This is a genomic window from Halogranum roseipondis (assembly GCF_059695585.1).
Genome location: NZ_CM185235.1, coordinates 3,249,386 through 3,303,644, shown reverse-complemented (window position 1 = coordinate 3,303,644; position 54,259 = coordinate 3,249,386). Strand labels below are relative to the sequence as shown.

The window sequence follows — 54,259 nt, the reverse complement described above, 5'->3', positions numbered from 1 at the left end:
TCCTCGTCCAGTTCGCCTTCGGGACGAGCGTCGTCGACGTCGGCGGTCCGGGGACCGCCCCCCGCGTCGGCGACAGCGTCGGCGGCGCGACCGAACCGCTTCTCGGGCTACTGCCGCCCGGTGCGACGTTCCTCCTCGGCGGGTTGCTCGTCCTCGCCGTGGTCGCCGTCTGGGACCACCAGCGGAGGTAGGCGAATGGGGAGGACGCGAATCAGGGGTGAACGGGTGTGAGCCAGCGCCCGCGACGAGTCGCCGTCCACCTGGTGCTCGCGCTCCTGTTCGTGTCCACCTTCGCAGCCCCCGCGCTCACGCGGTCGTCGATGCCGGGCGACGCCTCCCTCGGCGGCCCCTCTCAGTACGACGACCTCCTCGTCATGCAACGCGGCGCGATACAGGCGTCGATCGAGGCGCGAGCCACCGTCGACGACCCTCGAGAGTCGATCGCCGGGCTCCACAGCGAGGGCAGTCGCGGCACCGACGGGGTGCGTGCGATCCGTGCCGACGAACTGCACAGACGAGGGATCACCGGCGAGGGCGTGAAGGTGGGCGTCGTCGGCAGCGCGTTCGACGCCGACAACGCCGCCATCGCCGACCGCGTCGACGGCCACTACCGCGCCGACGAGGGACGTCACACCACGCAGACCGCCCACGACACGGCCGTCGCCGAGGTGGTCACCCGGACAACTCCGGACGCGGCGCTCTATCTCGCCGGCGTCGGCGACAGTCCCACGCCACAGTCGTACGCCGACGCCGTCGACTGGCTGGTCGAGCGGGACGTCGACGTCATCGTCGACTCGGGGAGCTACTTCGCGCCGACGACGGGCGAGATGAACCGCATCTCGGCGGCCGCCGAGCGCGCGTCCGACCGGGGCGTCGTCTTCGTCACGTCGGCGGGCAACTACGCCGACCGTCACTGGGCCGGCGTCGCCGACGGCGAGGAGTGGGTCTCGTTCGCGCCCGACTCCGAGTCGAACGCTCTCGCCGGTGGCGACGTGACGAGCGGACGCGTCTCGCTGAAGCTCTACTGGAACAGTTCGGCGGACTACGACCTCTATCTCTACCGGAAGACGCCCGGCGAGGACCCGGTCGTCGCGAAGTCGACGACGCGACAGGACGGCGAGAACGCCTCGCCCGTCGAGACGGTCGACGCCGTCGTCCCGAAGGGAGTCTACTACGTCGGCGTCTACGCCCACGAGGACGCGGCCGACGAGACACAGCTCCGTCTGTTCTCGCCACACCACTCGCTGACGTACACGACGGCGGCGGGCAGCATGGTCGCGCCGGCGACGAGCGAGCGCGTCATCACCGTCGGTGCGCTCGACGCGAAGAGCGGTCACGTCCGAGCGTACAGCTCGCAGGACCGGACCGGCGCGCTGCCCGACGTCACCGCTCCCGACGGTGTCGAGACGACGACTGCCGGAACGTTCTACGGCACGTCGGCGGCGGCCCCGTACGTCGCGGGGTCGGCCGCGCTCGTGAAGTCACGCGACGGCGAACTCTCGCCGCGACAGATCGAACAGCTGCTCGAGTCGACCGCACGCGAGACGGAGCACGGCCGTCAGATCGACGCGCTCGCGGCGGTCGAGGCCGCCTCGGCGGAGTCGCAGAACACGACCGCTCGCGTCGCCCCCGACGCGTGAGAGCGCTCACCCCCGACGTTCATCACGGTCGCGACTGTCGGAGTCGGTAGATGAGACGATCAGAGCCGGGTGGGAGCTGACGTGTGCGGACGACACCGTCGACGGCGTCGGCCGTCGACCCGCCGCGAACGACGCATCGAGGAGTACTGGAGTTGGATCGCCGTCTCGCTGTTCCTGCTCGTGACGGTCGATCTCCTGACGTCGCTCGCTGCGGCCGCGGTCGTCGGCGTCGGTGCGGAGAGCAACCCGCTCATGGCGTGGCTCCTTCGGCAGAACCTCCCGACGCTCGTCGGCGTCCACGTGGCGGCGGTGGTGGTCGTCAGCGTCTGCTTCGCCGGGGTGGTTCGGACGCTTCGGCGGACGCCCGACCCGTACGCTCGCTACTTCGCGTTCGGAATCGAACTCTGGCTCGGGACGTTGCTCGCGGTCGGGCTGTTCGTCTTCGCGAACAACCTCTCGGTCGTCGTCCACGGGGCGAGTCTCCTGTGAAGGAACCAGAGTTTTTGTGTGAAGCCGCGACCACGCTCCGATACAGCTAACCATGGCTACGAGCGAGGGAACGTCGTGACCTGGAAGTCGGTGTTCGGCCACGCGGAGCCGTATCCGGAGCAGGCGGAGGGTATCGAGACCGCCATCGAGACGGCCTCGCGCGGCGGGTTCACGGTACTCGAAGGCGCCTGTGGCACTGGCAAGACCATGCTCGCGCTCACCGCGGGCATCGACCGCGTCCGCGACCCCGACTCCGACTACGAACGGGTGGTCGTCCTCACGAGCGTCAAGCAGCAACTGCGACAGTTCGAGGACGACCTCCGGACGATAAACGAGAACCTCCCCGACGACTGGCGACCCGTCTCCGGACTGACGCTCGTCGGCAAGGCCGACGTCTGTCCGTACAGTCGCGAACGCGTCGCCGGCGTCGACGAGACGAACGTCTACGACCGCTGTGAGGGACTCCGCGAGCGGACGCGGAACCTCGTCGGCGACGGCGGCGACACCACCGCGGCGTCGCTCGTCTCGCAGGCGCGGCAGGCCCAGACCGGCCTCGCCGACTCGGGGGCGGGCGGCCCTGACTATCTCGAGACTGCGGGCGATCCGACGCCGTATCCCCCCGAGACGCCCGAGTACGGCGACACGGAGTTCTGCCCCTTCTACGCGCAGTTCCTCGACGACCTCCCGGAGGACGGCGACCCCGTCGAGGCGGTGCCGTTCGACTTCGCCGACCGGGGGCTGCTCGAACCCGACGACCTCGTGTCGCTGTCGGCGGGGTTCGGCACCTGTCCGCACTCGACGATGGGGGCAGTGCTCCCCCACGTCGAGGTCGTCGTCGGCAACTACTACCACGCGTTCGATCCGACGACGGCGTCGACGTTCACCGGCGCACTGCTCGACGACTCGACGTTTCTCGTCTGCGACGAGGCGCACATGCTGGAACCGCGAGTGCGCGATCTCGTCAGCGACGCCGTCGGCGACGTGAGTCTCCGTGACGCCGAGTCCGAACTGACGCGCGTCATCCAGCCCCTCGAGTTCGACGACGAGAGCGCGACGTCGACGGCCGACGCCGATCTCGTCCGGGCCGAACTCGAGGAGTCGGACGTCACGCTCGCCGAACTGAAGGAGCTCCGGCAGTTCGTCCGTGACCTGCGCGAGGAACTGGACCGCCGGGTGAAGGCGCAGCTCGACCGCGTCCGACCCGACTGGCGGGCCGACCTGACGCGACTGGAGGACCACGAACTCCCGCTTCGGGACCCCGAGGAACCTGCGACCGACGAGATCACGGAGTGGGCACGAGACGCCGGCTACGACGGCGGCGTCTGGGCGCGGGCGGAGGTCGTCGGCTCCGTCGTCGCACGGGTGCTGAACTCCGCAGAAGCGGAAGACAAGCAGCGCGCCACACCCGGCGTCGGCCGCGTCCTCGGCGAGTGGTACCGGCAGGACCACGAGCGGTACTTCCGCGAGATCGAGTTGGAGCGGACGTGGGACGAGAGCCAGCCCCCCGACTCGTGGCGACGGGCCTACAACGCCCGCCTCGCACTCCACAACTGCGTGCCGAGCGACGCCATCGGCAGCCAGTTGGCCGAGTTCGGCGGCGGCGTGCTGATGAGTGCGACGCTCGAACCGCTCGACGTGTTCCGTCGCGTCTCCGGGCTGGACTATCTGGAAGCGGAGGGGCGGCCGGTCGTCGAGCGGACGTTCGGGCTGGGGTTCCCGCCGGAGAACCGCGCGAGTTTCGCCGTCGACGCGCCGAAGTTCACCTACGGCAACCGGGGGTCGCCGGGCGAGGAGAACGCCACGCGGCAGGTGTACGCCGACGCGGTCTGCGAGGTGGCCCGTCGACCGGGCAACGTCCTCGTCGGGATGCCGAGTTACGGCGAGGCGGAGTGGATCGCGGGCGTCCTCCGCGACCGACTCGACAAACCCGTGCTCGTCGACGAGTCGAGCGACGACGTCGCCACCGAGTCGCTGAAGACGGAGTTCTTCGGCGGCGACGACAAGGTGCTCGTGACCAGTTTGCGAGGCACGCTCACGGAGGGCGTCGACTACCGCGGCGACCGTCTGTCGGCGGCCGTCGTCTGCGGCGTCCCCATCATCAACACGTCGAGTCCGCGGACGAAGGCCGTCAAGACGGCGTACGACCGCGAGTTCGGATCGCCCCCCGCGAACGACGCGAGCGGAGGTTCGCAGGGCGGGGCAGCGTCCCGAAGCGGGTTCGAGACGGCGCTGACGGTGCCGGCGGTCCGGAAGGCGCGACAGGCGATCGGTCGGGTCATCCGCGGCACCGACGAGGTGGGCGTCCGCGTGTTCGTCGACGCCCGCTACGCCCGCGACTCGTGGAACAGCGTCCGCGAGTACCTCCCCGCCCAAGAGCGCGAGGAGTTCACCCCGGTCAGTACCGACATGCTGTCGTTCGCCCTCGACCAGTTCTGGGACGACCGCTGACCGCGCGCCGGACTTGCAAGTTACGAGGACGTCCGCAACTACGACGGATCGTGGACCCAGTGGGGAACCTCATCCGATCGCCCATCGCGGTCGGTGAGGAGAGCGAGAGGAGCCACGAGAACGACGACTGAACGGTTCTGGCGACGACCGAGCCGTCTCAGGGGAGCAGGAAGTAGAAGAAGACGAGATAGCTGCCGACCAGGATGCCGCCGTCGACCCGGGAGACGTCCCGGTTGCGGAGCATGAGTGCGATGACCCCGAAGGTGAAGCCGATGAGCACCGGAAAGTCGAACGTGATCGTGTCGACCGGAACTTTCAACGGCACCATCAGCGCGAGGACGCCCAGCACGGCGAGGATGTTGTAGATGTTCGATCCGACGACGTTGCCGATGCTGAACTCGGACTCGCCGCGCATCGCGCTGACGACCGAGGCGGCGAGTTCGGGCAGCGACGTCCCGAACGCGAGGACGGTCAGCCCGACGAATCGGGGACCGAAGCCGAGTTCGACGAGTGCGCCCTGCCCGCCCTGGATGAGCCACCGCGACCCGAGAAGCAGGAGGACGAGACCGCCGGCGAGTCGCAGCACGTCCGCGAGTCGGGGGTCGACGTCTTCGTCGAGGTCGACCTCGTCGGACTCGACGGGACCCTCGGACTGGCGCATCCGGTGGAACAGGTAGGCGGTGAACGCCGCCAAGAGGAGGAGGAAGACGCCGCCGTCGAACCGCCCGAGTCGGCCGTCGAGTCCCAGTCCGACGAGCACCACGGAAGCAGCGACCATGAAGGGGACGTGCTCTTTGAACACGGCGTCGTCGACCGAGAGCGGTCGGATGAGGGCGGCGATGCCGAGGACGAGACCGATGTTGGCGATGTTCGATCCGACGATGGCGCCGAGTCCGAGACTCGACGAGTGGTCGAGACCCGAGAGGATGGCGACGAACAGTTCCGGCGTGGTCGTCGCGAAGGCGACAACGGTGACGCCGACGATGGCGGCTCTGAGACCGAACCCGAGCGCGAGTCGGGCCGCGCCGTCGACGAGCAGTTCCGCGCCGAGATACAGCAGCACGATCCCAGCGAGCAAGTAGAGCGAGTGCGTCGAGAGCAGTACGTCCGTCGTCGACGTCGCGACGCCGGACTGGAGTAGCGACGTCGCGTCGGCGGGGACGAGGTCGGTCGACAGACCACCGTAGCGGGACATTACCGTCGGTAGTCGACAGGAGGGCATAAATCCGGCGTGTCGAGTATCACAATCAATAACACAGTCGTGTGAAATGTGAACTAGACACACAGAGCGGGCCGGTGACGGACGACACGATCGGAGCGAGGCTGGCGGAGCGAGACGGCGTTCAGGCGGCGTCTCGGGCGTCTCGGCAGTCGTCGCTACAGAAGTGGTGGTGTCGGACGAGACCGTCTTCGATCTCGGTGACGACGCGGTGCGTCGGCGACTGGACGATCTTCGTCCCACAGGTAGCACACTCCGGGGCCGTGCTCTCGTCGACGTCCTCACCGAGATCTGACGTGGGGTCAACCATGCTTCGGTACTCTGGGTTCCCATCGCACTTGAATCCGACTTCGACGGCAGTTTTCGGTCGGTAGCGACAGGTGGTGGCGCTACGTTCGGCTATAGAGAGCTCTTAGTAGCGGTTATGTAGTGACGGCTGCATCTCTATACCGAGTCAGTCATGTCAAGAGCCGACACGGAGTTCACGGGGGCGGGTCGTCGGACAGAGACGCGGACTGGACGGGAGTTCGACCTCCACAGCGTCGTCGTGAGCTACGAGGACGGCCCCGACGAGTGTACCATCTATCCCCGCCGGTTCGACCGTCACGAGCGGACCGCCACGTGGCTCACGGCGAACGTCGACTGTTTCGTCGACCTCGCCGACGCCCGGTAGGTTGGAGTCCGCCTACCGGCGTCCGCCGACGGTCAGTCGGTCGACTGCCCCACGTCCGACAGCGTCTGTTGGACCGCCTCCTCGCCGACGGCGGCCGCCAGCGCCTCGAACCCCTGTCGGACCGACCGATCGCCCGCGTTGGCGACGAGCCGGGAGACGATGAACTCCGGCGTCGACTTGCCGACCGTGCCGAACCGCGGCTGGTAATCGACCTGGAGCGCGAGCTCCTGCGTCAACCCTTCGGCGAAGATGCCGTCGATGCGCGCCTCCGACGGCAGCGGGCTGAGTTCGTCGGCGAGGTGGGTGACGTACACCCCGAGCGCGCCGCGGTCGACCGTCAGTTGGACCAACCCGTTGAGCAGGTCCGCCGCCCGCCCCGGTTCCGTGATCGCCTCGAACTCGTCGACGAGCATCAGCGCCCGTCCCTCGTCGGTCAGCGGCGGGACGATGGACTTCAGCGTCGACTCCAGCACGCCGGCGTTGAAGCTGGCGTGCCGGCGGTGGAAGACGACCGTGTCGAAGCGACCCACCTCCGCCGACTCAGCGGGGACGGGCAACCCCATCGCGGTCAACAGCGTCACCTGGCACAGCGTCTCCAGCAGCGTCGTCTTCCCGCCGGAGTTCGCCCCCGTGAGCACGGAGACGCGGTCGCCCGACGGCGGGGCGCTGGCGACTCCGCTCACGCCGTGCTCGCCGACGCCGTAGGTGACGGGTTGGACCTCGCCCTCCAGCAGCAGGTTCCGCGCGTCGACGACCGCGAGCCCGTCGTCGACGAGCGTCGGCCGTCGGAGGTCGTAGGCGACCGCGAAGCGCGCAAGCGAGAGGGAGAAGGCGATGTCGTCGACGGCGGCGACGGCGGCGTCGACGTCCTCGCGGGCCGTCTCGACCGCCTCCTCGAGCTCCGAGCGAACCGACTCCTCACGGCGTTCGACCCGCTCGTCGAGATCCGCCGCCAGCACCCGCAGCGTCGTGCTCACGAAGTCCGCCGCGTCGACGACGTCGTCGGCAGCGGCGCTCTGGACCTCGCCACGGGTGAGCTCCGTCTCGCGGGCGACGTACTCGGCGACGGCGTTCTCGAAGTCCTCGAGGCTCCGGACGCCCGAGTCGCGGACGGTGTCGAGGACGTCGAAGGCGCTGTTGCTGAGCGTCTCCGCCTCCTCGTGTTTCGCACGCAGTCGGTCGAGTTCGTCGTCGACGCCGTCGACGACGCGGCCGTCCTCGACGTAGCCGAGCGCACCCGCCGCCTCCCGGAGCGCGTCGGGGTCGACGTCGTCGAGAGCGGCGAACGCACCGCCGCTCAGCCCCGCCTCTCGGAGGGCGAGTGCGGCCTCGACGGCGGCGCGTTCGGTCCCTCCGCGCTCGTCGTAGCGGGCGAACGCCTCGAGGACGGCCTCGCGGTCGTCCTCGGTCAACTCCCGCCAGGAGTTGGTCGCGTCGAGCACCTCGTCGAGTCGGGACTCGACGGCCGCGCGGTCGAGCAGCGGCGTCAACACCCTGATCCGGTCTGCGGCGTGGTCGGTGACGGCGTACTCGCCGGCGAGCGACAGCAGTTCGTCGTAGACGCTGCGGGCGTCGGACGTGCCGAGCGTCGCCATCCCCGCGTCCCCGTTCGCTCGCCGGAGGATGCGGGTCGCTCGTCCACGAGAGACCCCCGCGTCGGCCAGCGCGCGGATGTCGGCCGACTCGATTGCTTCGAGGGCCGCCTCGGTTCCGAGCGTCTCGCGGAGGCGTTCGCTCGTCTTCGGCCCGACTCCCCAGTAGTCCTCCAGTCGCATACCCGTCTCTGACGTCGCCCCCGGCTTAGTGGTTACCTGTCGCTCGTCGGGACCAGCCGGGTGACAGCAGTCGTCGCTACCGGGCGGGGACGGTCTCGGTCGCCCGCTTCGCGCAGTCGGCGAGGATTCGTGCGAGGAGCGAGACGGCCTCCTCGTGGCGGTCTCGGGACTCTCGCAGCGCCATCGGTGTCACTCCGAGGGCGGCGTAGGGTTCGAGATCAGCCGGCGTTGCGACTCCCCTCTCGACGTACTCCTCGGCGACCTGCACGAGAAGTGTGTGGAGGTGGATCAGTTCGTTCTTCTTCACGGTGATACACGTACGTGCTCAAATGGCCTAAGCGGTACGGTAAGGGCTCTTCAGAAGGAAGTTACGCTCGCGGAGACTGTGAGATAATCCTCGATGGGCTGTCGGATGGACGGCTGGTCGAACGGAAGAACGGTCGAACGATCGAACGTCGAACGGAGAGTGGATCGCCGGTCTACCACCGGCCGACGAGCGACTCGAACCGCTCGCGGTCGTGGCCGTAGAGGACGGCGGCGTCGTGCCGACGCTCGAGTTCCTTCAGCGTCTGGAGGCTCTCGAACCAGTCGCGTTCGCTCCAGAGCAGGCCGGGGCCGAGCGGCACCTCCTCGGCGTAGTTGGCGTCGACGTAACACTCGTCGCCGGCGACGAGTAGCGTCTCGTCGTCCGGGAGGTCGATCTTCGCGCCGAGCACGCCGGGTGTGTGTCCCGGCAGGTGGAGGAGTTCGACGCCGTCGAAGAGCGTCCGGCGGTGGCGGTGGACGATCTCCCAGTTCAGATCGTGGTCGAAGTCGCTGGCGAGGTAGGCGATGGAGCCTTCGGTCGTCTTCGCGCTGTAGTAGGCGAACTTGAGTTCGTCCTCGTGGACGTAGACGGGGACGTCGGTCCCTGCGAAGTGTCGGAGACCGCCGGCGTGGTCGAGGTGGAGATGGCTCGTCACGACGGCGTCGACGTCGGAGAGCGCGTAGCCGACGTCGTTCAGATCGTCGTCGAGGTGGTGGTCGCTGGCGTCGACGTGTTCGAAGGCGTCGTAGAGCGGTTTGGGCCAGTAACCGTCGCCCGCTTCGGGGTGCGACCCGGTGTCCCAGAGGATCGTCGCCTCGGGGTGGTCGACGACGGCGTTCCAGACGACGAACTCGACGATCTCGTGGTCGGGGTCGGGGTTCTCGGCGTCGGCCATCGCGTAGCCGTCGACGACGTAGTTCCTGTCGGCGCGGACGCGACCGCGGTCGACGAGCGTGACCGAGATGTCGGACATACCCCCGGTTCGGACGGGACGAGGTTAACTGTTCGTTCGTTGAGACACCGGCCCAAACACAAAAACGTCGCCCGCGCGTCGGGTCGGACGTGAGCCCGGACGAATCCGCGCCGAGCATGGACGAACCGCGCCCGGCCGAGGGGTGGCCGGACGGCCCTCTGACCACGGACGAAGCCCGCGATCTCCTCGACGACGACGTCGTCGCGGTGTGGGTGATGGACCACGACGAGGACACCCGAGAGACGGTCCTCACGGAAAACGACCCCGACGACGCCGTCATCGAACTGATCCTCGAGACGCCGACGAACTTCCGGATGTACAGCTACACACACGGCGTCAACGGGACGGCGTGGATGGACTACGGCGAGACCGAGAAGGGAACCGACGGCGCCGAGATGATGCTCGACACGCTGGAGAGCTACCACGTGCTCGTCGGCGACCCGGTTCGCTGAGTCGTCGAACACCGCTTAGATGACGTTCTGGAGGATGCCGCCGTCGACGGCGAGCGCCTGCCCCGTGACGTTTCTGTTCTTCGCGTAGAAGACGGCGAGACGACCCATATCCTCGGGCGTCTGGTCGCGGCCAAGCGGGATGACCCGCTCGATGGTGTCGGCGTAGTCCTCTTCCAACGTCGGCGTGAGTACCTTGTTCCACATCGGCGTGTCGACGATCCCCGGACAGATGGCGTTCACCGTCACGTTGTCGGGGGCCAGTTCCAGCGAGAGCGACTTGGTGAGGCCGAGCACAGCGTGCTTCGAAGCGCAGTAGTGGCCCAGGCCGGCCGCGCCGATGGTGCCGGCGATCGAGGCGGTGTTGATGATCGTCCCCTCGGACGCTTTGAGGTGTGGAATCGCGGCCTGCGAGCCGAGGAACACGCCCTTCACGTTCACGTCCATCACCGAGTCCCACTCGGCCTCCTCCATCTCCTCGACCGGGTCGACCGTGATGATACCCGCGTTGTTGACGAGGATGTCCAGTTTCCCGAACTCCTCGACCGTCTCGTCGACGAGCGCCTGCACCTGGTCGGCCTTCGTCACGTCGCACTCGACGACGTGCCCGCGGCGTCCCTCCGCCTCGATCCGGTCGACGACCTCCCGTGCCCGCGTCGCCCCGCTCACCTCGCGCGAGGACTGCTGGTTGTACTCCGTGTCGAGGACGTCGACGTCGGCGACGACGACGTCACTTCCCGCGGCAGCGAGTTCGACGGCGATCCCCTCGCCGATCTGTCCACCTGCACCGGTTACGATCGATACTGCTCCCTCGAGTGAGTGTTCGGCCACCATAGCTCCCACTGAGAGACGCCAACATACGACATAGTCGTTCGTCGTGTCGATCAGGACAGTCTTTCGAAACGGATCTTCGACGGTCGAGAAAAGCGTCGGTGTCGTCGTCTACCGCCGTCTACTGCCGCTGACGGTAGATGAGGTTGCGCTGGACCGCGTTGGTACCCTCGTAGATGACTGGGATACGCACGTCGCGGTAGACGCGGGCGATGCGACGATCCGTCAGGTTCGAGCGGCCGCCGTGGAGTTGCATCCCGCGTTCGGCACACTGGACGGCCGTCTCGGTCGACTTGGTCTTACAGAGCGCCGCCCAGTAGCCGGCGTTGTCGTGGCCTGCGACCTTCTCGGCGGCCCGCCAGTTGAGCGCCCGGGCGGACTCGAACTCGATGAGCATGTCGGCGAGATCGTGCTGGACGGCCTGGAACTCCGAGACGTCGCGACCGAAGGCGCTGCGGTCGTGGACGAACGCCCACGCCTCCTCGATGGCGGCGGCGGCCATGCCGAGACCGTGGCCGCCGACGACGACGCGACCGTGGTTGAAGAAGTCCGCGAGCATGTAGAAGCCGCCGCCCTCGCTCCCGATGAGGTTCTCCTCCGGGATGGTGCAGTCGTCGAAGACGATGTGGGCCTGTTTGGAGGCGCGCATCCCCATCTTCTCGGGGATGTGTTCGGCCTCGTAGCCCTCGGTGTCGGTCTCGACGATGAACATCGAGTAGTTGGAGTAGCGGTCCTCCTTGTCGCCGGTCTTCGCGTAGACGGTGACCCAGTCGGCCTCGACGCCGTTGCCGATCCAGTACTTCTCGCCGTTGAGCACCCACCCCTCGTCGGTCTTCTCGGCGGTCGTGGTCATCCCGGCGAGGTCCGACCCCGTCTCGGGTTCGGAGACCGCGAGCCCCGAGATCTGCTCGTTCTCGGCGACGGGACGGAGGTACTCCTCCTTCTGTTCCTCCGACCCGTACTGTTCGACGATCTCACAGCCGAAGCTCGCGAGCTGGAGGGTCAGCGCGATGCCGGCGTCGGCCTTGTAGAACTCCTCGGCGATGGCGAGGATCTGTTCGAGGTCGTACCCCTTCCCGCCGTACTCCTCGCCGATGTCCTGGGCGACGAGGCCGGCGTCCATCCCGGCTTCGAGGATCTCCCACGGGTACTCGCCCGTTCGGTAGTACTCCTCTGCGTTCGGTTCGATGTGCTCGGCCGCGAACTCGCGGGCCTGCTGTTTGACGTCACGGGCGTGCTCGGGGACGACGCTGTCGTCGAGAAGGTCCATGCAACGTGGGTAGAACCCACACGATTTAATACCAGGTGAAATTCCGTGTCCAGGAAAACGAGTTTATTGTTGTTACGCGAGAGACGTGCCGAGACTGGGTGGAAGCGTCACTTGACGCCGGGGTTCGCGTCGCCGTGCGTACCGGATTCCGCAGCGCGGTTCTCGGCCGTGATCTCGAACGACGTCGTGCTGATGCTCACCGCGGGGTTGTCAGGTTCGATGTTTCGGAGACGCTGGTACGTGTATCCGGCGTCACCGCTATAGGCCGGATACTCGTCCTGCATAACCGACTCGGAGTTCTCGTCGAGTAATGCCGTCGTGAGACGCAGGTGGACGGTCGTCGACTTCGAGTTCCCGTCCGTCGCCGCGTCGATGGTCGACGTGTCACCGATGACGCCGTAGTTGCCGTTGGCGTAGCTACCAGAATCGTCGCCGAGACTCGCACCTGTCCAGTGATCCTCGTCGGGGTAGTCCGACGCTTCGTCGTAGTACTGTTCCATTCCTTCCTTGTACAGCACGATCTTGGGCGGAACCAGCTTCGATCCGTCGTTCGGGTCGACGAAATCGCCGTTTCCGTTGATGTCGTAGAACGCCGAATTCGCCGTCGCGAGTGGATTTCGACCACTATCGGGGTATCGGTCAGTCGTCTCGTACTGCGGGACAGGATTCCCGCTCGAGTCTTCCGTGTAGAGCCACGGGGTCTCACGGTAGACTGGTTTGAACCCCTGTCCGTCGATACCGGCTTCGAGGACGTACCGAAGCTTCATCGGCTTCTCGTCGAACCCTTCCCACTCCGTGTAGACGCGCGGGTTGACGAACACCTCGGTAACGTTTCCGTCGTCCGTCGTCACGGTTCCAGGGTTTCCGGCGTCGAGCGTACTGGTCATCTGTGCGGCAGCCGAGCCCGAAAGCGTCGCGAACCCGGTACCACCAGCGACTGCGGTTCCGCCAATTAGCGAGAGTGCCTTTCGTCGAGTGAGTTGCATTTGATCAGATCTCCTTGTGTTCGTGAACCCGGCATCGACCCGAGACCGGACCAGCGCACCACATCGCGCAGTCCGTCCATGGCTTGATCCGGTTCGGCGGTCGTCGGGGTCGAACACAGTTCACCCCAAGAGATGGACGGCATTCAACAATTGCCGCCAGAGAATCCACAGAGTGAGTAAGAACCCGAGTAACCACCACTTATCGACCGGTCCGCCGCTTCGTGAGGAGACACGGTGTCTCCCCGGAGACCCGATTTAGTCCTGTCCCGGCGCAGCCTCGTCGGGTGTCTTCCCCTCGACCAGCGACTCGTCGTCGTACTGGTCGCGCAGTACCTTCTTGTCGAACTTTCCGGTCGCTGTCTTCGGTACCTCGTCGATGAACACGACCTCGTCGGGTGCCCACCACTTCGGGAACTTCTCGGCGACGAGCTCCTGCAAGTCGGCCTTCAGCCCCTCGTGGTCGACGCCCTCCTTCGGGACCACGCAGGCGACGGGCCGCTCTTGCCACCGTTCGTGGGGGACGCCGATGACCGTCGCCTCCGCGACGTCGTCGTGGGCCATCAGCGCGTTCTCCAGTTCGACCGAGGAGATCCACTCGCCGCCGCTCTTGATCACGTCCTTCGCGCGGTCCACCAGTTCCATGTAGCCGTCGGGGTCGATGGTGACGACGTCGCCGGTCTTCAGCCACTTCCCGCCGGGGGCGTCCTCGAAGTCCTCCTCGTTGGCGTCAGGACGCTTGAAGTACTCCGTGACGACCCACGGCCCGCGGACCCACAGTTCGCCGAAGTCCTCGCCGTTCTGCGGCACCTCCTCGCCGTCGTCGCCGACGACCTTGTACTCGAGCCCGGGGACGAACAGCCCCTGTTTGGCCCGCTTTTCGTACTGTTCTTCCTTGCTCAGCTCCTCCATGCCGGGTTTGAGATGCGAGACGGTGCCGATCGGCGACATCTCGCTCATCCCCCACGCGTGGAGCACGTCGACGTCGTACTCCTCGTCGAACCGGCGGATGACCGAGGGTGGGGCCGCGCTGCCGCCGATGACGATGCGCTCCAGCGACGAGAGGTCCGCGTCGTGTTCGTCGAGGTAGTCGAGCAGCCCCAGCCAGACGGTCGGGACGCCCGCCGTGAGCGTCACGCCCTCCTCCTCGATGAGCTTCGCCAGATCTTCGGGACTCGGTGCCGGCCCCGGATAGACGTGTTTTGCTCCCGCTGCGGTCGCCGAGAACGGCATCCCCCACGCGTTGACGTGGAACATCGGCACTACGGGCATCACCACGTCGTCCGCGCCGATGTCGAGTCCCGACTGCGGAAGCGACGCCATCGTGTGCGCCCAGAGCATCTGATGAGTGTACTCGACGCCCTTCGGCTTCCCCGTCGTCCCCGAGGTGTAACACATCCCCGCGGGTTGCTCCTCTCGGACCTCGGGCCAGTCGTAGTCCGCTTCCCGACCGTCGACGAACGATTCGTAGTCGGTCACCGGCGACAGCGACGTGTCCGGAACGTCGCTACCGACGACGACGAACTGGTCGACGGAGGCGAACGCCTCCTCGCCACCCTCGGCGACGACGGCGGCCTCCAGTTTCTCGAGCAGCGACGGGTCGACGATGATCACCGAGTCGCTTGCGTTCTCGACGATGTACTGGATGTGGTGTGCCGGGAGCAGCGGGTTGATCGTGTGTAGCTGTGCGCCCATGTTCGGCACCGCGAAGTAGGTCTCGAAGTGCCGGTGGTGGTTCCACGAGAACGTCGCGACGCGGCCGCCCTCGGCGACGCCGGCGTCGGCGAGCGCGTCGGCGAGCTTACCGACGCGCTGTTCGTACTCCGCGTACGTGTATCGCTGTACGCCCTCGTGCGTCCGCGAGACGATCTCTCGGTCGGGAAAGAGTCGACTCGCTCGCCACAGAAGCGGCCGCAGGGTCTGGTCGGTCGTGCCTGCCATACCTACACAAGTAACGCGTCTGTAATGATTTTTCCTACTGCGACCCGCCGTCGCCACTCGGTTCGTCGCTCGCGTTCGACGCCGGATCGATGTCGCGGTCGTTCGTCGCGTCGGCGTCGCGGTCGTTCGTCGCGTCAGTCTCGTTTGTCGCCTCCACTTCGGCGTCTGCAACGTCGACCCGATCGGGCGCGGTGAGCAGGTCGCGGACGGCGCTCCGTTCGACCGTCCCGGAAGCGGTCCGCGGGAGTCCGTCGACGAACCGCACCAGCCGCGGGAGTTTGTAGCCGGCGAGTCGCTCCCGACAGTGGGCTTCGACCTCGTCGGCGGTCAACTCGGCGTCCGAGGCGACGACGAGCGCGGCCACCCGCTCGCCCCACTTCTCGTCGGGGACGCCGACGACCGCCGCCTCCTCGACGCCGGGATGTTCACGCAGGGCGTCGACGACCTCGCCGGGGTCGACGTTCTCGCCGCCGGTGATGATGCGGTCGTCCTTGCGGTTGAGCACGTACAGCCAGCCGTCCTCGTCGCGGTACCCCACGTCGCCGGTGTGGAGGCCGCGCTCGCCGACCGCCGCGGCCGTCGCCTCGGGGTCGCCGTAGTAGCCCGGCGAGACGGTCGGTCCCGAGACGACGAACTCGCCGATCTCGCCCGTCTCGACCGGTTCTCCCAGTTCGTCGACGACGGCGACGTCTGTCCCGAACAGCGGACGGCCGACGCTGCCGAGACGGTCGACGGCCTCCTCGGGGCGGGCAGTCGCGATCTGCGAGGCGGTCTCGGTCATCCCGTAGGTCGGACAGACCGGGACGTGGTAGTCGCGGCAGCGCCTGACGAGTTCCTCGGAGGCGGGTGCGCCGCCGAGCAGCACGAACCGAAGCGAGTCCGAGAGCGTCCCGCGACTGTCGAGCATCCGTTCGAGCATCGTCGGCACCAGCGAGACGCCCGTCACGTCGTACGTACTGATGTCGTCGGCGGTCGCACCGGGGTCGAACTCGCCACGGAGGACGACCGTCGTCCCGTACAGCGTCGACCGGTAGAGCGGTGCCAGCCCGCCCATGTGGTAGAGCGAGAGCGGAACGAGCCAGCGGTCGTCGGGGAGCACGCCGAGGTGGAACGCCGAGGCGACAGCGCTGGAGAAGACGTTGCCGTAGGTGAGCACGACCGCCTTCGGGTCGCCGGTCGTCCCAGAGGTGAAAAGCAGGACGAGCGGGTCGCCGTCGGTCCACTCGGCGGGTGAGACGTCGACGGGGTCCGTCCCGTCGAGCGACGCGACGCGCTCCCACTGAGGGTCGTCGAGCGAGACGAGCGGGATCGAGTGGGTCGACTCGTCGGCGACGGTAGTGTCAGTCTCGGAGACGTCGTCGCCGCCGACGGTCGCCGCGACCGCCTCGACCGCCTCGACGGCGAGACGTTCGGTCGACTCGCCGCAGACGACGGTCGTCAGGTCGGCGGTCTCCATCTGGTCGGCGAGTTCGCCGGCCGTCAGCCGGGTGTTGAGCGGGACGAGCGTGGCGCCGAGTCGCATCGCCGCGTGGACGAGATGGACCGCCTCGACGCGGGTCGACAGCAGCATCCCGACGTGGTCGTCGGCTTCGACTCCGAGACCAGCCAGTCGCGCCGCGAGCGTCGCGACGTCGGTGTCGAGGTCGGCGTAGTCCCAGCGGTCGCCCGTCTCGGCCGAGACGAGTGCCGTCGCGTCGGGCGTGGCCCGCACGCGGTGGGAGAGCCAGTCGTTCATCGGTCGGAACTCTCGCCGGGGGAACTACTCTCTTTGCATCGCGAGAGACCGCAGTCGCCGCATCGGTAGCTTCTTTCACGCGCCTCGCCCAGCAACCGACAGATGCTACCTCGCCGGCTTCGCTCCCTCCTCGACTCTCGCCGCCCTCTCCGCATTGCGTTCGCGTTCGTCGTGGTCGTCGCCGTCGGCGCCCTCGCCGTCTCGTACGTCACGGCACCACCGACCTTCCCCGAGCGTGTCGAGAGCGGCCAACCGATCGCCGAACCCGCCGACGGCACGACCGTCGTCGCCACGCAGGGACTCGGACGGCAGGGGTGGCACCACGCGTTCGTCGGCGACAGCCCAGGCGAACTCGTCGCCGTCGCCGCCGACGGCTCCGTCGCCTACTACGACGACACGTACCAGAGCTACTGGGACGTCGACCCCGTCGAGGGGACCGAGTCGACCGTGCTGTACGTCGCCGCGGAGTACCTCTCGGCCGAGGAGTGCGACGCTGCCACGAGCTGTTACCGGAACCACGTGCTGGAGACGAACGTCTCGACCGGCGAGACCACCGAGGTGTACAGCTACGTCGTCCGCAACGAACCCTCGATCCGCTGGCACGACGTCGACAGGTACGGAGAGGACAGCCTCGTCGTCGCCGACATCGCCGAGGATCGGGCGTTCGTCGTCGACACGACGACGGGCATCGTCGAGTGGCAGTGGGACGCCCAGAGCGACTTTCCCACCAGCTCCGGCGGCGAGTATCCGACCGACTGGACGCACATCAACGACGTCGAGGTGCTCGACGACGGCCGACTGATGCTCAGCCTCCGCAACCAAGACAGGGTTGTCTTCGTCGACCCCGAAGAGGGCGTCCAGCGGAACTGGACGCTCGGCGAGGAGGACAACTACAGCGTCCTCTACGAGCAGCACAACCCCGACTACATTCCCGAGTCCCGTGGCGGCCCGGCCGTCGTCGTCGCCGACTCGCACAACAACCGGGTCGTCGAGTACCAGCGCGTCGACGGCGAGTGGGAGCAGTCCTGGCAGTACGGCGACGCCGTGCTCCAGTGGCCGCGCGACGGCGACCGTCTACCGAACGGCCACACGCTGATCACCGACTCCAACGGCGACCGCGTCGTCGAGGTCGACGAGTCGGGCGAGGTCGTCTGGACGCTGGACGTCAACCTCCCCTACGAGGCCGAACGCCTCGGGACGGGCGACGAGTCGACCGGCGGCCCGAGCGCGACGAGCGCCGACCTCCAGCCACACGAGGCAGAAGGGGACGGCGGCGGTCTCTCGCTTCGCTCGGTCGCCTACGCTATCGTCCCCGGCGAGATCATCCTCGGTCTCGGCTTCGTCCTCCCGTCGTGGATGGGGTTCACCGAGGCGCTGGTGCTGTTCGGACTGCTCGGGACGCTGACGCTGTGGGCCGTCCTCGAACTCTACTGGCTGCCGTGGTCGGTGAGCGTCCACAACCCGCTTCGGATCCGACGGGAGGAGTGAGCGCCCGTCACGGCCCGACGCTCGAGACCGCCAGTCAGTGTTCGACGAACTCGACGAGCACGCCGCCGGTCGACTTCGGATGCAGGAAGGCGACGTCGTGGCCCCACGCGCCCGGTCGGGGCTCCTCGTCGACGAGGTCGACGCCGAGGTCGCGGGCGGTGGCGAGTGCGGCCCCGATGTCGTCGGTCGCGAGGGCGACGTGGTGGATGCCGGGGCCGTTGCGGTCGAGGTACGACGCGATGGCTCCCTCCCCGTGCGGTTCGAGCAACTCGAAGTAGCCGCCGTCGAGTTCGAGGAAGACGACAGTCATCCCGCCGAACTCCTCCTCGTGGGCGACGGGTGCGTCGAACAGGTCGGCGAACAGGTCGGCGAGTGCGGCGGCGTCGTCGGTGGCGACGCCGGCGTGGTCGAACTGCATGGCCGGGACGAGGTGCGTGGGACGTATAAACGTGGCACATGCGAGCGGGAAGAGAGGGAGGCAGCGCACGGAGACGACGGTGGCCATCAACTAGTTGCGTGACCGGACCCTGTTTCCCGAGGATGCGTGTGCTCGTCACCGGTGCGACCGGGTTCGTGGGGAGTCGTCTCGTTCCGACACTCGTCGACCGCGGTCACGAAGTCGTCGTGTTGACCCGCGACGCCGACTCCTACGAGGGTGCGGCCGACGAGGTCTACGAGGGCGACGTCCTCGAGGCGGGGAGCTTCGAGCACGCACTCTCGGACGTCGACGCTGCCTACTATCTCATCCACTCGATGGACGCCAGCGAGGACTTCGCCGAACAGGACCGCCGCGGCGCGCGTCACTTCGAGCACGCGGCGAGCGAGGCCGGCGTCGACCGCGTGCTGTATCTCAGCGGACTCGGCGAGGACCGCGTCGACCTCTCGGAGCACCTCGAGTCGCGGCGGGAGGTCGAACGGATCCTCTCGGAGGGGTCGTTCGACCTGACGACGCTCCGGGCGGCGGTCGTCATCGGGAGCGGCAACACCAGTTTCGACATCGTCGAGCAGTTGGCGACCCGCCTCCCGGTGATGGTGACGCCGCAGTGGGTCCGCGTCGACTGTCAGCCGATCGCCGTCGCCGACGTCGTCGCGTATCTCGTCGGGACGCTGGAGACGCCCGAGACGGCCGGAGTGACGTACGACGTCGGCGGCGAGGCGGTGCTCACCTACGGCGACCTCCTCGACAAGACCGCCGACGTCGCCGGGCGCAGTGCGGTCATCGTCCCCGTCCCGGTGTTGACGCCGCGACTCTCCGCCTACTGGGTCGGTCTCGTCACCGACGTCCCGAACTCCGTCGCCTACCCGCTCATCAAGGGGCTGAAGAACGAGGTCGTCGCCGAGGACGAGGCGGTCCGAGCGGCGATCCCCATCGAGTTGACGCCGTTCGACACGGCCATCGAGCGAGCGCTCGGCGACGAGGCGAATCCGGAGGACGACGCCGAACGCGCAGTGGAGAAACTCGCGCGTCTCGACCGCTCCGAGCGCGGTGACTGAGTCGATCACGGCGACTGGCGGTGTCGACGGTGTCGCACCGGACGTCGACCGACCGCGTCACACCGACGTCGCTCGCGAGTCGAACCCGCAGGAGTATTCACCGCGCGTTCCCAACTCGCCGCCAATGAGTGCGCCGAACCGTAACGTCCTGTGGGCTCGCACCTTCGTCGACGAACTGGCGACGGCGGGCGTCTCGGCCGTCTGTATCACGCCGGGGAGTCGCTCGACGCCGTTGACGACGGCGTTCGACGAACACGACGACGTCCACGTCTTCTCGCATCTCGACGAGCGGGCGTCGGCCTTCTTCGCGCTCGGCCGCGCCCGCCGGACGGGGAAGGTGACGCCGCTGGTCTGCACCTCGGGGACGGCCGCGGCGAACTTCCACCCCGCCGTCGTCGAGGCGTTCCAGTCGCGCGTCCCGCTACTGCTCCTGACGGCCGACCGACCACCGGAACTCCGCGACTCGGGTGCCAACCAGACCATCGACCAGGAGAAGCTCTACGGCGACGCCGTCCGGTGGTACAAGGACATGCCTGAACCGGAGGCGACGGAGCGCAAGCTCCGGATGCTCCGGACTACTGCGGACCGGGCGCTCTCGGAGGCGACGGGCACTCCCTCGGGACCGGTCCACCTCAACTTCCCGTTCCGCAAACCGCTGGAGCCGACGCCCGTCGCCGGCGACGTCCCGGCAGACCTCGACACAGAGGCCGTCCTCGGGCGGGAGGACGACCGCGAGTACGTGAAGACGACGAGCGGCGTCCCCGAACTCGACGACGACCGTCTCCGGCAACTGGCCGAAGACCTCGAAGTCGAGCGCGGTCTGATCGTCGCCGGTCCGGCGGACGCACCCGGCGTCGACCACGAGGCGATCACGGCACTCGCCCACGCGACGGGGTTCCCCGTCGTCGCCGACCCGCTCTCGGGGCTCCGCTTCGGCGGCCACAACCGCGTTACGACGGTGCTCGGCGGCTACGACGCCTACCTCGACGAGCGCGTGACCGACGAGTGGCCCGACCCGGAGGTCGTCTTTCGGGTCGGGGCGTCGCCGACTTCCAAGCCTCTGCGCAAGTATCTCGCCCGCACCGACGCCCGCCAGTTCGTCGTCGACCCGGCCGGCGAGTGGCGCGAGGCCGAGTACGCCGCGACCGACCTCGTCGTCGCCGACCCCTCGCGACTCGCCGGAACGCTCTCGCGGATCGTCCGTGCCCCGAAGGACGCCTCGTGGACCGAACGCTGGCAGGCCGCCGAGGAAGCCCATTGGAACGCCGTCGACGACGCGGTCGAGCGCGGCGAGTCGTTCGAGGGCCGTGTGCTCGCGGACGTCGCCGACGTCGCCCCGGAACCGTCGACCGTCTTCGTCTCCAACAGCATGCCCGTCCGCGAGATGGACCGCTTCGCCCGCCCCGCCGCACGGAATCTGACTGTTCTCGGAAATCGCGGGGCCAGCGGCATCGACGGCATCACCTCGACGGCGCTCGGCGCGGGGAGTGCGACGACGGACGACCTGACGCTCGTGACGGGCGACATCGCGTACTACCACGACCTCACTGGACTCCTGGCGGTCGGTCGTTGCGACCTGGACGCCACCATCGTCGTCGTCAACAACGACGGCGGCGGCATCTTCCACATGCTCCCCATCGAGGACTACGACCCGCCGTTCACGGGGCAGTTCAAGACGCCCCACGGGCTGGACTTCGAACCGACGAGCGACCTCTTCGGAATGGCGTTCGCCCGCGTCGACGTCGAGGGGTTCCGTGACACCTACGCCGAGGCCGTCGCCAGCGAGGGGACGCACGTTGTCGAGGTGACGAGCGACGCCGAGGCGAGCCACCGCGTGCGGGAGTCGCTGGAGGAGCGGGTCGTCGACGCGCTGACCGAGTAGCGATCGAACGATCGGATACCGAACAGTTTTGCCGGGCTGCGTCGACTCCCTCGACGATGCCCTCCACAGCTTGGAAAGTCGTCACGGCCCTGCTGATGACGTCCGTCCTCGCGTACGCCGTCGTCATCGCCGGGAGTATCCTGCTCGGAGTCGTCGCCACGACGCTCGTCTTTCTGGTGTCGTGGCTCGTCGCGTACGCCCGTGAGTCCGACGCCATCCCACCGCTGGGAAATCGACGACTCGCACTGGCGTCTGGACTGTCGGTCGTCGTACTCGCGTACTCGTTTCTCATCGCCGGGCAGATACTGCTCGGTCTGTTGGCCGTGGTGGCTATCTTCACAGTCGCTTACGGTCACTCGATGCTCACACACTACGGATATCCTGCCTCGCTCGGCCGAAAACGAACCATCGTCGTCGTCGTCCTCTCCGTGCTCATCCTGGGGTACGCGCTCGTCATCGCCGGGCAGATTCTCCTCGGGTTCGTTGCCGTGTTCCTGCTCTACGTGACGGCGTGGCTGACGAGTCCGACCGGACCGCTGTTGGACGATTAACACGGCGAACGACGAGCGTTTATGTGCCAGAGCGCACAACGAGGGACCATGCCGCCGAACCGCGGGACGGACCTCTCGACCGAACAGCGACAGCTCCGGCCGCGCGAGGAAGAAAGCAGCCTCAGCAAGTGGCTTCAAAACGCGTTCGACGCGACCGCGGAGGTGCTCGTGTTCGCGATTCCGATACTCGCCGTGGTGTTTCTCACCGGCGACGTCGAGGTGACGTTCGTCCTGCTCGCTGCACTCTGCTCGCTGGTCTTGGGCGTCGCTGTCCAGCGTCACCGCCCGCTCGGCATCCCGTGGCCGGGGATGACGCCGCTTCTCGTCCTCGTCCGACTCGTCGTCTACAACGTCGCACTCGCGGCCGGACTGGCGCTCGGCGGACTACTGTTCGCCGACCCGGTCGTCGGCTTCTCGTGGGTCGAACAGCCGATCCTCGGCCCGAGTCTCGTCGCCGCCCTCGTCGCCGTCGTCGCCGTCGTCGGCTTCCCGTACCTCGCGAGTGCGCTGGGGCACCTCAGACACGGGTGAGCGTCCGTCTCCGAGGCCTCTCGCACCGTCGTCGGCGTCGGCGACAGAGGGTCACCGAACCGACCGACGGGAATCTTTTTGCGCGCTCCGGCCCCGCCTTCGAGCATGGTCTCGGACCTCTTCGACCCCGACCGCTGGGAGGCGGTCGACGCCTTCGACTTCGACGACGTCACCTACCACCGCGCGGTCGACACCGCCGCGGTTCGCATCGCCTTCGACCGCCCGGAGGTGCGCAACGCCTTCCGACCGGGGACGGTCGACGAACTCTACACGGCGCTGGATCACGCCCGCAAGCAGGCGAACGTCGGCTGCGTGCTCCTCACCGGCAACGGCCCCTCGGAGGAGGACGGTGGGTGGGCGTTCTGTTCCGGCGGCGACCAGTCCGTGCGCGGCGGGTCGGGGTACGAGTACCGCGACGACGACGAGGCGAGCGAAGACGACGACCCCGCGGTCCGCGAGGCCAAAGCGGGGCGTCTCCACATCCTCGAAGTCCAGCGCCTGATCCGGTTCATGCCGAAACCCGTCGTCGCCGTCGTCCCCGGGTGGGCCGTCGGCGGCGGCCACTCGCTACACGTCGTCTGCGACCTGACGCTCGCCTCCGAGGAACACGCGAAGTTCCTCCAGACCGACCCCGACGTCGCCTCCTTCGACGGCGGGTTCGGGAGCGCCTACCTCGCTCGGCAGGTCGGCCAGAAGAAGGCCCGGGAGATCTTCTTCCGGGGGAAGACCTACTCGGCGGAGGAGGCCGTCGACATGGGGATGGCCAACGAGGCGATTCCGCACGAGGAACTGGAGGAGGTCGCCCTGGAGTGGGCCGACGAGATGACCTCGAAGTCGCCGATGGCGATGCGGATGTTGAAGTACTCGTTCAACGCCATCGACGACGGGATGGTCGGCCAGCAGGTGTTCGCCGGCGAAGCGACGCGACTGGGCTACATGACCGAGGAGGCTCAGGAGGGTCGGGACGCCTTCATGGAGAAGCGAGAGCCGGAATTCGACAAATTCCCCTGGCACTACTAACCGACCTTTTTCTGAGAAAACGAACGGCGGAGCCGTTCGTGCTTCTCGAAAATCTTCGATTTTCGGAGACGTCGGGTGTCCTCGCGCACCTTCGGTGCGCTGCGGGCACCACTCCTTGAAAAAGCTCGAGCAAAAAGACCGCCCCGCACCTCGCTCGCTAACGCTCGCTCGGCGCGGTACAACAACCTTGGAAACCGCCCGCCCCCGCAATTCACTCCTTCGGTCGCTTGAACACGAGCGCACTCGTCCGACTCTTGGGTCGCCCGCCGAGTCCCGTCTCTGACCCCGTGAGCGACGCCGCCAACTCCCAGCCGTCGTCGCCGAGTCGATTCAGCAGTTCCTCGGACACGCCTTCGCTGGCACCGAACAGCCCGCCGCGCTCCAGACTGACGATCTTGTACTCCCACTGTGGCATACGTGAGTGGTCGAACCGTCGACACGAGTAGCTTCCGGGGCGATTGGACGATTCGGGCTGGACGCGACGACCAGGACCTGACCGCTCCCGGCGGATAACCGAACCTTGACAGCGACGCCGCCCCGACTGTCGGGTAATGAGTACGCAGGAGATCTCCCGGACGAAGGCGTGGGTGATGGCCGCCCGCCCGCAGACGTTGCCGGCGGCCGCCGCACCCGTCGTCGTCGGCGTCGGACTGGCGCTCCACGACGACGTGTTCGCCTTCCTGCCGGCACTGGCGGCGTTCGTCGGCGCGGCGCTGATCCAGGTGGGTACGAACTTCGCGAACGACTACTACGACGCCGTACAGGGTGCCGACACCGAGGATCGACAGGGGTTCACCCGCGTCACCTCCTCGGGGCTCATCGAGGCGAACGAGGTGAAGCAGGCGATGTATCTCACCTTCCTCGCGGCCATCGTCGTGGGGAGCTACCTGGTCTACGTCGGCGGCGTCCCGATCCTCGTGATCGGGCTCCTGTCCGTCGCCAGCGGCATCGCCTACACCGGCGGCCCGTACCCGCTTGGCTACCACGGGCTCGGCGACCTGTTCGTCTTCGTCTTCTTCGGCGTCGTCGCCGTCGCCGGAACCTACTACGTGCAGGCCGCCTCGGTGCTCGCCGACCCGTTCCCGGTCGGCGTCCCGCCGGAGACGCTCCCGCTCGTCGCGGTCGTCGCCAGTCTCCCCGTCGCCGCGCTGTCGACGAACATCCTCGTCGTCAACAACGTCCGCGACAAGGAGGAAGACACCAAGACCGGCAAGCGCACGCTCGCGGTGCGCTTCGGGTACACCTTCAGTCGCGTCCAGTACGTAGGTCTGCTCGCGCTCGCCTACGCCGTCCCGCTGTACTTCTGGGTGAGCGACCAGTTCGACTGGACGGTGCTCCTGCCGTTCCTGTCGCTCCCACTCGCGGCGAAGGTCGCGAAGACGGTCGCTACCCGGACCGACGGCGAGGCGCTCAACCCCGCACTCGAACAGACCGGGCAACTGCTCGCGCTCCACGCGCTGCTGTTCGCCGTCGGGATGGGGGTCTGAATGGACGCACTCGACCTCCGGGAGTTCGCACTCGACCTCCGGACACCCCTCGGAACCGCGAAGGGTGAGATCACCGAACGTCGCGGCCTGCTCGTCGGCGTCGGACGCGAGCGCGCCGACGGTAGTCCCGTCCGCGGCGTCGGCGAAGCCGCGCCGCTCACGCCGTGGACCGAGTCCTACGACGACTGTGCCGCATCGCTCCGAGCGCTATCCGAGCGGGAGGAGGGAGACGAGGGTAGTGACGGAGACGAAGAGCCTACGGGCGACAGCGACGGCCTGCTCGACGGTCTCGGCCCGGCCGCCCGCCACGGCGTCACGCTCGCGGCGACCGACGCGGCGGCACGGGCGGCCGACGTCCCGCTTGCCGAGTACCTCTCGACCACGGGTGCCGACGACGCCGCCGAGACCGTCCCCGTCAACGGGACCGTCGGCGACGGATCGGTCGAAGAGACCGTCACGGCCGCCGAGGAGGCTGTCGCCGACGGTTTCGACTGTCTCAAGCTGAAGGTCGGCGCGCGCGACGTCGACGCCGACCTCGACCGACTCCGTGCCGTCCGCGAGACCGTCGGCGACGAGGTGACGCTCCGGGCCGACGCGAACGGGGCGTGGACGCGCGAGGAGGCCGACCGAGTCGTCGACGTGCTGGCGACGCTCGACTTCGCGTACGTCGAACAGCCGCTGGCGGCCGACGACCTAGCGGGCCACGCCGACCTCCGCGGCCGCGGCGTCGACGTCGCCCTCGACGAGTCGGTCAACCGTGTGGGCGAGTCACCCCGCTCGCTCGACGACTACGCCGACGTCGCGGTGCTGAAGCCGATGGCACAGGACGGGCCGCGGGCGACGGTCGCACTCGCCCGTCACCTCCGGTCGCAGGGCGTCACCCCCGTCGTCACTACGACCGTCGACGCCGTCGTCGCTCGTACCGCCGCAGTTCACGTCGCCGCCGCAGTACCGGACGTCCCCGCGTGTGGACTGGCGACGGCCGACCTGCTCGCCGCCGACCTCGCGGACGACCCCTGCCCCGTCGTCGACGGCTCCGTCTCGGTTCCGCAGGGGCCTGGACTCGCGGGCGACGCGTTCGACTCGCTGCTCCGACGTGAGTGAGTCGCCACAAATTGCGCTCCCCGTCGGGTTTATCCCGCCGCACCGTCCTTCTCGGCTATGGAGCGGTACGACCTTCTCTACCGACTGTACGACGAGTTCGACACCCAGACGCTCCGGGAGTACCAGGACTTCGTGGACGTCTTCCCGCCGGTCGACTCGCGGGTCGCACTCGACCACTGGCAGGACGCGAGCGACGAACTCGAGGCGCGAAAAGACGAGATCCGAGGGGCGTTCGCGACGGGCGGCACCTTCGCCGAGGTCGCCGCGCGAGCCAACCGCGAACAGGCGTTTCGAGCACAGGATCTCTACTCGAAGTACGGCCGCGCGGTCAACGCGCTCGTGCTCGACGTCGACGAGACTCTCCGGTCGGCGGGGAGCACCGACAACGAGATCCCCCGAGAGACGCTGCACGTGCTCACCGAGTTCCACGAACGCGGCGTCCCCATCGTCATCTGTACCGGGCAGACGCTGGAGAACGTCAAGGGGTTCGCCATTCAGGGGCTCGGCAACGAACTGGTTCATTCTGGCGACGTGAGCATCGTCTACGAGGCCGGGACGGGCGTGTTCACGCCCGGACACGGCTCGCAGACCAAGCAGTTGCTCTACGAGGAGCTGGACGTCGAGATCCGCGACGTGTTCGACGAGATCCGCTCGCGAGTGTTACCCGACGCTCCAGACGACCTGCGACGAGGTGTCCACCTGCAGGGCAACGAGTTCAACATCACGCTCAAACCGAACTTCGACATCGGTTCGTCGAAGGCCGAGACGGTCATCGACGAGGGTCTCGTCTACCTCGTCGACCTCCTTGCGGAGGCGCTCGCCGGCGTCGACACCGCAAACGGCGACGTCGACGCCGACGACGCCCGGGAGTGGGCGCGGGCGTACTACGCCGACGCCGACCCGGAGATCCGCGAGGTGCTGGAGTCGGAGGGCGAGGTCGCCGAGGCCGACGTCGCGGACGTCCCCGACGAGGTCCGGGCGCTGTTCGACCGCATCGACGTCGCCTACTACCACGCCGACGCGGCCGAGATCGGGTCGCTCGAACTCAACAAGGTCGCCGGCGTCGAGGCCGCACTCGACGTCCTCGACGTCGAGGACCCGTTCGTCGCCGTCATGGGCGACAGCAAGTCCGACCTGCGGGTGATGGAGTGGGCCGCGGAACACGACTACGGCATCGCCGCCGCTCCGGACCACGCCTCGCGGGACGTGCTCGACCACGTGATGGACACCGACGAACTCGTCTTCGACCGCGGGAAGTCCGCCGAGATGCTCCGGACGATCTACGTGCTCAACCTGCTCGCGAAACTCGGCTGAGCGTCGAGCGGACGGACGGGTCTCGGTGACGTCACGAGGGAGCTCAACGGAGTCGCTGGCGGTCTCACTCGGTCGTCGCTACTGGTCTCTATTGGGACTCGACGCCGAGCGAACAGCCTGTGCTCGGGACCACGTCTCGGGTGACGGCCGCCTCGAACCCGGCGGCGACGACCTCCACGGTCACGGACTCGGCGGGTGTCGCGAAGGCGACGTGGAACACCCGCGAGTCACCGACGGAGACCGGCCCGTCGCGACCCGGGTCGTCGCGGGGAGCGTCCGAACTCCGGATGGAGACGTCGAACTCCGCGGTGTACTGGTTCGTCACGCGGACGTTGACCGCCGAACCGTCGGGAGCGGCGCCGTCCGCCGTGGGTCGTTCGGACTCGTCCCCGGCAGAGTCACCACCGGCCCCGACGGGAGCGTTGCCGGCCCCGGAGGGTGCGTTCTCACTGGCCTCGTTCGGTGTGCCCGACCCGCTCGCTCCGGCGGGGACCGGACAGACGGCGACGCCGACGTAGGACTCGTCGTCGTCGACGACGGCGACGTCGACGTCGCGCTGGGCGTCGACCGACGCGAACCCGGTCGTCCCGACGGTGACGGAGACGACCGCGAGGACGGCGAGCGCCAGCGAGAGGAGTTTGAGCGACGACATCTATCGTGTGACCTCCGGCGGACCGTCGCCCGATCCGAGAGTCCGGGAGTAGTATCGGTGTGTGAGCGCGGAGACGGTGAAGGCGACGACGACGAAGATCGACCACGTCAGGTCCGGGAGCAGCGTCAACGGCCAGGCGTCCACGCTCGAGGCAGCCAGTAGCGCGGCACTGACCGCCGACAAGCCGAGGTAGTACTCGCTCCACGGGATTTCCGACCCGCTGACGACCTCCATGTAGACTTCGACGTCCGAGAGCGTCTCGGTCGGTTCGACCACGCCGCGACGCTTGTCGAAGTCGACGACCCCCGCGTCGTCCATCTTCGGCAGGTGCGACTGCTGGAGCGCGGTGTAGACGCGCTTGCGCTGGCTGTGGTTCACCTCCTCGAGGTCGACGTCGTACTCCCAGGCGGCGACGCGCTCGGCGAGCGTCCCCAGCTCGGTCGGCGACTCGCCGCTCTTCAGCGCGTGGACCGCGTACCGCCGACGCCTGTTCGAGAGCACCTCGAACAGCTCGTCCTCCCCGACCTCCGGCGACGCATCGGACTCCCTCGACTGCTGTGATGTCGTCGACACGTTACACAGTTCTATCAATTATAGCTAATAAACGTTCGCACTCCGACAGTCGAACCTCGAAGCGGAGACCGTTCGTCTAGGAATATCGATCTCCGTCACGTACCCGTGTTTTCGGCTGTCTCTCACATAACATTTTCAAATGTTCTTCCAATCTAATCGTACATAGAATTCAGAAGTACCAGATACCTTATTATATTGGCGGCGAGACGGCGATCGCTCGGCGCAGAAAGCAGTGGTTATCCCGTTTAGGCGGTTCTTACGCCGTCACACCCGCGAACGCGGACGGCGAGCGTCGACTTCAGGCGAGGCCATCCGGTCTCAGAGACAGCCATCCGAGGCGACGGTCGTTACAGCGTCTCCCTGAACCCTGTTCAGCCGTGTCAATACAATCACCCTTCCCCCTCTTGAGGTGAGTAGGTGCTCCCCGGCAGTGGAGGGGGCGCACGACCAACGAGGCAAGAACCACAATGCAACGACGCAAGTTCCTCGCAGGTGTTGGATCGCTCGCGGCCGGCTCGGCCGCTGCAATGGGTACGGGTGCGTTCTCCGCAGCAAGCGCATCACGCGCAATGTCGGTGAACGTCAAGGGCGACAGTAACGCGTACCTCGGAATCTCCGGTGACCCGGACTACACCGAGGAGACAAGCGGAACGCTCGAGATCAACCTCGACGGGAACGGTGAGGGCAGCGGTCTGAACGGTGACGCGACGACCGAGTTCACGGACCTGATCAAGGTCACGAACCAGGGAACCGACGACGTGCTGGTCTGGCTCAACCTGAACGTGCTGAACAACCAGCTCAGTGCTGGCTATGTGACTGCATACCTGTCCATGGAGAACTACGGTGCAGGTATGGACGGCGGTGACGGTACGAGTTCGGGTCAAGGTACCAGCGGTGCTCCTGGCCAGTGGGGTGTGTTCGTGGCACCCGGTCAGACCGCCGAGATCGCACTCGGATTCTACAACATCCCGGCCGACGACATCAACTCGATCTACGAGGCAGACATTGACGTGAACGCGGCAGCCGCAGACTCTGAGTACTTCAAAGACGTCGTCCCCAACTACACGTTCCCCGATAACAGTGGTCCCTCCGTCAGCTACATCTCTGGTGGGAACTGAACGATAGTTTCCCGTACACACATTTGATTAGCAGAGATGTTCAAGCATGAGACGTAGACAGTTCGTCGCGGCGGGGCTCACCCTGAGTGCAGTGAGTGGCGTCATCGGAACCGGTGCGTTCTCGACCGTCGACAGCGAGCGCACGGCGACGGTCAGCATCGAGAACGACGACGACGCCTATCTACGGCTGACGCCGGTGAACAACGACTACGTCACCAGAGACGACGGACTGCTGGAGTTCCGTTTCGATGGCGACTACCCGACGTACTTCGGCGATTCGAACCCCGGCGGTGGACTGGGCAAAGACTCGGTCTACGAGTTCAGCGAACTGTTTGCGGTCGAAAACCAGGGGACGAACGACGTTCGGCTGTTCGCTGAATACGGAGAGAGTGCCATGGAGAACGTCGTCGTGTTCGACACGCACTCTGCGGACGACGAGGCGCTGAGCGAATCGAACCCGACTCCAGTGCTCGGACCTGGAGACAACCGGTTGCTGGGAATGCGAATCGACACTCACGGTGTCGAAATCGGGACGTACTCCACCAGTATCACGATAGTCGCCTTCGCCGAAGACTCCGAGATGTACGGCAATGAGTGAATAGTCAATATCTCTCTCGTCGACACGTTTTAGTCGACAGACACGACTCGGATAGACGCTCTCGATGACGCCACGACGCGCTCTCACGATAACCCTCGAACTCGTCGTCCTCCTCGTAGTCGCTTCCCTGTTGGTCGGCCAACTCCTCGGCCAGCCCGTCCTCCTGAGTTTCGTCGAGACCGGCAGCATGGCGCCGACGATGGAGCCGGGAGACGGGTTCGTCGCCGTCCCCTCGGCGGTCGCCGGCGAGGTCGACGCCGGCGACGTCGTCGTCTTCCGCGCCGAGGAGGTCGGCGGCGGCGGGCTGACGACTCACCGCGTCGTCGAGGAGACGCCGGAGGGGTACGTTACGCAGGGCGACGCCAACCCATTCACCGACCAGGACGGCGGCGAGCCGCCCGTTCGGGACGCCCAGATCGTCGCCGTCGCGTGGACCGTCGGGGAGAGCGTCGTCGTGATCCCCGAGTTGGGGACGGTCGTGATGGCGATACAGGGTGCGCTCGCCGGGGCGCAGCGGTGGATCGCGGCGACGGTCGGCACGCGGTCGCTACTCGGCACGCAAGGGCTGACCTACCTGCTGGTCGCGCTGTCCGTCGTCGGCTACGTCGTCGACTGGGCGCTCGACAGCGGTGGGCGACGACGCGAACGGGACACCAGTCGCGGACGGACCGGACTCTCCAGTCGACTGCTGCTGCTCGGGCTGGCGAGCGTGCTGGTGATCTCCGCGACCGCGGCGATGGCGGTCCCGGCGGGGACACAGGAGTTCGGCGTCGTCAGCGCCGAGTTCGAGTCCGACCGCCCGACCGTCATCGAGCAGGGGACGTCGTCGACCGTCGACTACCGCGTCTCGAACGCCGGGCTCGTCCCGGTGTACGTCCAGCTGGAGTCACCCGGCGACGACGTCGACGTCTCCCCGCGCTGGGTTCGGGTGGGAGGGAGAGACGAATCCGTCGCCGACATGACGCTGCACGCTCCACCCGAGACGGGATACTACCGGAACTACGTCCACGAACACCGGTATCTCGCGGTGCTCCCGCTGCCGGTCGTCCAGTCGCTCGTCGAACTCCACCCCTGGCTCCCGGTCGTCGTCGTCGACGCGACCCTCGTCGTCGGCGTGTTCGGACTCGGAGGGCTGTTGCTCGACGATGGCCGGATCAGGATCCGGCGACGAGAGAGTCGCCACAGTCGGTCGACGCTGTGGCGAACTCTCCGGAAACTCTACCGGTGACGAATTGTCATGTGCATCAGATATTTGGCAGCCGAACACAGTTTGCTCGATAGATGACTGCTAGGAGCCTCCGTCTCAGGGCGCTCGTCGACCGCTGGTTCGGGATACTCGTCGGGCTGTTCGTGGTGCTCGCGGTCGTGGGAGCGTACGGGTCGTACGTCGCGTACGTCGCACCGGAGACGACGACCGAAGAGCGGGTCGTCGGACAGACGTCGGTCGACGGGGAGTTCGCTCACTCGGCGACGGTGACGCGGGAGAACCCCGTCTTCTCGACCGGGACCGAACTCGAGAACCGTTCGGCCTACTTCACCAGTGCCTCGCCGGAACTCGACGGGTCGTACTCGGTCGCGTACGACGCAGCCGACGCACGAAACGTCTCGGTCGGACTCGACAGCAAACTCGTCTTCAACGCCTCCGGCGACGAGAGAGAGACGTACTGGCGGGTGACGGAGCCGCTCGGACAAGAGAGCGCGACCGACCTCCGGGCAGGCGAGTCGGTCAGCGTCCCGTTCGCCGTCAACGTCTCCGCTGTCGACGGCCGGCTGACGCGCATCGAGGAACAGCTAGGTGACGTACCCGGAGAGACGTCCGTACACGTCGCCGTCGACGTGGAACTGGCAGGAACAGTGAACGGAGAGCAGGTCAGTCTGACGTTCACTCGACGACTACCGCTGTCGATCGACGGCGGTGTCTACACGGTCACGCCGTCGACGGCAGCGCCGGAGACAGTCCAACAGACCGAGACGGTGGTCGTCCCACAGGAGTACGGCCCGCTCTACACGCTCGGTGCGCCGCTCCTCCTCGTTGTCTCGCTCGGGGCGTTGGGAGCAGTGGTGGCCGCCCGAGGACGAGGCGTCGCCTCGTTGACCGACGAGGAACGTGCGTACCTGAACTATCTAGACGACCGGCGAGAGTTCTCCGAGTGGTTGGCACGGATCCGACTCCCCCCGGAGACGCTCGAACGTCCGCGTGCGGAGGCCGAGTCGCTCTCCGATCTCGTCGACTTCGCGATCGACGCCAACACCGGTGTCGTCGAGTCGCCGGACGGAGACTCGTTTTTCGTCGTCACCGACGAGTGTCTAGTCACCTACGAACCGCCGAGGGTTCCAGACGGCGTCCGAGCGGACGAACGTCCGGTGTCGACGGGGGGCGTGACGAGCGGGTCGACGAACGGTGGACCGACGGCGGATCAGGCCGACCCGGGCGACGACTGATCGGATCGACCCGGACGTGCGTGAGCGTCCGACGGTCGTGATCCGAGGTAGCATACGACACGATTATCGTGTTCACGCGCGTATCCTCTACGAACGGAGAGGGAGGACAGAAGGAAGATGTTCAGTGCGAAGGTCGTAGAGTTCCCCGAGTACGTCGTCCGCCGAGTCGACGACTGGCCGGACGTCCAGACGATCAACTCCGACGACGGTGTCGAGCTGCGAGTCGGGGGTTCGACGCTCGGTGTCGTCCACGAGGTCGGCGTCGTCGACCTCGCGTTCAGCCCCGCGATCCGCGACCAACTGTTGACCGAGGGACGCGCCGACCGCCACCGCACCGACCCCCGGTCGTCGTGGGTCTCCGTGCAGATCCGTACCGGCGAGGACGTCGCCGACGCCCTCTGGCTGCTTCGGTTCGCGTATCTGTGTCGGCTGCAGAGCCTTTCTCTCAGTCGAGCGAGTACGATCACTTCGGAAGCCGAACTCCAGCGAGATTTCGATGAGCTCGGTCTTTCCCCCAGTTTGCAGGTTCTGACTGCCTGTTCTACCCACCCGTCACGAGACATTGCACAGCCTTTGTAGGTAGTAGATTGACAGATGTGCGTATTCTTTATGTTGGTAGTTGGATTCAGTCGTGATGACAGATAGGATGTTCTCGCTCGACGAAACAGGGTTCCACGAAAGAGAGTTCACGCGCCTGTGGCTGCTCGCGACGGGAGCGTTCGGCGTTGGTGACACTGTAACTACTATTGCACTGATCAGGTACAGTGAGAGAGTTGTCGAAGGAAACCCGGTACTCAGGGTGACAGTGGAACAGTTCGGTCAGGTGGGTCTCGTCGGATTGAAGCTTTTCGCGTTCTTCGCGTGTCTAGCACTGTGTTTAGACGCTGCTCGGGCGGGAGACAAGCTATGGTATTACGCACCACCAATCGTGTTGACGCTGGCTGGTTGTTTTACAACAGTCTACAACATTCGACTGATGATCGGCTGAAAAATCGCAGCGGTCAGTCCGCAGTCGCGTTCGTCTCACCGGTTACGACAAGGCCTGGTGTGGCGCTTCCATCGGCCCCGGTGATTTCGTCACCGGTACGACCGCCGCCGTCCTGACTCGAGTCATTTCGGTCCTGCGCTTCGCTTGTCGGATGGGGCGACGTCGGTTCGGACGGTGATTCGGTCTGTCGCGGGTCTTCTCCATCCTCAGCGTTCGCGTTCCCGGACGACGTCGAGCTATCGTCCGGTTCGTCCGGCAAACCATCCCCGTCGTTGATTCCAACTTGACCGGCGGGATCGGGTCCCGGCGTGACACCGGTATCTGAGAACACCGGAACGATGTACCCGAAACCAGTACCGAGGACGACTGCTCCAGCTACGAGAACTCCGATGATGTTTCGCTTCGTCAGTAGCGGCATAAGCCGCATCAGCGTTCACCCCTGCCGTCCTCGTTGGTGGGCATCGAACGATCCTCAGTTCCCGCGGGCGCTGACGTCGACTTGCTCGCCGTCAACCACCAACTTCGCCGTACTCGCGTCAAGTTCGACGTACTTGCCGGCACCGTTCGGCCCTCGGTTCGGGTTGTTACCGTTGTCGACTTCAGAGTGCGGGTAGCTGTAGCGGCCGCCTTCGACGACGCCCGAAACACGGTCACGCGGGTCGTCTGCGCTGACGAGCGTGAAGTGGATGCTGCCGTCCGCGTTCATGTTGTCGATACGCCACATGTCCTTACCCGTAGACCAGACGAGGCGGAGGTTCTGCGGGCTGCCGCCACCAGATGCGCCGGCGTTGGTGTCGCCCTGCACACCGACTTCTGCCGCCTCGTTCGTCGTCTCGACGATGAACGAGGTAGTGGAGACGGAGATCGCGGGGTGGTTCGCGTTTGCTTGGAGTTCGTCGTACGGAATGGACGTCTTAGGACTGTCAAAGTTGCCCTCGTCGTACATCACGAGCGGGCTGTAGTCGTCGCGGTCTTCGTCGGAGAGGCCGAAGCCGTCGAACGAGCTGCTGTTGCTGGGTGCGTGAAGCGTCACGGTGTAGCGGACGTCGACACGCGTGCGGGCCGTGCTGTCGTCGTCCTGGTTGTCGAAGACGTCCGAGGAACCGGTCGCGCCGTAGTAACCGTTGACCGCGCCCGGGAGGTCGTCGACGATCTCGTTGTCGTTGTCCTCGTCGACCTGGCCCAGACTGGTGCCGCTGAGGTAGCTGTCCGAACTCGGAACCGTGCTGTAGTCGGGCTTACCGAAGTCGTTGAACAGCGTGATGGGGCCCCAGCCGTCCGAACCGGTGTCGTAGAAGCCAGCCGTCCCCGGTGCGGACTCCGTGACGGTCCCCTCGGTGTCGTTGTTGATCCACGGCGTCGCACGGAAGACCGGCGACCACTCGCCAGCCTCACCGGCCGCGCCACGTGCGCGGGCCTCGACGAGCACGCGAACTTTCCCGACCGCAGTGTCGAAGCCGTCCCACTCCACGCGGAAGGAAGGCGAGATGAACAGCTTCGAGAGGTCACCAGTGTCGTTCGAGAGCGAGACTTCGTTCGACTCGAAGTTCGTCGTGAGTTGTGCGGAGCCGCGCTGTGAGAACGCGGCGATGCCGCCGAATCCAAGTGCACTTGCGGTGCCGATACCAGCGAACGTCTTGAGCAGGTTACGTCGTTGCATTGTGGTTCTCGTGCGTCCCGGTTGTCCGCGACGCCTTGCTACACCCAAGGAACGAGACCCCCATTATCATAAGCAGACAGAAAGGTATGCAAGACCGAACAGAGGAGACACAGTTCGACCCAGAGACGTCACAATCGGGGTCAGAGACGGTTACAAGACCTCCCAGAACACGCCGTAACGACTCGTTATTCGGGTATAATCAAATAATTGGACAGTCTTTCCTGTCGAAAGTATAATATGGTTGAGCGATAGAGATGTAGGTATGGCTGAAGGGGAGGCAGTCAGACGGAAGCGAAGCGAGGAGGGAGTGTCGACGGGGGAGGTGTTTCAGACGCTCAGCAACCAGCGTCGACGGTTCGTCGTCCACGCGCTCCAGCAGGAGGGAGGGCCGCTGGAGCTTCGGAACCTCTCGACGCAGATCGCGGCCTGGGAGAACGACAAGGAGGTCCGCGCCGTCGACTCCCAGGAACGTCGGCGGGTGTACAACTCGCTGCAGCAGGTCCATCTGCCGCGGATGGACGACGACGCGCTCGTCGAGTACGACAAGCGGTCGGGAACGATCCATCCGACGTCCGACATCGGCGACCTCCAAGTGTACCTCGAAGTCGTCCGCGGACACGACATCCCGTGGAGCACGTACTATCTCCTCTTGGGTGTCTTCTCCGTGCTGTTCGCGGGGGCGGCGATCGGAGGTGTCCCGCCGTTCGCGTCGCTTCCGCCACTCGTGGTGGCGCTCGTTCCGGGCGTCCTACTCACCGGATCCGGGGCGGTACACCGGTACGTCAATCGGAAACGCCAACTCGGACGCGAGGGTCGGCCACCGGAGTTAACGCGGTAACAGCACCGTCACAGAGAGACCACCTCGTCGACCACCCTCCGAAGCTACTTGTACGATCGACATGAATCGCGGTCGTGAACGTCGATACGAGTCTCAGTCTGGAGGAGACGCCGTTCGAGGAACGCGAGTTCACCCGACTGTGGTTCGCCGCAACCGCGACCTACGGCGTCGGCGACGTCGTCACCACTATCGCTATCATCCAGTTCAGTACGCGCATCGCAGAGGGCAACGCGCTGTTGGCGTCCGTCGTCGACGCCTACGGACAGGCGGGGCTCGTCGGACTGAAGCTCGTCGCCTTCCTCGTCTGCATCGGCGTCAGCCTCCTCGGTGCGGACGACGCCGACCGACTGCTGTACTATCTCCCGCCGGTACTGTTAACGTTCGTCGGGTCGTTCTTCACCGTGTACAACCTCCGACTCTTGCTGGGGTGAGCTTCGGGCGGTAACGCCTGACTCGCCCGTCTCCAAAGTTTTACTTTGCGTCGAGTAAATTAGCGCATATGAGCCGCAACTACGCAGAGCTCCACGATCCGAACGCGGAGTATACGATGCGAGAACTCTCGTCGGAGACGATGGGCGTCGCCGCGAAGCGCAGCGGCGGTCGCGACGTCGAGATCACAGACGTTCAGACGACGATGGTCGACGGGAACTTCCCGTGGACGCTCGTCCGGATCTACACCGATGCCGGTGTCGTCGGTACCGGCGAGGCGTACTGGGGTGCCGGTGTCCCCGAGCTCATCGAGCGGATGAAGCCGTTCCTGATCGGCGAGAACCCGCTGGACATCGATCGCCTGTTCGAGCATCTCGTCCAGAAGATGTCTGGTGAGGGCTCGCTGCAGGGCGTCACCGTCACCGCCATCTCGGGTATCGAGGTCGCGCTGCACGACACCGCGGGGAAGATTCTCGACGTCCCCGCCTACCAGCTGCTCGGCGGGAAGTACCGCGACAAGGTACGCGTCTACTGTGACTGCCACACGGCCGACGAGGCCGACCCGCAGGCCTGCGCCGACGAGGCCGAGCGCGTCGTCGACGAACTCGGTTACGACGCCCTGAAGTTCGACCTCGACGTCCCCTCGGGCCACGAGAAGGACCGCGCGAACCGCCACCTCCGGGACTCCGAGATCCGCCACAAGGCCGAGATCGTCGAGGCCGTCACCGAGCGCGTGAAGGACAAGGCCGACGTCGCCTTCGACTGCCACTGGACGTTCTCCGGCGGCAGCGCGAAGCGACTCGCCGCCGCCATCGCCGACTACGACGTCTGGTGGCTCGAGGACCCCGTCCCGCCGGAGAACCACGACGTCCAGCGCGAGGTCACCCAGTCGGCACCCACCACACCGGTCGCCGCCGGTGAGAACGTCTACCGGAAGCACGGCCACCGTCGTCTCCTCGAGGAGCAGGCGGTCGACATCATCGCGCCCGACATGCCGAAGGTCGGCGGGATGCGCGAGACGCGGAAGATCGCCGACATGGCCGACACCTACTACGTCCCGGTCGCCATGCACAACGTCGCCTCGCCGGTCGCGACGATGGCGAGCGCCCACGTCGGCACGGCCATCCCGAACTCGCTCGCCGTCGAGTACCACAGCTACCAGCTCGGCTGGTGGGAGGACCTGGTCGAGGAGGACGTCATCGAGGACGGTTACATCGAGGTGCCGGAGAAGCCCGGCCTCGGCGTGACCGTCGACATGGACGTCCTCGAAGAGAACATGGTCGACGGCGAGACGTTGTTCGACGAGGAGTGAAACGACTCGTCGTGCCGGAGAATCTCTGATTCGCCCTGTTCGACGAGGCGTAAGCTTCGTCGTGCTCACAGAGCTTTGCTCTGTGTCGTTCGACGAGGAGTGAAACGACTCGTCGAGCCAGCAGCACGGAGTGCTGCACTGTTCGACGGAGCGTAACGTCGTCGGACTGGAGCGTCGAAGAGTTCGCGTCGCTGTTTTTCGCTCGTTCAGCTGTTCGAGTGGTGACGACCCGAGGGAAGACCGCCCGACGGCGCACGCAGACTTCCGGCACCTCGACACTTTTGCCATCAGAGCACGTCACGTGGTATCACATGCCCGAGAGTTTCACCGTCGACTACGAACTCAGCGACGACGACGAGAACGTCCACCACGTCTGGGACAACAGCCTCGACCCGCTCGTGACGGTCGAACCCGGCGAAGTCGTCCGCTTCGAGTGTCGCGACGCGCTCGACGGACAGGTCGGCCCCGACTCGACGGCCGAGGACCTCGCGAACGCGAGTTTCGACCCGGTCCACCCGTTGACCGGCCCCGTCGCCGTCGAGGGTGCCGAACCGGGCGACGTCCTCGCCGTCGAACTGCTCGACTTCGAGCACAAGGGCTGGGGCTTTACGGGATATATGCCCGGAGACATGGGTCTCGGTCTCCTCCCGGAGGACTTCGAGGAGGCCGGCCTCCACATCTGGGACCTCGACGACGGCGTCGGCCACTTCGTCGACGGGATCCGAGGTGCCGCTGGACATGTTTCCCGGCATCATCGGCGTCGCACCCGGCGAAGACGGCGAACACGACACGCTCCCGCCGAGAGACACCGGCGGTAACATGGACGTCAAACACATGACGAAGGGGTCGACGGTCTACCTCCCCGTCGAGACCGAGGGCGCGCTGTTCTCGACGGCCGACTGCCACGCCGCGCAGGGCGACGGCGAGGTCTGCGTCACCGGGGTCGAAGCACCGATGTTCGTCACCGCCCGCTTCGACGTGCGGAAGGACATGGAGATCGAGCAACCCCAGTTGGAGACGACGGGGCCGTTCACACCGACGGGGCAGGACGAACCGATGTACGCGACGACCGGCATCGCCGACGACCTGATGGAGGCGACGAAGAAGGCCGTCCGCCACATGATCGACCACCTCGAAGCCGAACGCGACCTGACCCGCGGCGAGGCGTACATCCTCTGTTCGGCGGCGGTCGACCTGAAGATCAGCGAGGTCGTCGACGCGCCCAACTGGACCGTGACGGCGTACCTGCCGGAGAGCATCTTCCCGTAATCGGGAGCCCCTCACGCTGTCTGCTCTCTCTGTTCTCTCTCGCGTGCGACCCATCGTACGCCTCTGTGATCGAACCACCAGAGACCGACGGCGACGGCGACGACCCACGAGGCGACCGAGACGCCGACGTGTTCCCACGGGAAGCCGACGTACCAGCCTACTGCTCGTCCGAGGAGGAAACCACAGAAGACGAACACGCCGAGACGAAAGACCGTACTGGACTTGAGACCGGGTTCGACGGCGAGCAGTGCGTACGTCACCGGAAGCGACAGCACCGCGTTTGCGAGAACCGCGCTACTGCTGTCGAGGAGTACGGAGAACACGGAGATTCCCACCGGGGCGAGAACCATCGTCACTACGAACCACAGGTCGAACACGCGGAACGGGGTGACGTCGCGGGAGGGCATCGTCGACTACTCCACGGGCCGACACGTAACCACTTCGCCTCACTCCCCACGCAACCGCTCGGCGATGGACTGCCCGACGTCCCGCGGCGCTTCCTCGACGACTTCGATCTCGTCGCCGACGCGAACCGTTCCTCCGGTCACGACGTCGGCGCAGATACCGCCACGTCGGTCTTTCAGCGCCCGCATCACCCCTTCCTCGTCGGCGACCTCCTCGACGTGCGCACAGGGGGGTCGCGGACGCGTCCCTCTGAACGTCGCGTCGCCGACCCGAAACGTCGTCTCCAACAGGTCGTAGAGGTCGACGCCGCGAGTGACGACGTTGCGGCGGTGCCGCCCGTCGGTCAGGTCGATGTCGAACGCCTCGCGGATCTCCTCGATCGCCTCAGCCGTGACGAACGTCACCTCGCAGACGTCGAACGGCGAGTAGTAGCCCTCGCCGGTCTGGTAGCGGTCGCCCGCGAGTCCACCTTCGACAGCCTCCACCGAGTCCAACTCCTCCATCGGGGCCGACCCCTCCGGTGCGACGAAGACCGTCTCGACGCGTCCTCTCTGTGTCATATCCACCAGTAGTACCGGAGCCGGGAAAGCAGTTGGTACGGACGGCGTCGTGGGGTTGCTGGAGCTCTCCTGACTCTCCCACCGCACCGAACCAGCGTCGGCCAGCGAGATGCGGCTTTTGCGGTCCAGATCTTTTGGCGGGGTCAGAGGCTGCCGTAGCCAGCCGAGAACCCCGTGAAGAAAGGTGGATTAGCAGACCGGCTTCGGGTCCAGCCCCATCCCGCGCAGCGAGTCGGCGTAGTCGTCGTAGGCGAGTTGGATCACGTACTCGGCGACCATCTGTGCGCGTTCCCAGTCGTCGTCTGTCTCGCACAGGTCGTCCAACAGTTCTAGTCCGAGGTCGATCTCTTCCTGTGTCTCTCGTTTGAGGTCCCGAAACAGGTCGGCACGCGTCTCGTCGGCCTCGTTGACGAAGAAGCTGACAATCTGGGTGTGCGAGCGGACGCTGACCAGTCCGCGGCCGACGAGACCGGCGGCGAGTCGTTCGACCGTGTCGTCGCGGCCGCGGAGGTAGGTGTGCATCGCGCCGCCGTCGGCGGGGTCGAACTCGGGGTCGTCGAGTTCGGCGACGACGCGGCCGTAGTGGTCGTCCTCCTGTGCGGCGACGCGCTCGAACGCCTCGCGAGCGTCGTCGTCGCACTCGTTGTCGGCCCACTCGTGGAACGTGTTGCGCGCGGCGTTCTCGCTGTCGGCGGCGACTCGGAGCACCACCGGCGTCTCCAGTTCGGCGTCGGTCAGCGCGACGAGGAGGTTGTTCGACCCGAGTCGGGAGAGCTGCGTCGCCTTCGACTGCTCCAGCGAGTCGCGGAAACTGTCTGCGTCCATACGGGAGAGACGGTCGCGACGGGTTTCAACGTTCCCGCGGGAGCGTCGGAGCGCGGGGTCGCCTGCGGAACGTCGCGACCGACTGCGACTGACCGCGACCGACCACGACCGGCCACGACCGACCGCGACTCGGGTTTTTACTCGCCGAACGCGTAGACGTTCCATGACCGACGCTCCCGACTCCGACAGTCAGGTCCCGTCGCTGTCGCCGGCGGCCCTCCGTCGACGGCTCCGCGAGGGCGACCCCCTCACCGTGCTCGACGTCCGCGACCGCGAGGAGTTCGAGGCGTGGCACGTCGACGGCGACAACGTCGAGGCGACGCAGATCCCCCACGCGAAGTTCATGGCCGCGAAAGTGAAGGGGACCGCCGCCGACCTCGTCGCCGACCTCGACAAGCCGATTCTCGTCGTCTGCGGCGAGGGGAAGGCGAGCGCCTTCGTCGCCGAGACGCTGCTCGACGCGGACGTCGAGGCGATGAACCTCGAAGACGGGATGGAGGGGTGGGCGCGCGTCTACGAACCCGTCGAACTGCCGCACGCCGAGGCGACGGTGCTCCAGTACCAGCGTCCCTCCAGCGGCTGTCTCGCCTACCTCGTCGTCAGCGACGGCGAGGCGGTCGTCGTCGACCCGCTCCGAACCTTCGCCGACCGATACGTCGCGGACGCCCGAGAGCGAAACGCCGAACTCGTCGCCGCCGTCGACACGCACGTCCACGCCGACCACGTCTCCGGCGTCCGCGACGTCGCCCGCGAGACGGGATGTGCCGTCGTGCTGCCGGCGGGTTCCCGAGACCGGGGACTCGCCTTCGACGCTCGCCTTCTCGGCGACGGCGAGGTCGTCGCCGTCGGCGACGTCGGGCTGACCGCGTTGGCGACGCCCGGCCACACGACGGAGACGACGTCGCTCCGGCTCGGCGACCTGCTGTTCTGCGGCGACACGGTGTTCCTCGACGGCGTCGCCCGGCCGGATCTCGAAGTCGGTGAGGCGGGGGCCGAGGAGATGGCGCGGACGCTCTACCGGACGGTTCACGACCGACTGTTCGCGCTTCCCCCGACGACGCGCGTCGCTCCGGGTCACTTCGGCGACGCGACGACGCCCGACGAGCGCGGCGCGTACGTCGCGACGCTGGCGGAACTCCGCGACCGACACGCCGCGCTGTCGATGGACGAGACGGAGTTCGTCGAGTTCACCGTCTCTCACATGCCCCCGCAACCCGCGAACTACGAGACCATCGTCGAGACGAACCTCGGTCGACGCGAGACCGACGAGGAGGAGGCGTTCGAGCTCGAACTCGGTCCGAACAACTGCGCCGTCGCGGGGGCGGACTAGAAGGAAGGAGACGAGACGGAACGGAGCGTCAGTCGTCGGCGGCGGCCGAGTCGGCGGTGGCTTCGACGTCGTTCTCGATGCTCGGGGGGTACTTCCCGCGGTCGAGTTTCAGGTCGGACTGCGGCCGGGCCATGCAGGTGAGCGCGTAGTGCTCGCGCTCCTCGTCGGTGAACCCGCGGGCGGCGGGTTGGACGACCTCGCCCTCGACGATCTCCGCGGAGCAGGCCAGACACATCCCGACGCGACAGGAGTACTCCTGTGCGATCCCCTCCTCGATGCAGGCTTTCAGGATCGTCTGTTTGTCCGACACCTGGATGGTCTCGCCCGTGCCGACGAACTCGACGGTGTACTCGGTCATACTCCGGGCTACGGAGGACCTCGGCAAAACTCTTTATCCCTCACCGTCGGTGGCGATGGGCTTGATAATACAGCCAGACCGTTCATCCGACGTCCGGGCAAACGAACAGGTGGACGCAAACCATGACTACCGACTCGACACAACAGCTCTTGGTCGAAGGACTGCAGGAGATGTACTACGCCGAGAAACAGCTCGTCGACGCACTGGGGACGCTCGCGGAGCAGACGAACGACGAGACGATGAGCGAGGGGTTCTCCGAGCACCGCGAGGAGACGCAGACGCACGTCGACCGCCTGGAGCAGGTGTTCGACGAGATCGGCGAGGAGGCCCAGACGCGCGAGGACCGCGTGGTGACGGCGCTCATCGAAGAGCACGAGGCGTTCGCCGAGGAGAACGACGGCGACGTTCTCGACCGGTACAACGGCGCAGTCGGGCAGAAGACCGAACACTACGAGATCGCCGCCTACGGTAACCTCACCTCGCTGGCCGGCAAGCTCGGCCACGACGAGGCCGCCGACCTGCTGGAGGAGACGCTCCGCGAAGAGGAGGAGGCGCTCGAGGAGGTCACCGAGGCCAGCGAGCAGTTCGACCAGCAAGCGGTCGATCAGTAGACGCGCTCACCGCCTCGTCCGACCTTCGACCGTCGACGTGCGTAACCGTCGGTCTGCGTCGAACCGCTCTTTTCTATCGGGACGCCCCGACGTCGCGTCGGAGGGCAACAAAACCCTGATACACCTACTCACCGAAGGTGTGTGCATGGCTAACTGGACCGACAGCATCGTCGGCGACCGGATGACGGTCGACCGGGAGTTCAACGACCGCGTACAGGCCTCGCAGTTCTCCGGACAGGAGTGGGGGCTCATCATGACGGCGACGGAGTTCGAGATCGAGAACGCCGAGGACGAAGAGCAGGCACGGATCGTCGCCGACACCGAGAAGCTCCCGCAGATCATGCCCGAACTCGAGAACATCCGCTCGCAGATGGGGGCGATGGGCGGTGCGCCGAAGGAGTCGAGCGGCAGTGGCGGTGGCGGAGCCACCGGTAGCGGCGGTGGGCTGTTCGGGTCGATAAAACGTGCGTTCGGACTCGGTAGCGACGGTAGCAGTGGTAACGACGAACGGCTGGAGGCGGCTGAGCGACTCACACAGGAGTACGCTGACGCGCTCCAGCAGCATCTGGAGTCGAACGGGAAGTGGAACCAGGTCCGGATCGCCTACCAGGAGTGACTCGACCGTCGAGAGCTGACCGTCAGATCTCGTCGCCCGAGTGGAACAGCGTCATCTCGTTGGCCTCGTAGATGTTGATGAGTTCGTTGACGATCTCGTCGTAGTCCTCGTCGTCCTGTCGGAGGCTGTCGAGTCGTGCGACCGTCTCCTCGTCGAGGTGGATCTGGGGCATAGTCGTCCCTTCGCCTCCCGCCCCCTTAACCTCACGCCAAAAAGGTGAAACCCGTCCGTCCGTTCGAGACCGGGGCCGTCGGACTGCGGGACAGTCCCCGCGGCCGCTCGCTCACGCCTCTCCGAGTTCGGCCTCCGGCGTCGTCAGCACCTCCTCGAGTGCGTCGAGTGCGGCCTCGGCGTCGTCCCCCTCCGCGATGAGGCGGACCTGTTCGCCGTCGCGGACGCCGAGACTGGTGATCCCGATCATGCTCCCCGCGGCGACGATGTCGTCCGAGTTCGCCCGCGAGATGCGTATCTCAGAGTCGAATCGCTCGACGGTCTCGACGAAGACGTCCGCGGGGCGGGCGTGGAGACCGGCCTCCGTCGAGACCGTGACGATGCGTTCCCTCATCGACTCTCCTCCGCGAGGGCGTTCCGACAGCGGCGGTGGAGACGGTGCTGTGATCGACCGATGTCGCGAATCATGTGTGTCATGTACTCTCGCAACCAGGCTACGTAAGTCGTCTGGTCGCCGTGCTCTCGTCTCAGATCCGAGAGACTGGCGCCGCGGCGGTGGTGTGTCCGTCGAGGAAGTCGCCAGAACCGACCGCTCGGCGGCGCTCGATCAGTTCAGTCGCGAGACGACGGCCTCGGTGACGTCCTCGGTCGACGCGTCGCCGCCGAGGTCCGCCGTCCGGGGCCCCTCTTCGAGGACGCCTTCGACCGCCGACCGGACGGCCTCGGCCTCCTCGTCGTAGTCGAGGTGGTCGAGCAGCATCGCCGCCGAGAGGATCGTCGCCGACGGGTTAGCGACGCCCTCGCCCGCGATGTCGGGCGCGGTGCCGTGGACCGGTTCGAACAGCCCCCGTTCCGGCCCGAGGTTCGCCGAGGGGAGCAGCCCCAGCCCGCCGACGAGTCCGGCGGCGAGGTCCGAGAGCACGTCGCCTGCGAGGTTCGGGCAGACGACGACGTCGAACTGCGTCGGGTCCAGACAAACTCTGGTCGCGAAGGCGTCCATCAGCACCTCTTCGGTCTCGACGCCGTTCTCCTCCGCCACCGAGACGACCGCGTCGCGGAACCGGCCGTCGGTCTCGCGCATCACGTTCGCCTTGTGGGCGATCTGGAACGAACTGTCGTCCACGTAGTCGCAGGCGAACTCCGCGAGTCGTTCGGACGCCGAGGTGGTGACGACGCGCGTCAGCGTCGAGAGGTCCTCGGAGAGGCGGTTCTCGTGGCCCGAGTAGACGCCCTCGGTGTTCTCCCGGAGGAAGACGAGATCCGTCTCCGGACGGACCGCGTCGACGCCGGGGTAGGCCTTCGCGGGCCGGACGTTGACGAACGAGTCGACGGCCTCCCGGAGCGGGAGGATGACGTCCGCCGCCGTCTCGCCCGCCGCGCCGAACAGCGTGGCGTCCGCGTTGGCGACGAGGTCGTAGGTCTCCTGCGGGAGCGCCTCGCCCGTCTCCTCCTTCACGGCGTCGCCCGCGTCGGCCTCGACGTACTCGAAGTCGCCGACGGTGTCCAGCACTTTCCGGGCCGCCGGGACGACCTCCTGTCCGATGCCGTCGCCGGGGATGACGACGATCTCCTCAGTCATCGAGACTCACGTAGGGTAGCGACTCGGCTTTCTCACGGACTGCCTGTGCATTCGACTTCATCAGCGCGGTAGTGTCCCAGACGCCGTCGACGAGCGCCCGCCGTTGGGCGTCGTCGACCGTGACGTCCACCGTCCGGTCGCCGTAGGTGACCGTCTCGGCTTCGACGTCGACGTCGATCTCGCCGTCGGGGTTCTCCTCGACCCACTCCTGCAGTGCGGTGACCGTCTCACTGTCTGCGGTGACCGTCGGGATTCCGAGTGCGAGACAGTTGCCGGCGAAGATCTCGGCGAACGACTCGCCGACGAACGCGTCGATTCCCCAGCGCATCAGCGCCTGCGGGGCGTGCTCTCGCGAGGAGCCACAGCCGAAGTTGCCGTTGACGACCATCACGGAGGCGTCCTGGAAGCGCTCTTCGTTCATCGGGTGGTCCTTCTGTTCGTCGTCGTCGTCGAACCGCTGATCGAAGAACGCGAACTGGCCGAGGCCGTCGAAGGTGACGACCTTCATGAAGCGCGCCGGGATGATCTGGTCGGTGTCGATGTCGTTGCCGCGGATGGGGACGCCCGTACCGGAGACGTAGTCGACTTCGGGGATCTCCTGTTCGTCGCTCACGCCAGATTCACCTCCTTCAGTTCGCGCACGTCGGTCACGTGACCTTCGATGGCCGCCGCGGCGACCATCCGCGGGTTCATCAGGACGGTCCGGCCGTCCTTCGACCCCTGTCGACCGACGAAGTTCCGGTTCGACGAGGACGCACAGGCCTCGTCGCCCTCCAGTTGGTCCTCGTTCATGCCGAGACACATCGAACAGCCGGCGTTGCGCCACGTGAAGCCGGCTTCCTCGAAGACGTCCTTCAGTCCTTCTTCTTCGGCCTGCTTCTGGACGCGCTGGCTGCCGGGGACGACCATCGCGCGGACGTCGTCGTCGACCTGTCGACCCTTGACGAGTCGGGCCGCACGCCGCAGGTCGGCGAGTCGGGCGTTGGTACAGGAGCCGAGGAAGGCGACGTCGACGTCGTAGCCCTCCATCGTCTCGCCGGGCGTGACGCGCATGTGTTCCTGCGCACGCCGGGCGGTGTCCTGCTTGTCCTCGGGCAGGTCCTCGGGGGCGGGGATGGGCTGGGTGATGCCGACGCCCTGTCCGGGGGTGGTTCCCCAGGTGACGACCGGCTCCAACTCGTCGCCGTCGATGGTGACGACGTCGTCGTACTCGGCGTCCTCGTCCGACCGGATCGACTCCCAGTAGGGCTTGAGCTTCTCGAACCTCTCGGGGTCGTCTGCGAACTCGTCGGTCTCCGCGAGCCACTCGTAGGTGGTCTCGTCGGGGTTGACGTAGCCCGCGCGAGCACCGCCCTCGATGGACATGTTGCAGATGCTCATGCGACCTTCCATGTTGAGGTTCTCGATGGCCTCGCCGGCGTACTCGTAGACGTAGCCGACGCCGCCGTCGGTGCCGAGGCGACGGATGATCTCGAGGATGACGTCTTTCGCTTCGACGCCGTCACCGAGTTCGCCGGTGACCTCGATCTTTCGCACCTGCTGTTTCTCGAAGGCGAGACAGCCAGTCGCGAGGACGTCGCGGATCTGGCTGGTGCCGATACCGAACGCCAGCGCGCCGAACGCCCCGTGCGTCGAGGTGTGGCTGTCGCCGCAGACGATCGTCTTACCGGGCTGGGTGATCCCCTGCTCTGGCCCGATGACGTGGACGATTCCCTGGTCGCCCGTCGTCGGATCCGAGAAGTTGATGCCCGCCTCGCGGACGTTCTCCTCCAACTCGGCCATCATCTCTTCGGCGGCGTCGTCGCCGTAGGGACGAGACTGGTCCGCCGTCGGGACGATGTGGTCGACCGTCGCGTGCGTGAGTTCGGGGTAGGCGACCTCCATGTCGCGCTCGCGGAGCATCCCGAACGCCTGCGGACTCGTCACCTCGTGGATGAGATGGAGGCCGACGAACAGCTGGGTCTGCCCCGTCGGCAGCTCCGTCACGGTGTGTTCGTCCCACACCTTGTCGTAGAGCGTTCCCTCACTCATCTACGTCGTCCTCCCCGGCCGATACGCCGCGGGTCCACACCTCGTTCGCGCTCTCGCCGTGCGGCGGGGTGTGGTCGATGTCTTTCATCTCCGTGCTCTTTGCGGCCGTGTCGTCCGAGCGACCGCCGTCGGCGACGGCGGGGCCGCGTCGGTAGACGTAGCCGAACGTCTCGCCCGTCTCCGGGTTGGTGTGGCTCACGTCTTTCATCGGCTGTCGGTCGTTCTCCTCGCTCATGCTGTCACCTCGGTCTTCTCGTCGGTCTCCTCTTCGTCTTCCTCGGCCCACGCGAACAGGCTACGGAGGCGTGCGCCGACCTCCTCGATCTCGTGGTTCTTTTCGGCCTCGTAGAGCTGGTTGTACTGCGGACGGCCCGCCTGGTTCTCGACGATCCACTGACGGGCGAAGGTGCCGTTCTGGACCTCTTCGAGCACCTCTTCCATGTTCTCGCGAGCGTGCTCGTCGATGATGCGCGGGCCGCGCGTCATGCCACCGTACTCGGCCGTGTCCGAGACGGAGTGGTACATCGCGCCGATGCCGCCCTCGTACATCAGGTCGACGATGAGCTTCATCTCGTTGAGACACTCGAAGTACGCCATCTCCTCGCTGTAGCCGGCGTCGACGAGCGTCTCGTAGCCCTGTTTGATGAGTTCCGCGATGCCGCCGCAGAGGACGGCCTGCTCGCCGAACAGGTCGGTCTCGGTCTCCTCGCGGAACGACGTCTCGACGACACCCGCGCGGGTGCAGCCGAGCGCCTTCGCGTACGCGAGCGCCTCGTCTTTCGCCTCGCCGGTCGTGTCCTGGTAGACGGCGAGCAATGCGGGCGTCCCCGAGTTCTCGACGTAGTTGCGGCGGAGGATGTGTCCCGGCGTCTTCGGGGCGATCATCGTCACGTCGACGTCCTCCGGCGGCTCGATCTGGTTGTAGTGGATGTTGAACCCGTGGGCGAACTGGAGCGTGTTACCCGCCTCCAGTTCGTCCTCGATGGCCTCGAAGACGGCCGGCTGGACCGTGTCGGGGACGAGGACGCTCACGACGTCGGCCTCGGCGGCCGCGTCGTCCGGCGTCGCCACGCGGAGGCCGTCGTCTTCGGCCTGTTCCCACGAGGAGGAGTCCTCGCGGAGGCCGACGACGACGTCGACGCCGCTCTCGTGGAGGTTCTGGGCGTGGGCGTGGCCCTGACTCCCGTAGCCGAGGACGGCGACCGTCTTGTCGGTGATGTGCGCTGCGTCTGCGTCGTCGTCGTAGTATACTTCGGTGGTGAATTCGTCAGTCATCGTAGTTGAGTGTCTGGTTGTCGTCTGTGGCTGTTGCGGACTCTGCGGGCGACTCGCCCGGCGTCGTCGGTGTGTCGCCGCGGGCGAGCGCGGTCTGGCCGGTTCGGGCGATCTCGATGATGCCGAACTGCCGGAACGCGTCGACCGCGTCGTCGATCTTCTGCTGGTCGCCGGTGATCTGGACCGTGATCGTTCTGGGTCCGGCGTCGAGGGTCTGTCCCTCGTACATCTGCGTGATGGCGTGGACCTTGTCCGGTTCCTCGCCTCGAACTTTGAGCAAGACGAGTTCCGCGCGGACGGCGTCAGTCCCCAGTTCGCCCACCGCGATGGCGGGTTTGAGCTTCTTCAACTGCTTCTTCGCCTGGTCGATGCCGGCGTCGGTCTCCTCGACCACGAGTGTGATACGCGCGTGGCCGTCGACCGTCGTCGGGCCGACCGTCAGGCTCTCGATGTTGAACTGTCGGCGGCTGAACAGCCCCGACACGCGCGAGAGCACGCCCGGTTCGTGTTCGACGAGCGCGGAGATGACCGCGGTTCGCGGCTGCTGTTCGGCCTCGACTTCGGGGTCGATGCGTTCCCCGTGGGTGTTCCGTCGTCCCTCGGGGTGCGGTCGGTCGTCGGGTGCGGGACCCTGCAGTCCCTGCTGTGTGTCCTGCGTCATAGCTGGTCCTCCGAGAGGGCGAACTTGCCGTTTGCACCGCCCGAAGGCACCATCGGGTAGACGTTCGCCGCCGGGTCGATGTGGAAGTCGACGACCGACGGGCCGTCGTAGGCGAGCGCTTCCTCGATCGCGGGTGCGACGTCGTCGTACTCCTCGACCGCCCAGCCGCGAGCGCCGAACGCCTCGGCCAGCTTGTCGAACTCCGGACACCAGTCGTAGCCGGCGGCCATCCGCCGCCCCTCGAAGAAGGCGTCCTGCCACTGCCGGACCATCCCGATGTACTCGTTGTTCAGGACGGCGACCGTGATGTCGAGGTTCTCGCGGACGGCCACGGAGAGCTCCTGAATCGTCATCAGGAACGAGCCGTCGCCGTCGATACAGACGACCTCCTGGTCGTCGGCGGCGGCGAGTCGGGCACCGATGGCGGCGGGCAGACCGTACCCCATCGTCCCGAGGCCGTGCGAGGAGACCCACGTCCGAGGATGTTCGAACCGCCAGTACTGGGCGGCCCACATCTGGTGCTGACCGACGCCGGTCGTGACGATGGCGCGGTCGGAGGTCGCCTCGTCGAGCGCCTCGACGACGAACTCGGGTTTGAGTGGCTCGTCCTCCGGTGCGGCGTAGTCCATCGGGAACTCGTCTTTCCAGGTCTGGCACTGGTCGCGCCACTCGCGTGCGTCGGGCGCGCGGTCCAGTTCCTCGGTCAGCTGATCGAGGACGGTTCCCGCGTCGCCGACGAGCGGGTAGTCCGCGTAGACGTTCTTGGATATCTCCGCGGGGTCGACGTCGACGTGGACGACCTCCGCCTCGGGGGCGAAGCTGTCGACGCCGCCGGTCAGGCGGTCGTCGAACCGACAGCCGACAGCGATCAAGAGGTCCGTGTGGGTAATCGCCATGTTGGCGTAGCCGGTGCCGTGCATGCCGGCCCACTCCAGACAGAGCTCGTGGTCGTCGGGCATCGTCCCGATGGCGGGCATCGTCTCGGCGACGGGGATGCCGTTGTCGATGGCGAACGCGCGGGCCGTCTCCGTCGCGTTGGCCTTGATGACGCCACCGCCGAAGAGGAGTAGCGGCTTCTCGGCGCGTTCGATGGCGCGGGCTGCCTCCTCGACGGCCTCGGGATCGGCGTCGGTCTGGTGGACGTGCGTCTCGGGCGGTTTCGCCGGACCGGGTTCGCGGTCCGTCTCGCCCAGCGTGGTGTCCTTCGGGAGGTCGACCAGCGTCGGTCCCGGTCGGCCCGTGCCGGCGAGCGCGAACGCCTCGCCGACGGTGTCGCCGACCGTATCGGAGTCGCTCGCGAAGTAGTTATGTTTCGTGATGGGCATCGTGACGCCCGTCGTGTCCGTCTCCTGGAAGGCGTCCGAGCCGACCATCGCCGAGGGGACCTGTCCCGTCAGCGCGACCATCGCGTCCGAGTCCATGTTGGCGTCGGCGATGCCGGTGACGAGGTTGGTCGCGCCCGGCCCGGACGTCGCGAAGCAGACGCCGGGGTCGCCCTTGACGACGCCGTAGGCGTCGGCCGCGTGGGCAGCGCCCTGCTCGTGGGCCATCGTCACGTGCTGGATCGACGAGTCGTAGAGCGCGTCGTAGACGGGCATGATGGCGCCACCCTGGACGCCGAACACCGTCTCGACGCCCACGTTCTCGAGGGCGCGGACGGCGGATTGGGCGCCGTTGGTGACTTGTCTCTCGGTCGATTCCTCTGCTGTCTCTGCGTCAGCGTCGGTCTGTGTCGCAGGTTCGGGTTCGCTCATTGGGTACCACCGTGTCGATGGCTCTGGGTTTGGTTCATTGTACGCGTGGCTTGGTGCTCTGAGAACGATGCAAACGCCGGGTCAGAAAGGGTGGTGTGAGGGGCTAGGCGGCCCCTACAATAATGAGCGACCGAACGACAGCAGCGCTGGCGGTGGCGGCGGACCCACGTGCCGTGGCTGGCTGCGTCATCGTGTTCGGTCGATTCGGCCGGACTGTGATAACCTTTTCGCGAGGCGCAACGGTTGCGCGAACCGTCCGGCGCGTTCGCTATCCGCTCGTCGGTCGGGGAAGCGGACGGCGACCGGGACATCCTACGCCCGGACCTCCTCCGTCTGCGTGACGCCCTCTTCGCGGGCGAACCGTTTGAGCTCGGACATGGTGACGCGCTGCTTCTCGGCGCCGTAGTCCTTCACGCGGCGCGTGACCGCGCGGACCTCGTCGTCGGTCGGCTCGAAGCCGGCGTCCTCGAGTCGCTTGCGGACCGAGTGGGTGCCGGTGTGCTTGCCCAGCACGAACTCGCGGGTCGCTCCGACCATCTCCGGCGTCATGACGCCCGGCTCGAAGGTGTCGGTGTTCTCCAGCACGCCCGCGGCGTGGATGCCGCTCTCGTGGGAGAAGGCGTTGCGACCGACGACCGGCTTGTTCGCCGGGATGGGGATGTCCGAAGCCGACTCGACGAGGCGAGCCAGCTCGGTGATGCGCGTGGTGTCGACGCCCGTCTCGACGCCGTAGAGCGATTCGGCGGCCATGACGACCTCCTCGTAGGCGGCGTTGCCGGCGCGTTCGCCGATGCCGTTGACCGAGACCTGTGCCTGGTGCGCACCGGCCTCGAACCCCGCCATCGCGTTGGCGCTGGCGAGGCCGAAGTCGTCGTGGGCGTGGACGTCGATCTGGGCGTCCGTGTGCTCGCGAACCTTCCGGACCAGCGTGGCCATCCGGGTCGGCGTACAGACGCCGCAGGTGTCGGGGATGTTGATCCAGTCGACGCCGGCGTCGTCGACGGCCTCGACGATGTCGACGAGGAACGACTCCTCGGTCCGGGTGGCGTCCATCGGCGAGAACATCGCGTCGACGCCGGCCTCCTTGACGCGTTCGACGGAGGCGACGGCGCGTTCGACCGCCTCTTCGCGGCTCGCGTGCATCGAATCCTGCAGCTGGACGTCGCTCGTCGAGACGAAGACGTGGACGAGGTCCACACCCGAGTCGAGTGCGGCCTCCACGTCCTTGTCGACGACGCGGGCCAGCCCGCAGGTGGTCACGTCAGTCGACGCTGCGATGTCACTGACGGCTTCGAACTCCGCGTCGGAGTTGACGGGGAACCCGGCCTCGATGACGTGGGTGCCCATCTCGTCCAGCACGGCGGCGATGTCGCGCTTCTCCTCGTAGCTGAACGAGGTGCGTGGCGACTGCTCGCCGTCGCGGAGCGTCGTGTCGAAAATACGTACTTCCTCTATCTCAGAAGTGTGTTCCAGTGTGCCCTGGAAGAACTCGACCCGCCGGACTGGTATCCGACGTGCCCATGTTGTCGTTGGACATTGTACTCGATGCCACGGCAGTAGCAGTATATAAGCCTGTCCCTCAGACAGTCGGTACCATGGTTGGTATGATAGCTGACACCACGCCCGGTTCGCGGAATCGCACGACGTAATCGACTACTGTCTCTCATGAAGACCTTATATCTGATAATATCACTTGGACGCCGAGCCACCGAGGAACAATCGTTGAATAGTATATTTTTAATCTGTTATACTTAAATTAACTCTCGAAGGACTCACGCGCACCTTCGACTGGACGAGCGTGGACTCCCGGGACAGTCGCAGGCGGTGACCGAACGCTTTTGCCACCCCCATACAAGGGAGACGGTATGAGCGACTTCGACCTCGACCTGCGGGGCGCAGAGGGAGAGCTCGACGAGGACGAGATTCAGGGCGACGTCGTCCTCGGCGTCCTCGACGGGAGCACCGAACCGAGCGTGTGGATCCGGAACGTCGAGCAGGGGAACGTGCTGGTCCTCGCCATCGAGGGCGATCTGAACACCCTCGCGGCGGGGTTCGCACGCGAGGTGAAAGACATGGGTGGCGAACTGATGCACTTCCGGAAGTTCCTCGTCGTCGCCCCCGAGAACGTCGACATCGACACCGACCGTCTCACCAAGTAGTCGGTGACGAGTCCGGGGTTCGGTCAGCGTTCGACGAACGTCACGACGTGACAGTCGGGGTCGCGAACGCGGAGCCGACGAACGTCGTCACCACTGTCGACGACGACCGGATCGGAGACCCACTCGTCGACCGTCTCGACGGCGGCGTCCGGGTCGGCGACGCCGAGTGCGAGGTCGACGTGGACGCCTCCGCGTGCGTCCGCGAGCCCCAACTGTGGTTCCCAGAGTTCGAGGTCGAACGGGCCGCGAAGTCTGACCCGCCGCCGTTCGTCGCCACGGTCGACGACGTCGAATCCGAGTGCGAGATAGAACGCCTCCGCACGGGCGAGCTCCTCGACCTCGAGGACGACCTCGAAGATACCGGTGAGACCGGACCCGTCGCTTTCGTTCGTTCCTTCGGTTCCGGCCCCATCGCCGCTGTCGGCGTCGCCAGCGTCGTCG

General features: G+C 66.6%; 58 protein-coding genes and 1 pseudogene (2 of these 59 cut by a window edge). 29 read left to right on the top strand and 30 right to left on the bottom strand.

Going from position 1 to position 54,259, the window contains the following annotated elements:
• The 4 genes from EOHIBHHM_RS17235 to EOHIBHHM_RS17220 all read left to right on the top strand — a co-directional run.
• Positions 1-191 carry the end of an ArsR/SmtB family transcription factor gene (locus EOHIBHHM_RS17235; RefSeq protein WP_497252773.1) on the top strand. The gene continues 412 nt to the left of window position 1, outside the view, so 191 of the gene's 603 nt are visible here — the last part of the coding sequence; its start codon lies beyond the left edge, outside the window; the stop codon is at positions 189-191.
• A gap of 36 nt (positions 192-227) precedes the next feature.
• Positions 228-1,640: a S8 family serine peptidase gene (locus EOHIBHHM_RS17230; RefSeq protein ID WP_497252771.1), complete on the top strand. Its 1,413-nt coding sequence runs from the start codon at positions 228-230 to the stop codon at positions 1,638-1,640.
• 81 nt (positions 1,641-1,721) lie between these two features.
• The gene (locus EOHIBHHM_RS17225) at positions 1,722-2,129 is read left to right on the top strand and encodes a hypothetical protein (RefSeq protein ID WP_497252769.1); all 408 of its coding nucleotides are present in this window, start codon (positions 1,722-1,724) and stop codon (positions 2,127-2,129) included.
• Between the two features lie 75 nt (positions 2,130-2,204).
• Positions 2,205-4,577, top strand: a complete 2,373-nt coding sequence (locus EOHIBHHM_RS17220) for an ATP-dependent DNA helicase (RefSeq protein WP_497252767.1) — start codon at positions 2,205-2,207, stop codon at positions 4,575-4,577.
• Positions 4,578-4,734: 157 nt separating this feature from the next.
• On the opposite strand, the gene EOHIBHHM_RS17215 is transcribed toward EOHIBHHM_RS17220, so the two are convergent.
• Positions 4,735-5,679 (bottom strand): calcium/sodium antiporter, encoded by a 945-nt coding sequence (locus EOHIBHHM_RS17215; protein WP_497257036.1) that lies wholly within the window; start codon positions 5,677-5,679, stop codon positions 4,735-4,737.
• Between the two features lie 241 nt (positions 5,680-5,920).
• Positions 5,921-6,106, bottom strand: coding sequence for a DUF7576 family protein (locus EOHIBHHM_RS17210; protein ID WP_497252765.1), 186 nt, complete (start codon positions 6,104-6,106; stop codon positions 5,921-5,923).
• 150 nt (positions 6,107-6,256) lie between these two features.
• On the opposite strand from EOHIBHHM_RS17210, the gene EOHIBHHM_RS17205 reads away from it, so the two are divergent.
• Entirely contained in the window at positions 6,257-6,469 is a 213-nt protein-coding gene (locus tag EOHIBHHM_RS17205; protein WP_497252763.1) for a DUF7511 domain-containing protein, read from the top strand.
• A 32-nt stretch (positions 6,470-6,501) separates the two neighbouring features.
• Here EOHIBHHM_RS17205 and EOHIBHHM_RS17200 read toward each other — a convergent pair whose 3' ends face one another.
• The 3 genes from EOHIBHHM_RS17200 to EOHIBHHM_RS17190 all read right to left on the bottom strand — a co-directional run bounded on the left by EOHIBHHM_RS17200 (position 6,502) and on the right by EOHIBHHM_RS17190 (position 9,524).
• Positions 6,502-8,244, bottom strand: a complete 1,743-nt coding sequence (locus EOHIBHHM_RS17200; RefSeq protein ID WP_497252761.1) for a DNA mismatch repair protein — start codon at positions 8,242-8,244, stop codon at positions 6,502-6,504.
• A 76-nt stretch (positions 8,245-8,320) separates the two neighbouring features.
• Entirely contained in the window at positions 8,321-8,551 is a 231-nt protein-coding gene (locus EOHIBHHM_RS17195; RefSeq protein WP_497252759.1) for a UPF0058 family protein, read from the bottom strand.
• 172 nt (positions 8,552-8,723) lie between these two features.
• Positions 8,724-9,524: an N-acyl homoserine lactonase family protein gene (locus EOHIBHHM_RS17190; protein ID WP_497252757.1), complete on the bottom strand. Its 801-nt coding sequence runs from the start codon at positions 9,522-9,524 to the stop codon at positions 8,724-8,726.
• Positions 9,525-9,613: 89 nt separating this feature from the next.
• Here EOHIBHHM_RS17190 and EOHIBHHM_RS17185 point away from each other — a divergent pair, with 89 nt between their 5' ends.
• Positions 9,614-9,976, top strand: a complete 363-nt coding sequence (locus tag EOHIBHHM_RS17185) for a hypothetical protein (protein WP_497252755.1) — start codon at positions 9,614-9,616, stop codon at positions 9,974-9,976.
• Positions 9,977-9,991: 15 nt separating this feature from the next.
• Here the strand turns inward: EOHIBHHM_RS17185 and EOHIBHHM_RS17180 are convergent, their stop codons facing one another.
• The 5 genes from EOHIBHHM_RS17180 to menE form a co-directional block, all read right to left on the bottom strand.
• Positions 9,992-10,807, bottom strand: a complete 816-nt coding sequence (locus EOHIBHHM_RS17180) for an SDR family NAD(P)-dependent oxidoreductase (protein ID WP_497252753.1) — start codon at positions 10,805-10,807, stop codon at positions 9,992-9,994.
• Between the two features lie 118 nt (positions 10,808-10,925).
• A complete protein-coding gene (locus EOHIBHHM_RS17175) occupies positions 10,926-12,074 on the bottom strand; it encodes an acyl-CoA dehydrogenase family protein (RefSeq protein WP_497252751.1) in 1,149 nt (382 codons plus the stop codon).
• Between the two features lie 107 nt (positions 12,075-12,181).
• The gene (locus EOHIBHHM_RS17170) at positions 12,182-13,060 is read right to left on the bottom strand and encodes a hypothetical protein (RefSeq protein ID WP_497252749.1); all 879 of its coding nucleotides are present in this window, start codon (positions 13,058-13,060) and stop codon (positions 12,182-12,184) included.
• Between the two features lie 255 nt (positions 13,061-13,315).
• On the bottom strand, positions 13,316-14,998 hold the full coding sequence (locus EOHIBHHM_RS17165) for a long-chain fatty acid--CoA ligase (RefSeq protein WP_497252747.1): 1,683 nt from the start codon (positions 14,996-14,998) through the stop codon (positions 13,316-13,318).
• A gap of 34 nt (positions 14,999-15,032) precedes the next feature.
• Positions 15,033-16,733, bottom strand: coding sequence for an o-succinylbenzoate--CoA ligase (menE, locus tag EOHIBHHM_RS17160; protein WP_497252745.1), 1,701 nt, complete (start codon positions 16,731-16,733; stop codon positions 15,033-15,035).
• A 102-nt stretch (positions 16,734-16,835) separates the two neighbouring features.
• Here menE and EOHIBHHM_RS17155 point away from each other — a divergent pair, with 102 nt between their 5' ends.
• Entirely contained in the window at positions 16,836-18,221 is a 1,386-nt protein-coding gene (locus tag EOHIBHHM_RS17155) for an arylsulfotransferase family protein (RefSeq protein ID WP_497252743.1), read from the top strand.
• Positions 18,222-18,255: 34 nt separating this feature from the next.
• On the opposite strand, the gene mce is transcribed toward EOHIBHHM_RS17155, so the two are convergent.
• Positions 18,256-18,639, bottom strand: coding sequence for a methylmalonyl-CoA epimerase (mce, locus tag EOHIBHHM_RS17150; protein WP_497252741.1), 384 nt, complete (start codon positions 18,637-18,639; stop codon positions 18,256-18,258).
• A 122-nt stretch (positions 18,640-18,761) separates the two neighbouring features.
• Here mce and EOHIBHHM_RS17145 point away from each other — a divergent pair, with 122 nt between their 5' ends.
• The 5 genes from EOHIBHHM_RS17145 (at position 18,762) to EOHIBHHM_RS17125 (ending at position 23,699) form a co-directional block, all read left to right on the top strand.
• Positions 18,762-19,715: an NAD(P)H-binding protein gene (locus EOHIBHHM_RS17145; RefSeq protein ID WP_497252739.1), complete on the top strand. Its 954-nt coding sequence runs from the start codon at positions 18,762-18,764 to the stop codon at positions 19,713-19,715.
• Positions 19,716-19,839: 124 nt separating this feature from the next.
• Complete coding sequence (gene menD / locus EOHIBHHM_RS17140) at positions 19,840-21,597, top strand: 2-succinyl-5-enolpyruvyl-6-hydroxy-3-cyclohexene-1-carboxylic-acid synthase (protein WP_497257034.1); 1,758 nt, start codon at positions 19,840-19,842, stop codon at positions 21,595-21,597.
• Between the two features lie 56 nt (positions 21,598-21,653).
• Positions 21,654-22,148, top strand: coding sequence for a hypothetical protein (locus EOHIBHHM_RS17135; RefSeq protein ID WP_497252737.1), 495 nt, complete (start codon positions 21,654-21,656; stop codon positions 22,146-22,148).
• Between the two features lie 48 nt (positions 22,149-22,196).
• On the top strand, positions 22,197-22,679 hold the full coding sequence (locus tag EOHIBHHM_RS17130) for a DUF8215 family protein (protein WP_497252735.1): 483 nt from the start codon (positions 22,197-22,199) through the stop codon (positions 22,677-22,679).
• 105 nt (positions 22,680-22,784) lie between these two features.
• A complete protein-coding gene (locus tag EOHIBHHM_RS17125; RefSeq protein WP_497252733.1) occupies positions 22,785-23,699 on the top strand; it encodes a 1,4-dihydroxy-2-naphthoyl-CoA synthase in 915 nt (304 codons plus the stop codon).
• Positions 23,700-23,910: 211 nt separating this feature from the next.
• On the opposite strand, the gene EOHIBHHM_RS17120 is transcribed toward EOHIBHHM_RS17125, so the two are convergent.
• On the bottom strand, positions 23,911-24,114 hold the full coding sequence (locus tag EOHIBHHM_RS17120; protein ID WP_497252731.1) for a DUF4177 domain-containing protein: 204 nt from the start codon (positions 24,112-24,114) through the stop codon (positions 23,911-23,913).
• A gap of 136 nt (positions 24,115-24,250) precedes the next feature.
• On the opposite strand from EOHIBHHM_RS17120, the gene EOHIBHHM_RS17115 reads away from it, so the two are divergent.
• Genes EOHIBHHM_RS17115 through EOHIBHHM_RS17105 form a run of 3 tightly spaced genes read left to right on the top strand, consistent with a single transcriptional unit; the run spans position 24,251 to position 27,604 of the window.
• Positions 24,251-25,186, top strand: coding sequence for a 1,4-dihydroxy-2-naphthoate polyprenyltransferase (locus tag EOHIBHHM_RS17115; protein ID WP_497252729.1), 936 nt, complete (start codon positions 24,251-24,253; stop codon positions 25,184-25,186).
• Positions 25,187-26,290, top strand: a complete 1,104-nt coding sequence (locus tag EOHIBHHM_RS17110; protein WP_497252727.1) for an enolase C-terminal domain-like protein — start codon at positions 25,187-25,189, stop codon at positions 26,288-26,290.
• A gap of 57 nt (positions 26,291-26,347) precedes the next feature.
• The gene (locus EOHIBHHM_RS17105) at positions 26,348-27,604 is read left to right on the top strand and encodes an HAD family hydrolase (protein WP_497252725.1); all 1,257 of its coding nucleotides are present in this window, start codon (positions 26,348-26,350) and stop codon (positions 27,602-27,604) included.
• An 88-nt stretch (positions 27,605-27,692) separates the two neighbouring features.
• Here EOHIBHHM_RS17105 and EOHIBHHM_RS17100 read toward each other — a convergent pair whose 3' ends face one another.
• Positions 27,693-28,256, bottom strand: coding sequence for a hypothetical protein (locus EOHIBHHM_RS17100; protein ID WP_497252723.1), 564 nt, complete (start codon positions 28,254-28,256; stop codon positions 27,693-27,695).
• On the bottom strand, positions 28,257-28,829 hold the full coding sequence (locus tag EOHIBHHM_RS17095) for a DUF7344 domain-containing protein (protein ID WP_497252721.1): 573 nt from the start codon (positions 28,827-28,829) through the stop codon (positions 28,257-28,259).
• Between the two features lie 467 nt (positions 28,830-29,296).
• On the opposite strand from EOHIBHHM_RS17095, the gene EOHIBHHM_RS17090 reads away from it, so the two are divergent.
• The 6 genes from EOHIBHHM_RS17090 (at position 29,297) to EOHIBHHM_RS17065 (ending at position 33,975) form a co-directional block, all read left to right on the top strand.
• Positions 29,297-29,947, top strand: coding sequence for a hypothetical protein (locus EOHIBHHM_RS17090; RefSeq protein ID WP_497252719.1), 651 nt, complete (start codon positions 29,297-29,299; stop codon positions 29,945-29,947).
• 46 nt (positions 29,948-29,993) lie between these two features.
• Positions 29,994-30,545 (top strand): DUF1102 domain-containing protein, encoded by a 552-nt coding sequence (locus EOHIBHHM_RS17085; RefSeq protein ID WP_497252717.1) that lies wholly within the window; start codon positions 29,994-29,996, stop codon positions 30,543-30,545.
• A 64-nt stretch (positions 30,546-30,609) separates the two neighbouring features.
• Positions 30,610-31,773, top strand: coding sequence for a signal peptidase I (locus EOHIBHHM_RS17080; protein WP_497252715.1), 1,164 nt, complete (start codon positions 30,610-30,612; stop codon positions 31,771-31,773).
• Between the two features lie 53 nt (positions 31,774-31,826).
• Positions 31,827-32,987 (top strand): DUF5305 domain-containing protein, encoded by a 1,161-nt coding sequence (locus EOHIBHHM_RS17075; protein WP_497252713.1) that lies wholly within the window; start codon positions 31,827-31,829, stop codon positions 32,985-32,987.
• A gap of 117 nt (positions 32,988-33,104) precedes the next feature.
• On the top strand, positions 33,105-33,566 hold the full coding sequence (locus tag EOHIBHHM_RS17070; protein ID WP_497252711.1) for a luciferase domain-containing protein: 462 nt from the start codon (positions 33,105-33,107) through the stop codon (positions 33,564-33,566).
• Between the two features lie 55 nt (positions 33,567-33,621).
• On the top strand, positions 33,622-33,975 hold the full coding sequence (locus EOHIBHHM_RS17065) for a DUF5658 family protein (RefSeq protein ID WP_497252709.1): 354 nt from the start codon (positions 33,622-33,624) through the stop codon (positions 33,973-33,975).
• Positions 33,976-34,447: 472 nt separating this feature from the next.
• On the opposite strand, the gene EOHIBHHM_RS17060 is transcribed toward EOHIBHHM_RS17065, so the two are convergent.
• Entirely contained in the window at positions 34,448-35,635 is a 1,188-nt protein-coding gene (locus EOHIBHHM_RS17060; protein WP_497252707.1) for a hypothetical protein, read from the bottom strand.
• A 262-nt stretch (positions 35,636-35,897) separates the two neighbouring features.
• Here EOHIBHHM_RS17060 and EOHIBHHM_RS17055 point away from each other — a divergent pair, with 262 nt between their 5' ends.
• The 4 genes and pseudogenes from EOHIBHHM_RS17055 to EOHIBHHM_RS17040 all read left to right on the top strand — a co-directional run bounded on the left by EOHIBHHM_RS17055 (position 35,898) and on the right by EOHIBHHM_RS17040 (position 39,483).
• Positions 35,898-36,473 carry a DUF7344 domain-containing protein gene (locus tag EOHIBHHM_RS17055; RefSeq protein ID WP_497252705.1) on the top strand — a complete coding sequence of 192 codons (576 nt, stop codon included), beginning with the start codon at positions 35,898-35,900 and terminating at the stop codon, positions 36,471-36,473.
• A 74-nt stretch (positions 36,474-36,547) separates the two neighbouring features.
• Positions 36,548-36,904, top strand: a complete 357-nt coding sequence (locus EOHIBHHM_RS17050; RefSeq protein WP_497252703.1) for a DUF5658 family protein — start codon at positions 36,548-36,550, stop codon at positions 36,902-36,904.
• A 68-nt stretch (positions 36,905-36,972) separates the two neighbouring features.
• Complete coding sequence (locus EOHIBHHM_RS17045) at positions 36,973-38,214, top strand: mandelate racemase/muconate lactonizing enzyme family protein (protein WP_497252701.1); 1,242 nt, start codon at positions 36,973-36,975, stop codon at positions 38,212-38,214.
• Between the two features lie 311 nt (positions 38,215-38,525).
• Positions 38,526-39,483, top strand: a pseudogene (locus EOHIBHHM_RS17040) (acetamidase/formamidase family protein).
• 11 nt (positions 39,484-39,494) lie between these two features.
• Here the strand turns inward: EOHIBHHM_RS17040 and EOHIBHHM_RS17035 are convergent.
• The 3 genes from EOHIBHHM_RS17035 to EOHIBHHM_RS17025 form a co-directional block, all read right to left on the bottom strand.
• The gene (locus EOHIBHHM_RS17035) at positions 39,495-39,890 is read right to left on the bottom strand and encodes a hypothetical protein (protein ID WP_497252699.1); all 396 of its coding nucleotides are present in this window, start codon (positions 39,888-39,890) and stop codon (positions 39,495-39,497) included.
• Between the two features lie 39 nt (positions 39,891-39,929).
• Positions 39,930-40,448 (bottom strand): MOSC domain-containing protein, encoded by a 519-nt coding sequence (locus EOHIBHHM_RS17030; protein ID WP_497252697.1) that lies wholly within the window; start codon positions 40,446-40,448, stop codon positions 39,930-39,932.
• Between the two features lie 189 nt (positions 40,449-40,637).
• Complete coding sequence (locus tag EOHIBHHM_RS17025) at positions 40,638-41,273, bottom strand: ferritin family protein (RefSeq protein ID WP_497252695.1); 636 nt, start codon at positions 41,271-41,273, stop codon at positions 40,638-40,640.
• 202 nt (positions 41,274-41,475) lie between these two features.
• Between EOHIBHHM_RS17025 and EOHIBHHM_RS17020 the strand changes: the two genes are divergently transcribed.
• Entirely contained in the window at positions 41,476-42,603 is a 1,128-nt protein-coding gene (locus EOHIBHHM_RS17020; protein WP_497257032.1) for an MBL fold metallo-hydrolase, read from the top strand.
• Positions 42,604-42,631: 28 nt separating this feature from the next.
• On the opposite strand, the gene EOHIBHHM_RS17015 is transcribed toward EOHIBHHM_RS17020, so the two are convergent.
• Positions 42,632-42,961, bottom strand: coding sequence for a 2Fe-2S iron-sulfur cluster-binding protein (locus EOHIBHHM_RS17015; protein ID WP_089824491.1), 330 nt, complete (start codon positions 42,959-42,961; stop codon positions 42,632-42,634).
• Between the two features lie 122 nt (positions 42,962-43,083).
• Between EOHIBHHM_RS17015 and EOHIBHHM_RS17010 the strand changes: the two genes are divergently transcribed.
• Together EOHIBHHM_RS17010 and EOHIBHHM_RS17005 are read left to right on the top strand one after the other, a co-directional pair.
• Positions 43,084-43,572: a YciE/YciF ferroxidase family protein gene (locus EOHIBHHM_RS17010; protein WP_497252692.1), complete on the top strand. Its 489-nt coding sequence runs from the start codon at positions 43,084-43,086 to the stop codon at positions 43,570-43,572.
• A gap of 145 nt (positions 43,573-43,717) precedes the next feature.
• Positions 43,718-44,188: a DUF5799 family protein gene (locus tag EOHIBHHM_RS17005; RefSeq protein ID WP_497252690.1), complete on the top strand. Its 471-nt coding sequence runs from the start codon at positions 43,718-43,720 to the stop codon at positions 44,186-44,188.
• 22 nt (positions 44,189-44,210) lie between these two features.
• Here EOHIBHHM_RS17005 and EOHIBHHM_RS17000 read toward each other — a convergent pair whose 3' ends face one another.
• From EOHIBHHM_RS17000 to EOHIBHHM_RS16955, 10 genes are all read right to left on the bottom strand, one after another.
• The gene (locus EOHIBHHM_RS17000; protein WP_170864792.1) at positions 44,211-44,360 is read right to left on the bottom strand and encodes a DUF7557 family protein; all 150 of its coding nucleotides are present in this window, start codon (positions 44,358-44,360) and stop codon (positions 44,211-44,213) included.
• Positions 44,361-44,471: 111 nt separating this feature from the next.
• Positions 44,472-44,753: an HPr family phosphocarrier protein gene (locus EOHIBHHM_RS16995; RefSeq protein ID WP_497252688.1), complete on the bottom strand. Its 282-nt coding sequence runs from the start codon at positions 44,751-44,753 to the stop codon at positions 44,472-44,474.
• A 213-nt stretch (positions 44,754-44,966) separates the two neighbouring features.
• Entirely contained in the window at positions 44,967-45,938 is a 972-nt protein-coding gene (gene leuB, locus EOHIBHHM_RS16990) for a 3-isopropylmalate dehydrogenase (RefSeq protein ID WP_497252686.1), read from the bottom strand.
• On the bottom strand, positions 45,931-46,551 hold the full coding sequence (gene leuD, locus EOHIBHHM_RS16985) for a 3-isopropylmalate dehydratase small subunit (RefSeq protein WP_497252684.1): 621 nt from the start codon (positions 46,549-46,551) through the stop codon (positions 45,931-45,933). The genes leuB and leuD overlap by 8 nt, the downstream gene beginning before the upstream one ends.
• Positions 46,548-47,969 carry a 3-isopropylmalate dehydratase large subunit gene (gene leuC, locus EOHIBHHM_RS16980; RefSeq protein ID WP_497252682.1) on the bottom strand — a complete coding sequence of 474 codons (1,422 nt, stop codon included), beginning with the start codon at positions 47,967-47,969 and terminating at the stop codon, positions 46,548-46,550. The genes leuD and leuC overlap by 4 nt, the downstream gene beginning before the upstream one ends.
• Entirely contained in the window at positions 47,962-48,204 is a 243-nt protein-coding gene (locus EOHIBHHM_RS16975; protein WP_497252680.1) for a DUF7989 family protein, read from the bottom strand. Before EOHIBHHM_RS16975 ends, leuC begins: the two co-directional genes overlap by 8 nt.
• Positions 48,201-49,244: a ketol-acid reductoisomerase gene (ilvC, locus tag EOHIBHHM_RS16970; protein WP_497252678.1), complete on the bottom strand. Its 1,044-nt coding sequence runs from the start codon at positions 49,242-49,244 to the stop codon at positions 48,201-48,203. Before ilvC ends, EOHIBHHM_RS16975 begins: the two co-directional genes overlap by 4 nt.
• A complete protein-coding gene (gene ilvN, locus EOHIBHHM_RS16965) occupies positions 49,237-49,905 on the bottom strand; it encodes an acetolactate synthase small subunit (protein ID WP_497252676.1) in 669 nt (222 codons plus the stop codon). Before ilvN ends, ilvC begins: the two co-directional genes overlap by 8 nt.
• Entirely contained in the window at positions 49,902-51,659 is a 1,758-nt protein-coding gene (gene ilvB, locus EOHIBHHM_RS16960) for a biosynthetic-type acetolactate synthase large subunit (RefSeq protein WP_497252674.1), read from the bottom strand. The genes ilvN and ilvB overlap by 4 nt, the downstream gene beginning before the upstream one ends.
• A gap of 312 nt (positions 51,660-51,971) precedes the next feature.
• Positions 51,972-53,222, bottom strand: a complete 1,251-nt coding sequence (locus tag EOHIBHHM_RS16955) for a LeuA family protein (RefSeq protein WP_497257030.1) — start codon at positions 53,220-53,222, stop codon at positions 51,972-51,974.
• 302 nt (positions 53,223-53,524) lie between these two features.
• Between EOHIBHHM_RS16955 and EOHIBHHM_RS16950 the strand changes: the two genes are divergently transcribed.
• Positions 53,525-53,818 (top strand): DUF5779 family protein, encoded by a 294-nt coding sequence (locus EOHIBHHM_RS16950; RefSeq protein WP_497252672.1) that lies wholly within the window; start codon positions 53,525-53,527, stop codon positions 53,816-53,818.
• Positions 53,819-53,841: 23 nt separating this feature from the next.
• Here the strand turns inward: EOHIBHHM_RS16950 and EOHIBHHM_RS16945 are convergent, their stop codons facing one another.
• On the bottom strand, positions 53,842-54,259 hold the 3' portion of the coding sequence (locus EOHIBHHM_RS16945; protein ID WP_497252670.1) for a VOC family protein. Its footprint extends 332 nt past the window's final position; only the last 418 of its 750 coding nucleotides appear in the window; its start codon lies off the right edge, out of view — the gene reads right to left on this strand; its stop codon occupies positions 53,842-53,844.

Coding starts and splice junctions, on each gene's coding strand:
- EOHIBHHM_RS16975 (WP_497252680.1), bottom strand. CDS start 48,204: ATGAGCGAGGAGAACGACCGACAGCCGATGAAAGACGTGAGCCACACC.
- EOHIBHHM_RS17060 (WP_497252707.1), bottom strand. CDS start 35,635: ATGCAACGACGTAACCTGCTCAAGACGTTCGCTGGTATCGGCACCGCA.
- EOHIBHHM_RS17210 (WP_497252765.1), bottom strand. CDS start 6,106: ATGGTTGACCCCACGTCAGATCTCGGTGAGGACGTCGACGAGAGCACG.
- EOHIBHHM_RS17190 (WP_497252757.1), bottom strand. CDS start 9,524: ATGTCCGACATCTCGGTCACGCTCGTCGACCGCGGTCGCGTCCGCGCC.
- EOHIBHHM_RS17110 (WP_497252727.1), top strand. CDS start 25,187: ATGGACGCACTCGACCTCCGGGAGTTCGCACTCGACCTCCGGACACCC.
- EOHIBHHM_RS16995 (WP_497252688.1), bottom strand. CDS start 44,753: ATGAGGGAACGCATCGTCACGGTCTCGACGGAGGCCGGTCTCCACGCC.
- EOHIBHHM_RS17045 (WP_497252701.1), top strand. CDS start 36,973: ATGAGCCGCAACTACGCAGAGCTCCACGATCCGAACGCGGAGTATACG.
- EOHIBHHM_RS17100 (WP_497252723.1), bottom strand. CDS start 28,256: ATGTCGTCGCTCAAACTCCTCTCGCTGGCGCTCGCCGTCCTCGCGGTC.
- EOHIBHHM_RS17065 (WP_497252709.1), top strand. CDS start 33,622: ATGACAGATAGGATGTTCTCGCTCGACGAAACAGGGTTCCACGAAAGA.
- EOHIBHHM_RS17000 (WP_170864792.1), bottom strand. CDS start 44,360: ATGCCCCAGATCCACCTCGACGAGGAGACGGTCGCACGACTCGACAGC.
- EOHIBHHM_RS17115 (WP_497252729.1), top strand. CDS start 24,251: ATGAGTACGCAGGAGATCTCCCGGACGAAGGCGTGGGTGATGGCCGCC.
- EOHIBHHM_RS17170 (WP_497252749.1), bottom strand. CDS start 13,060: ATGCAACTCACTCGACGAAAGGCACTCTCGCTAATTGGCGGAACCGCA.
- EOHIBHHM_RS17175 (WP_497252751.1), bottom strand. CDS start 12,074: ATGGACCTTCTCGACGACAGCGTCGTCCCCGAGCACGCCCGTGACGTC.
- leuB (WP_497252686.1), bottom strand. CDS start 45,938: ATGACTGAGGAGATCGTCGTCATCCCCGGCGACGGCATCGGACAGGAG.
- EOHIBHHM_RS17070 (WP_497252711.1), top strand. CDS start 33,105: ATGTTCAGTGCGAAGGTCGTAGAGTTCCCCGAGTACGTCGTCCGCCGA.
- EOHIBHHM_RS17005 (WP_497252690.1), top strand. CDS start 43,718: ATGGCTAACTGGACCGACAGCATCGTCGGCGACCGGATGACGGTCGAC.
- ilvB (WP_497252674.1), bottom strand. CDS start 51,659: ATGAGCGAACCCGAACCTGCGACACAGACCGACGCTGACGCAGAGACA.
- EOHIBHHM_RS16950 (WP_497252672.1), top strand. CDS start 53,525: ATGAGCGACTTCGACCTCGACCTGCGGGGCGCAGAGGGAGAGCTCGAC.
- EOHIBHHM_RS17055 (WP_497252705.1), top strand. CDS start 35,898: ATGGCTGAAGGGGAGGCAGTCAGACGGAAGCGAAGCGAGGAGGGAGTG.
- EOHIBHHM_RS17125 (WP_497252733.1), top strand. CDS start 22,785: ATGGTCTCGGACCTCTTCGACCCCGACCGCTGGGAGGCGGTCGACGCC.
- ilvC (WP_497252678.1), bottom strand. CDS start 49,244: ATGACTGACGAATTCACCACCGAAGTATACTACGACGACGACGCAGAC.
- EOHIBHHM_RS17120 (WP_497252731.1), bottom strand. CDS start 24,114: ATGCCACAGTGGGAGTACAAGATCGTCAGTCTGGAGCGCGGCGGGCTG.
- EOHIBHHM_RS17090 (WP_497252719.1), top strand. CDS start 29,297: ATGCAACGACGCAAGTTCCTCGCAGGTGTTGGATCGCTCGCGGCCGGC.
- EOHIBHHM_RS17135 (WP_497252737.1), top strand. CDS start 21,654: ATGCCCTCCACAGCTTGGAAAGTCGTCACGGCCCTGCTGATGACGTCC.
- menD (WP_497257034.1), top strand. CDS start 19,840: ATGAGTGCGCCGAACCGTAACGTCCTGTGGGCTCGCACCTTCGTCGAC.
- EOHIBHHM_RS17075 (WP_497252713.1), top strand. CDS start 31,827: ATGACTGCTAGGAGCCTCCGTCTCAGGGCGCTCGTCGACCGCTGGTTC.
- menE (WP_497252745.1), bottom strand. CDS start 16,733: ATGAACGACTGGCTCTCCCACCGCGTGCGGGCCACGCCCGACGCGACG.
- mce (WP_497252741.1), bottom strand. CDS start 18,639: ATGCAGTTCGACCACGCCGGCGTCGCCACCGACGACGCCGCCGCACTC.
- EOHIBHHM_RS17080 (WP_497252715.1), top strand. CDS start 30,610: ATGACGCCACGACGCGCTCTCACGATAACCCTCGAACTCGTCGTCCTC.
- EOHIBHHM_RS17165 (WP_497252747.1), bottom strand. CDS start 14,998: ATGGCAGGCACGACCGACCAGACCCTGCGGCCGCTTCTGTGGCGAGCG.
- EOHIBHHM_RS17205 (WP_497252763.1), top strand. CDS start 6,257: ATGTCAAGAGCCGACACGGAGTTCACGGGGGCGGGTCGTCGGACAGAG.
- EOHIBHHM_RS17155 (WP_497252743.1), top strand. CDS start 16,836: ATGCTACCTCGCCGGCTTCGCTCCCTCCTCGACTCTCGCCGCCCTCTC.
- EOHIBHHM_RS17105 (WP_497252725.1), top strand. CDS start 26,348: ATGGAGCGGTACGACCTTCTCTACCGACTGTACGACGAGTTCGACACC.
- EOHIBHHM_RS17085 (WP_497252717.1), top strand. CDS start 29,994: ATGAGACGTAGACAGTTCGTCGCGGCGGGGCTCACCCTGAGTGCAGTG.
- EOHIBHHM_RS17010 (WP_497252692.1), top strand. CDS start 43,084: ATGACTACCGACTCGACACAACAGCTCTTGGTCGAAGGACTGCAGGAG.
- EOHIBHHM_RS17015 (WP_089824491.1), bottom strand. CDS start 42,961: ATGACCGAGTACACCGTCGAGTTCGTCGGCACGGGCGAGACCATCCAG.
- EOHIBHHM_RS17200 (WP_497252761.1), bottom strand. CDS start 8,244: ATGCGACTGGAGGACTACTGGGGAGTCGGGCCGAAGACGAGCGAACGC.
- EOHIBHHM_RS17035 (WP_497252699.1), bottom strand. CDS start 39,890: ATGCCCTCCCGCGACGTCACCCCGTTCCGCGTGTTCGACCTGTGGTTC.
- EOHIBHHM_RS17180 (WP_497252753.1), bottom strand. CDS start 10,807: ATGGTGGCCGAACACTCACTCGAGGGAGCAGTATCGATCGTAACCGGT.
- EOHIBHHM_RS17025 (WP_497252695.1), bottom strand. CDS start 41,273: ATGGACGCAGACAGTTTCCGCGACTCGCTGGAGCAGTCGAAGGCGACG.
- leuC (WP_497252682.1), bottom strand. CDS start 47,969: ATGAGTGAGGGAACGCTCTACGACAAGGTGTGGGACGAACACACCGTG.
- EOHIBHHM_RS17130 (WP_497252735.1), top strand. CDS start 22,197: ATGCCGCCGAACCGCGGGACGGACCTCTCGACCGAACAGCGACAGCTC.
- EOHIBHHM_RS17145 (WP_497252739.1), top strand. CDS start 18,762: ATGCGTGTGCTCGTCACCGGTGCGACCGGGTTCGTGGGGAGTCGTCTC.
- EOHIBHHM_RS17030 (WP_497252697.1), bottom strand. CDS start 40,448: ATGACACAGAGAGGACGCGTCGAGACGGTCTTCGTCGCACCGGAGGGG.
- ilvN (WP_497252676.1), bottom strand. CDS start 49,905: ATGACGCAGGACACACAGCAGGGACTGCAGGGTCCCGCACCCGACGAC.